This window comes from Bradyrhizobium sp. T-1 (assembly GCF_053592855.1).
Genome location: NZ_CM132115.1, coordinates 731,839 through 787,323, shown reverse-complemented (window position 1 = coordinate 787,323; position 55,485 = coordinate 731,839). Strand labels below are relative to the sequence as shown.

Sequence of the window (55,485 nt, the reverse complement as noted above, 5' to 3'; positions counted from 1 at the left end):
TCTTCGCGGATGCGGGTGCGGTGCTCCGGCGGAAGCTCGTTCCAGAACATCTGGCCCGCAACTGCCTCGCGCGCCATGCCGCGGATCATGAAGCTGACAGCCGTCGCATACTGATCGCCATATTCAGTCATGTTACGCGCGACCGCCGGCAAATCAGGCTGCGGCCCCGGCTTTGCGCCGTAAAAGGTGAAGAGCTTGGCCGACGCGTTGGCGGCGTCGAACCAGTCCGGCAGCCAGTTCATGTCGCTTGCCTCCGGGGGCGGCAGCGACGCAAAGGCGTCGAGATCGTAGATGCGGCCGAGCATGGCGGCGACCTCCGGCCGGGTCAGATCGGGCCGCCCGCCCTTCTTCGCGACGCCGTCGATATAGATCTTGAACGCCTTCGCGGCATCGCGCGCGGCGTTCAGCTCGTGGATACCGTCCTGCGCGAAGGCGGGCGCGGCGAACGCCAGCAGGACCAGGAGAATTCTGACGATCGGCATGGGAATTGGTCGTGCGCCGCGCCGCGTAGGTTCAGGCCCTGCGCGGCGGTCTACAGCCCCGGCAGGCCGGGCGGAGGCTTGCGCATGTTGGAGGCCTGCTCATAGGCATAGGCGAGACGCAGCAGCTTGTGCTCGCTCCAGGCACGGCCCGCGAAGCTAACACCAAGCGGATAGTCCGGTGTGTCCTTGCCGTCGGCCCCCGCGACGAAGCCTGACGGCACCATGACGCTGGGATAGCCTGCCTTGGCTGCGATTGCCGCGCCGGTCGCACCGGGAAACAGGACGGCGTCCAGCCTGTGCTGGTTCATGTATGCGTCCATGCCATGCGTCCTGGCCGCGAGCAAATCCATGGCACGTGCGGATTTGTACTCGCGCTCGCTCAGATCGCCTTTGGTGAGGTCAGCGGCGAGAAACAGATCCTGGCCGAAGCGCAGGGCTCTCTCCGCATTCGCCGCGTTGAAGGCGACGATATCGGCCATGGTCTTGATGCCGGTATTGGTCGCCCAATCCCTGAGGTAGAGATTGAGCCCGTACTTCAGCTCGTAGAGAAAAACGATCGGCGCGCCGGTCGGATTGCCCTTGTTGCTGCTCAGCGGATTGCGGTTGAGCACGGCCATGCCGGTGCCAGGCCCGGCGATCCAGCCACGCGTCGGCATGTTGGCGCGCACGATGACGGCACCAAGGTCCTGCATCACTTTGATGACTTCGGCCATCAGCCTGGCCCCGTCGGATGACAACTTGCCGTAGTAGCAATCGTTCAGCGGGTCGGCCGGGTCGCTCGGCACGCCGATGCGCGCGCCCTTCATCGCATCGCGTGCGAGGTCGGCCGTGTAATCGGCCGGCCTGCGCTGCCGCTCCGTCACGGGATCGCGCGGGTCCTCGGCGGCCAGCACATTCAGCAGCAGCGCTGCGTCGCGCACCGTGCGCGTCATCGGCCCCGCGGTGTCCTGACTGTGCGCGATCGGCATGATGCCGGCGCGGCTGATCAGTCCGACGGTCGGCTTGACCGTGACGATGCCATTGCGGCTGGCAGGATGCAGCAGCGAGCCCGAAGTCTCGGTGCCGATCGAGGCTGCGCACAGGCCAGCCGCGACGGCGACCGCCGAACCTGAGCTCGAACCGCCCGGGTCCACGATCGGAATGCCCCTACCGTCCACCAGCGCCGGCACGTAGGGGTTCTTCACCTGGCCGCCCAGCGACGAGTAACCCGAGGGCATGTCGATCGCGAGGATGTTGGCGAACTCGGTCAAGTTCGCCTTGCCCAGGATCACCGCGCCGGCCTTGCGCAGCAGCTTGACGACGGTGGCGTCGCGCTTCGCACGCGCGCCCTCGAGTGCCAGCGAGCCCGCCGTCGTCGGCTGCTTGTCTGATGTCGCGATGTTGTCCTTCACCAGGATCGGGACGCCGGCCAGCGGACGCTTGGCCGACGGCTTGCGGCCGTCGAGCGTGCCGGCGATCGCTCGCGCGTCCGGATTGAGCGCGCGAACGGAATTCAGCATGGGCCCGCCGCGATCATAGGCCGCAATGCGCGCGAGATAGGCCTTTGTGAGCGCCGTCGCGGTGACACGCCCGCCGGCCAGGGCGTCGATGATGTCGCTCATCGGCGCGTCCTCGAGCTTCAGCTCGGCCGGCGCGCGGCGGGTTGGCTTCTTCATCGCGTGCCTCTCGGACGGAGATCTGCTACAAAACGTAGCATTTATCCCGCCGGCACGACAAGCCGGTCAGGAGCCAAGTGATGGACTGCACGATCCGGCCAGCGCTTGCCGACGACGCCGCCGACATCAGCGCGGTGATCCTGCGTGCGCTGCGTGAAACCAATGCCAAGGATTATACCGACGAGATCATCGCCAGGGTGGAGCAAAGCTTTGGTCGGGACGCGGTGCGGGCGCTGATCGCAAAACGCACCGTGTTCGTCGCCTCCATCGGCGGCCGCGTGGTTGGTACGGCAAGCTTGGATGGAAGCGTCGTCCGCACCGTGTTCGTGGCGCCCGACGTCCAGGCGCGCGGCATCGGCAGGCTGCTGATGGCGGAGATCGAGCGCATTGCACGCGAGCGAAACATTGCTGTGTTGACGGTTCCCTCCTCGGTCACCGCCGAGACATTCTACGCCCGCCTCGGCTTCAAGGCCGTGCGCGACAGCTATCATGGCGACGAGCGCACCATCATCACGGAACGGGCGCTCGAGGCGTCCTAGCAGCAGCTTGATCGCCTCTACGAAATAGACCACCATCGCATTTCACCGCTCACGGCAGAATGGGCGAGGAAACGCGGACATGGACGGAACTGTCGGATTTGATCTCGTCGAGCGCGCGCGGGCCATCGTCCCGCTGATTGCGGATGAGGCCGACGAGATCGAGCGAACGCGGCGGCTGACGCCTCAAGTCGTCGATGCGCTGATCGGGAACGGGCTCTATCGGGCATTGCTGCCGCAGAGCCTGGGTGGATCGGAAGCCCCGCCCGAGATTTTCATGCAGATGCTGGAGGAGATCGCGAAGGCCGATGCCTCCACGGCCTGGTGCCTCGGCCAATGCAGCGTCTGCGCCATGATCGCAGCCGCGCTCGACCACGACAGCGCGCACGAGATCTTCAACACGTCGCCGGGCATTCTCGCCTGGGGCGCGGTGGCACATGAGGCGCGCGCGGTTGAGGGCGGCTATCGCGTCACCGGGCGCTGGGATTTTGCCTCGGGCTCGCGGCAGGCGAGCTGGCTTGGCGCCCACGTCCGCATCGTCAGCGCCGACGGCATACCGCGGAAGAATGCCGATGGTTCGCCGGAGATGCGCACAATCCTATTCCCGCTTGCAAGCGCGGTGATGCACGACGTCTGGCAGGCGATCGGGCTCGCCGGCACCGGCACCGATTCCTACGAGGTGAAAGACCTCTTCATCCCCGACCGCTTTGCCGTGTTTCGCGACGTGCCCGAGGCCTTGCGCGAGCCGGGCCCGCTCTATCGGCTTCCGACCGGCTCGACCTTCAGCCTCGGCTTTGCCGCGGTCTCGCTCGGCGTCGCGCGCGCGACGCTGGATGCGGCGATCGCCCTGGCGCGCACGAAGCAGCCGTCGCTGGCGGCGAGCGCGATGCGCGACAATCAGGCGGTCCAGGGCCTGATCGGCCGCACCGAGGGCGACCTGCGCGCCGCCCGCGCCTATCTCTATGCGACGGCGAATGCGATGTGGCGCGACCTCTCGGCGACCAGCGCGTTCAGCCCGGCGCATCGCAGCGCCGTCCGTCTCGCCGCGACCTGGACCATCCAGCAATCGGCCAAGGTGGTCGACACCGCCTATCGCATGGCCGGCGCCACCGCCGTGTTTCGCAGCAATCCGTTCGAGCGGCGGTTTCGCGACATGCATGCAATCGCCCAACAGATCCAGGCGCGCGACACGCATTTCGAGGACGTGGGGAAGATGATTTTGGCGGGGGGCTAGGTGGCAGCCGCGATTGCCGCTGCGCTCCCTCTCCCCGTAAGAACGGGGCGAGGGAGTGAGAGAGCGCGCATCCCTTACGCCAGTAGTCCCTCAAGCCACCAGCGCGGTGTCGCCGTCGATGCCGCGTTGCGCCGCGAGCAGGCTGATGATCTCGACGTTCGGCCGCGCCTTGCTGAACAGAAAGCCCTGGCCCTCGTCGCAGCCCTCGGCACGCAGGCAACTCAGCTCGGCCTCGGTCTCGACGCCTTCGGCCGTGATGATGACCCCTAAGCCTTTGCCGAGGCTGACGATGGAGCGGATGATCGCCTGCGCCTCGCGATTGGCCCCTAAACCGCGCACGAAGGACTGGTCGATCTTGATCTTGTCGAACGGGAAGCTGCGCAAATAGCTCAGGCTGGAATAGCCGGTGCCGAAATCGTCCATCGAGATGCGGACCCCGAGCGTGCGCAGCGCATGCAGCGTCGCCAGCACCTGCGCGCTCTTCTCGAGCAGCAGCGTCTCGGTGATCTCGAGTTCGAGCCGGCGCGGCGGCAGGCCGGATTGCTTCAGCGCATCCGTCACCATCGACAGCAGATTGCCGCTGCGAAACTGGAGCGGCGACAGGTTGACGGCGACGCGGACGTCGTCCGGCCAGGTCGCCGCATCGAGGCAGGCGCGGCGCAGCATCAACCCGCCGAGCGGACTGATCAGGCCAGTGTCCTCGGCGACCGGAATGAATTCGGCCGGCGAGACCATGCCGCGCTCGGCATGCGGCCAGCGCACCAGCGCCTCGAAGCCGGTGATGCGGCCGCTCCGGAGGTCGATCAGCGGCTGATAATAGGGGCGCAGCACGTCGTTCTGGATCGCGTCACGCAGTTCGACCTCGATCTTGCGGCGGCTCTGTGCCTGGGCATCGAGCGCGGCTTCGAAGAAGGCAAAAGTGCCGCGTGCGTCGGACTTGGCGCGCGACAGCGCCATGTCGGCGCTCTTGAGCAGCTTTTCGGAATCGTCGCCATCGCCGGGCGCCGTCGCAATGCCGATGGAGGCGCCGACCACCACGGAATGGCCGTCGAGCAGATAGGGATCGGCAATGGCTTCGAGCAGGCGCTTTGCGAGCCCGACCGCGTCCTCGGGCCGTGTCAGGCCGCTTTGAACAATGACGAACTCGTCGGAATTCAGCCGCGCCAGCGTGTCTTCCTCGCGCAAGGTGGAGCGCAGGCGCTTGGCGACGCCACGCAGCAGCTTGTCGCCGACAGCGTGCCCCAGCGTCTCGTTGACCGACTTGAAATTGTCGAGCCCGAGCATCAGCACCGCGACCTTCTCGACGCTGCGCCGCGTGTGCAGCAACATCTCGTCCATGGTCTGGCGCAACAGATTGCGGTTCGGCAGGCCGGTCAGGGCGTCATGCTGGGCCATGAAAGCGAGCCGCGCCTCGGCGCGCTTGCGCTCGGTGATGTCCATCAAGGCGAGCAGCACCGCCGGCTGCTCGGCATAGGTCAGCTCGCGGGAATAGATCGCAAGATCGATCAGCGCGCCGTCGGCCTTGACGTGCTTCCAGGTGCGGCCGGCCTGCTCGTCGCTGGAACGATCGACGGTCCAGGGCGGCTCGCTGTCGAACGCCTGCAGGGAGCGGATCTTCAGACGCTCGAACTCGGCGCGGCTATAGCCGTAATGCGCGATCGCAGCGTCGTTGACGCCGAGGATGCGCTCGTCGTCCCGCGCGCAGACGATCATGGGGACGGGATTGCCGTCGAACAGCAGGCGGAACGAGGCCTCGCGCTGCTTCAATTCGGTGATGTCGACGCGCAGGCCGACCACGCCGCCGTCATCGGTGCGGCGTTCTTCGATCAGGATGACCCGGCCGTCGGACAGCGTCTGCTCGTGGCGCTTGCCGGGCTCGTAGAGCTTCTTCAGCCGCGCGGCGATCCATTCGTCCTCGTGACCGGCCGCTTCCGGATAGTCGCCGCGGGCAACACCGACGCGCAGCGTGTCTTCGAGGCGCGCGCCTTCCTGGAACAGATCGGCGGTCTTGCTGTAGATCTCGGAATATTGCTTGTTCCAGAGAACGTAACGGCCATCGGGATCCAGAATCACGATGCCTTGCGGCAACAGGTCGACCGCCTGGCGCAGCCGTTCATGCGATTTGCGTGCATCAATGATGGCGGCTTCAGCTTCCGCACGGCTCTGCACGAGTTGGTCGCGTTCGACGGGCTGATGAGGCGCGCGCGCAAATCGCAGCTTGCGCGGCTGTTGGCCGCCTCTCGCAAGCACGGTTCGCTTTCGTTTTTTTGTTCTATTGGACCCCAAACTCAACTTCACACGTCCTAGCCGCGCCTAGCGGCCGCAAGTCTTGCTCCAAGTGTCTGAAAGAAAAGTAATCCTGGTCGGCGGCGCCCATTGAGCCGTGGCTGCGCGCCGGACTGATTTGCCTGTTTGCGAGGCGCGAGAAGCATCGTCAGGCGCATCGAACCTGCGCGCGCGTCGCGATCCGCGAGAGCGGAGGCGCAAAAACGTGCAGTCTCCATGATTCAATTCCGGAACGCAGGCCCGCTTGCATGCGGGACCGGGACGCCTCTCGTTCCGCGCACGAATTTTGGTCAGTGCGGGATAGAGTTATCGCGCGGTTAAGAATCACGCCCGCATGACGTGCCGCATCGTTCGGTGACCCCAGCGCGGTGTTGGGTTATAAGGATGCCAGCATGAGTCCCCGCCGCATCGCCTCTCTCCTGCTTGTCATGACGCTCCTGGCCGCCGGCGGCGCGCTGGCCCAGGACAAGGGCAGCGTCAACCCGAAGCCGCTGCCGCCGCTCGCCAATCCGAACGATCCCAAGCTCGGCGCCAAGGATCTGTTCGCGCGAAAACTGCTGCCCTCGAGGGGACCGGCCCGCGTCATCGGCTCCTATGTGAAGGGCTGCATCGGCGGCGCGCAGCAGATGCCGCTCAACGGCGACAATTGGCAGGTGATGCGGCTGTCGCGGAACCGCAATTACGGTCATCCCGACATGATCGCGCTGATCAAGCGCCTCGCCGCCAAGGCGCACAAGGACGCGGGATGGCCGGGCATCCTGGTCGGCGACATCGGCCAGCCGCGCGGCGGCCCTGCACTCTCCGGCCATGCCAGCCATCAGATCGGCCTCGATGCCGACATCTGGCTGACGCCGATGCCCGATCACCGGCTCTCGCGCGAAGAACGCGAGGAGATGTCGGCAGTGATGATGGTGCGCGAGGATCGCCTCGACATCGATCCCAGAGTGTTCACGCCGAGCCATGTGCTGGTGCTGCGCGACGCCGCGCAGGAGCCGGCGGTACAGCGCATCTTCGTCAATCCCGCGATCAAGAGGGCGTTGTGCCGTGAGGCCAGGGGCGACCGTTCCTGGCTGTCGAAGATCCGGCCCTGGTGGGGCCACGACTATCACTTCCACATCCGCATGCGCTGCCCGGCGGGCGCCGGCGAATGCGAAGGCCAGCCATCGCAATCCGAGGACGAAGGCTGCAAGCCCTCCGATTTCGCCTACTGGTTCAGCGAAGGCGTGCTGCACCCGAAACCGCCACCGGAGCCGCCGAAGCCGAAACCGCCGATGACGCTGGCCCAGATGCCGGCGGCCTGCAAAGCCGTGCTGCACGCGGGCGATGCGAAGCCGTAGGGCGCGTGGTTGGGCGCGCTGCCACCTCATACACCACCGTCGTCCCGGGGCGCGAAGCGAGCCGGGGACCGCCGCGCGAGCGCTTGCGCTTGTCGCGCTAGCCACAGGACGTGGCTGCGCTCCGCTTGTCCGGGATGACGAGGGGAGATTGACGCTGCCACTACACACACCAGTGTCGTCCCGGGGCGCTACGCGCCCCCCCGGGATGACGAAGTAGTTGGTTGGTTCGCACTCCCCAAATGCGCTAGGATCGCCGCGCCGCCTGGCCGTAAGCCCGCGGCATTCCGGGATGCGCATCCCGTCCTTCAACAAACCTGACCGCAAGCCGCGCCTGGCGTGGCCAACGATGAGATTGACATGCGCGTCCTCGCTCTTCTTGCCGTGCTCACGATCAGCGCGACCTCCGCTTTCGCCGCCGAAGAGCCCAGCGGCTGCGACAAGTTCAAATGGCCGATCGAGCGCGATCGCGCCGCGCTGACTGCGCCGGACCGTGCCAGGCTCGCCTCGGGCAGCGAACAGGCCGCCGTCCCGGCATCGGCCATCACTCTGGGGCTGGTCGCGCCGCAGGAGGCAAGACTGCCCTCGCCGCCGGAGCGGGCGCCGAAGGACGGCACCTTTGCCGGCTTCACCAGCATCAAGGCGGCCAAGGCCGGGCTCTACACGATCAGCCTGTCCTCCGGCGCCTGGGTCGATCTTGTCCAGGACGGGCATTTCCTCAAGCCGGTGGCCTTCAGCGGCGCGACCGATTGCGACGGCATCCGCAAGACCATGAAATACGAGCTCTCGGACAAGCCGTTTGTGCTCCAGATCAGCGGTGCCAAGGACAATTCACTGTCCATTGCGATCCTGCCGGCCCAATAAGCGGGTCTGGCTAGACAAACCGTCGCCTTTGACCTGAGGCGCCGGCCTGCTATCTTCGCACCTGCGATATCCCCGCCGGCCGTAAGCCGCTGCGGGACACGTGGAACAGCGCTTCCGCCCGTCGCGACTTGAACCCACCCAACGCCAGATTTGCGCGTGCGTTTGTGCGCGCGCGGGGCACGGAGCGCCATCCATGTATCGACTTGCCGGACTTTTCACTGCCTTCGTGCTTCTCGCGAGTGCGAGCCTTTCGCCCGCCAGCGCCGAGGACAAGACCATCACCGTGTTCGCCGCGGCCTCGATGAAGAACGCGCTCGACGAGATCGATGCGGCCTACACCGCCAAGACCGGCGTCAAGTTCAGCGTCAGCTATGCCGCGAGCTCGGTGCTGGCCAAACAGATCGAGCAGGGCGCGCCGGCCGACGTGTTCGTCTCCGCCGACACCGACTGGATGGACTACGCTCTCTCCAAGAAGACCATCAACGAGCCTTCCAGAGTCAACCTGCTCGGTAACAGCATCGTGCTGATCGCGCCGAAGGATTCCAAGATCGACAACGTCACCATTGCGCAGGGCTTTGATCTCGCAAAGCTCGCCGGCGACGGCAAGATCGCGACCGGAGACGTCAAGTCGGTGCCGGTCGGCAAATATGCCAAGGCCGCACTGGAGAAGCTCGGGGCCTGGCAGGCGGCCGAGCAGAAATTCGCGATGGCCGAGAGCGTGCGCGCCGCGCTGACGCTGGTCGCGCGTGGCGAAGCCGCGCTCGGCATCGTTTATTCCACCGACGCCAAGGTCGAGCCGGGCGTGAAGATCGTCGGCACCTTCCCGGCGGATTCGCATCCCGCGATCATCTATCCGGTGGCGGCGACCACGACGGCGAAGCCCGAGACCAGCGATTATCTCGCCTTCCTGCGCTCGACGACGGCCAAGACCATTCTGGAAAAATACGGTTTTAAATTCCTGATCAGCCCGACCACCTGATTTGTCGTGTTCGACATCTCTCCCGCCGAATGGACGGCAATCCTGCTCTCGCTCAGGGTCGCCGTCATCGCGACGCTGGTGGCAACGCCATTCGGCATTGCGCTGGCGTGGCTGCTCGCCCGCAAGGATTTTTGGGGCAAGTCGGTGCTCGATGCCGTCGTGCATCTGCCGCTGGTGCTGCCGCCGGTCGTGACCGGCTATCTGCTGCTGCTCACCTTCGGCCGCCGCGGCCTCGTCGGCGGCTTCCTCGCCGATCATCTCGGCATCGTCTTCGCCTTCCGCTGGACCGGCGCGGCGCTCGCCTGCGGCGTGATGTCGTTTCCGCTGCTGGTGCGCCCGATGCGGCTGTCGATCGAGGCGATCGACCGCAAGCTCGAACAGGCCGCCGAGACGCTCGGTGCTGCGCCTTTCAAGGTGTTCTTCACGGTGACGCTGCCCTTGGCGCTGCCCGGCGTGCTCGCCGGCATGGTGCTCGGCTTTGCCAAGGCGATCGGCGAGTTCGGCGCCACCATCACCTTCGTCTCCAACATTCCCGGCGAGACCCAGACGATCTCGTCCGCGATCTATTCCCTGATCCAGACACCGGACGGCGACGCCGCCGCGGGGCGGCTCGTGATCGTCTCGATTGTGCTCGCACTCGGCGCGCTCATGGCTGCCGAATGGTTCGCCCGCCGCGCCACGCAGCGCTTGCACGGGAACTGACCATGCTGCGCGTCGATGTCGAAAAACAGCTCGGCGAATTCTCGCTTCAAGCGTCGTTCTCGAGCGAAGGCCGCGTCACCGGCCTGTTCGGCGCCTCCGGTGCCGGCAAGACCTCGCTGATCAACATGATCGCGGGCCTGCTGCGGCCCGACCGCGGCACCATCGTCATCGACGGCGAGACCGTCGACGACACCGCCGCCGGCATTCACGTGCCGGCCTGGCGCCGCCGCATCGGCTATGTGTTCCAGGATGCGCGGCTGTTTCCACATCTCAACGTCGCGCAAAATCTCGACTATGGCAGGCGGATGAACCGTCTCGCGCGCGATCCGGCGCAACACACGCGCGTCGTCGAGCTGCTCGACATCGGCGCGCTGCTCGATCGCCGCCCCGGAAAGCTCTCCGGCGGCGAACGCCAGCGCGTCGCGCTCGGCCGTGCGCTGTTGTCGAAGCCGCGCCTCTTGCTGCTCGACGAGCCGCTCGGCGCGCTCGACGAGGCCCGCAAGCTCGAGATCCTGCCCTATCTGGTCCGGCTGCGCGACGAAGCCAATGTCCCGATGGTCTATGTCAGCCACGACGTCGCCGAACTGCGTCAGCTCGCGACGCAGATCGTGATGCTCAGGCAGGGGCGGGTGACGTCGTTCGGCGGGGTGAAAGTGCTGACGTGAAGTGCGCTGCCAACCCATCCACCGCTGTCGTCCCGGCGAAGAATCTGATCCTCGCCGGACACCGCGTTTGCCTTTACCACCCGCGATCGACGTTGCGGACGTCGCCGGTTCGGGCGTCGACGTCGACCTCCATCCAGCGGCCGCTGCGGTCGCGGCCTTCGATCTGCCATTCGTCGCCGGCGAACTCGGTGTGTGAGATGGTCATGACGCCGATATCGGTCGCGACATCGAGCGCCGCCTGCATCGAGATCTGATCGCCCGTGTCATAGGCCATCGCCGGCGCCGCCGCTCCCAGACTGAGCGCGACGATGGCGGGCAGGATGAGTTTGCGCATGAATTGCTCCTGTCAGACGTGTTGACCGTTACGCGGCTAAGAACGGACAACGCCGCAGAGCGTTCCGGAACCGGATGCGGCGATTTGGTGGCGGTTGTCTGGCAATCGCCCTCACGACGACTTTCGCGAGATGGGCAGCCTCTAAACTCCCGCTACCGAGGCCCAGAGCTCCGCGAGCTTCTTCCGCAGCGCCTGGCTGCGGGTCGGCGGGGGCGGCGTCTCATCTTCTTCCGGCAGGCGGAGGCCGACGACGTTGACGCGGCCGCCGGAGATCGAGCGCGCCACCAGCACGATCGAATCCAGAGCGAGCTCGGCGCCTTCCTTCGGTGCGCGATCGAGATGGACGTCGAAATAGTCAGCGAGCGTGAGCTTGCCGTCATCCTCGCCGATCTTCACGCCGTAGATCTCGGCGAGCTCGGCGAGCGTGTGCTCGCCGGAGACCATGAAGTCGCCGAGCAGATGCGGGTCGGGCGCCGTGCTCGGCTGCATGTCGACGAAGAAGCGGTCGAGCGCCTCGGCTTTTTCCGGCGGCGCGAGCAGATAGATGTAATCCCCGGGCGCGACCGGCTCGGCTTCCGCCGGCGTCAAAATGCTCTCTTTGCGGATCACCAGGGTCGGCTTGGACCAGGACGGAATCAGCCCGCGCCGGAAATAGAGACTCTTGGGCCGGACCGGATAGCCGACCAGCTGCTGCTCGAGCTGGCCGGGCAGATCCAGCTCGACGCGGCGCGGACCGCGCTCGGCGCGCGGCAGTGCCACGTGCAGCTTGCGCGCGGCCGGCGCCAGCGTCCAGCCTTGCAGCAGCAGCGAGATGATCACAACGACGAAGGCGACGTCGAAATAGAGATAGGCCTTCGACAGGCCCACCAGCATCGGGATCGACGCCAGGAAGATCGCGACCGCGCCGCGCAGGCCGGTCCAGGCAATGAAGATCTTTTCGCGCCAGTTGAAACGGAACGGCGCCAGGCAGACGAACACCGCGATCGGCCGGGCCACCAGCATCAGGACGAAGGCGACGCCGATCGCCGGCAGGACGCTGGAGCCCAGCCGGCTCGGCGACACCAAAAGGCCGAGCAGCACGAACATCACGATCTGTGCCAGCCAGGTCGCGGCGTCCAGGAACGCCACGACCGAATTATGCGCGCGCGTCGGCCGGTTGCCGATGATGATACCGGCGAGGTAGACGGCCAGGAAGCCGGAGGCATGCATGATCTGCGAGCCGCCGAAGATAACGAGCGCGGCCGTGGTGACGAACGGCGCATGCAGGCCCTGCGGCAGCGCGACCTTGTTGAGCCCGATGACGACGAGGCGTCCGCCGATCACGCCGACGACGGCGCCGAGCGCCGCCTCCTGGATGAACTCCATCGCGACATGACCGGGCGTGCTCGAGCCCAGCGAGATGTATTCGACCAGCATCAAGGTGAGGAAGATCGCGAAGGGATCGTTGGTGCCGGATTCCGCTTCCAGCGTCGCGCCGACGCGCGGACGCAGACGCAGGCCCTGGGTGTGCACCAGCAGGAACACGGCCGCCGCGTCGGTCGAGGCGACCACAGCACCGACCAGCAGCGACTCCGCCCAGTTGAGGTCGAGCGCGTATTTCGCGAACGGCGCCGTGATCAGCGCCGTCAGGAGCACGCCGACGGTCGCGAGCACCACGGAGGGCGCGAGCACGGCACGGATACTGGCAAAGCGCGTCTTCAACCCGCCGTCGAACAGGATCAGGGCCAGCGCCACCGAACCGACCAGATAGGTCGTGCCGACGTCGTTGAACTGAATCTGACCGGGGCCGGAATCGCCAGCGAGCATGCCGATGGCAAGGAAGACGAGCAGCAACGGCGCACCGAAGCGCAGCGCGAGCAGGCTCGACAGGATACCGGCCATGACGAGGACGGCGCCGAGCAGAATGGCGATGCTAAAAGAGTCGAGGGAGGCCATCCACCTTCCGGGTACAAATCGCTGGAATTTCATCCATATCGTCGCAGCCCCTGCGCGCCAACCCATTTTCTCCCGCTCGCGGCAATCTGCCCGTATTTTGCGGCCTTAACGCGCTTCACTTCGCGGTGTATCGATGGCCCGGCCGCTTCCTTTGTGAGAATCTGCGGCGCTTTCGAATCAAACCGCCCGACCGCTTTCCCGAGACCGCCCGATGGACATGGACCTCAAAGACCTCATGGAGTTCGTGCAGACGACTGCGCGCAGCGTCGGGGCGGAAATCTCGTCCCCCTGGTTCTACCTGCAATTCGGATTGATTCTGGCGGCGGCGGGGATCGCCTATGCTGCGGAAGCCGCAATGCGCAGCCGTGTGGACACGAACTCGCTCGCGATGCGCTGGCCGATGCCGCTTCGCCGTTTCGTCCACGTGATGGCCGCCAGCACCTCGACGGCCGTGTTCACCCTGCTCGTGATCATCTCGCGCGTGGTGATGTATCATGCGACCTGGCCGAGCCGCAGCTATCTCTTGATGGTCGCCGCCAAGCTTGGGCTCGCCTGGCTCGCGATCCGGCTCGTGACCTCGGTGCTGCGCAACGCCTTCATCGTCAAGCTGGTGTCGGTTGCCGCCTGGTTCTTCGCTGCGCTGTCCATCCTCGGCCAGCTCGACACCACGGTCGACCTGCTCGATTCCTACGCGATCGTGCTCGGCGGGCTGCGATTGACGCCGCTGCTGGTGATCAAGGCCGGCGCGCTCCTGATCATCGCGCTCTGGCTCACCAACATCGCCAGCAATTTCGCCGAGAGCAAGATCAACTCGACGACCGATCTGACGCCGTCGGTCCAGGTGCTGCTGATCAAGATCATCCGCATCGGGTTGCTGGCGGTCGCCATCGTGATCGCGCTCGGCGCGGTCGGCATCGACCTCTCGGCGCTCGCGGTGTTCTCCGGCGCGGTCGGCGTCGGTATCGGCATCGGCCTGCAGAAGATCGTGGCCAACTTCATCTCCGGCATCATCCTGCTCGCCGACAAATCGGTGAAGCCGGGCGACCTCGTCACCATCGGCGACAACACCGGTCGCATCAGCGCGATGAAGACGCGCTATATTTCCGTGGCCGCCGGCGACGGCCGCGAATTCCTGGTGCCGAACGAGGATCTGGTGACGCAGAAGGTCGTCAACTGGACCTACACCGACAAGAACACGCTGGTGAAGATCACCTTCGGCACCAATTACGACGCCGATCCGAAGCTGGTCTGCAAGGTCGCGATCGAGACCGCGTCGGCCCATCCGCGCGCGCAGAAGGGCAAGCCGCCGAACTGCCTGCTCACGGAGTTCGCGGAGGCCGGCATGAAGTTCTCGCTGACGCTCTGGCTTGCGGACCCTGACGGCATGGATGCCGTCAAGAGCGACGTGATGCTGGCGCTGTGGGACGCCTTCAAGCGCGAGGGCATCCGAGTTCCCTACCCGGTCCGGGAAATCCGCGTCCGCGGCGGTGCGCTGCCGGTCGAAACCACCGTAGAAGTCCCGACTTGAGCCCGCTTTCGCCCGCTTGGCGGGTAGGATTCTTGCTTTAACGCGTCTTCTTGGCGCGAACCGGGACCCACTTCGCTCGAAAACGCCTTAGCCTGAGCTTGCACGAAGGCCCGCAATCATTAAATTAGGGCCTGAAATCAAGCCCTTCCGCCCGCACCGGGCCCAAGCCCAGAAGACAATATCCGCATGAGCTACGTCGAAGCCACCGATACCTCCCTGCGCAAGACCGGACAGATCAAGCTGCATGGGCCGGCCGCCTTTGCCGGCATGCGCAAGGCGGGTGCCCTGGTGGCGAAGTGCCTCGACGAGCTCACCGACATCGTCGGCCCCGGCGTGCCGACCGATCGCATCGACGAATTCGTCCGCGACTTCGCCTTCAGCCACGGCGCCTATCCGGCCACGCTGATGTATCGCGGTTATCGCTACTCGACCTGCACCTCGCTCAACCACGTGGTCTGCCACGGCATGCCCGGCGACCGACCGCTGAAGGAAGGCGACATCGTCAACATCGACGTCACCTTCATCGTCGACGGCTGGTACGGCGATTCCAGCCGGATGTATGCGGTCGGCCCGATCGCACGCAAGGCCGAGCGGCTGATCGAAGTGACCTATGAAGCCATGATGCGCGGCATTGCCGCAGTGAAGCCCGGCGCCACCACCGGCGACATCGGCCACGCCATCCAGAGCTTCGTCGAGCCGCAGGGCATGAGCGTGGTGCGCGATTTCTGCGGCCATGGCCTCGGGCGCATGTTCCACGACGAGCCGAACATCATCCATATCGGCCGGCCCGGCGAAGGCGTGCAACTCAAGCCCGGCATGTTCTTCACCATCGAGCCGATGATCAATCTCGGCAAGCCGCATGTGAAGATCCTGTCCGACGGCTGGACTGCGGTGACCCGCGACCGCTCGCTGTCGGCGCAGTTCGAGCACTCGGTCGGCGTGACGGCGACGGGCGTCGAGATCTTCACGCTGTCGGAGCGGCATGGCGAGAAGCAGATCGGCCAATGATACCCGGTCATTCCGGGGCGCCGCGCAGCAGCGAGCCCGGAATGACAACGCAGTGATCGTTCTCTATCGCCGCCGGCGAAACGATGACGGCGGCCTTTTGTAGGTCGCGGCAAAGGCATCGTTGAACCGGCGGACACTGCCGAAGCCCGCCGCAAACGCAATCTCCGCCAACGTCATCTCAGTCTGATCGATCAGGCGCTTGGCTTCCTGCACGCGCCGGGTCGCCGCGATGTCGTTCGGGCTCGCGCCGGCATGGCGCAGGAACAGGCGCAACAAATGGCGCGGCCCGACGCCAAGCGCCTCGGCGAGCTCCGTCATGGTGGCGCGATCGAGAAAGCCGTCATCGATCAGCCGCATCCCGCGCGCCACGGTCGTGGCCGTCCCCAGCCAGGCCGGCGAGCCCGGCGCCGTTTCCGGCCGGCAGCGGAGGCACGGACGAAAGCCGGCCCGCTCGGCGGCCGCCGCAGTCGCATAGAAGGTGACATTCTCCGAGCGTGCGGGACGAACCGGACAGACCGGCCGGCAATAGATGCGCGTCGAGCGAACGCCGGAGAAGAACAGGCCGTCGAACGACCGGGCACGTGCCAGCCGCGCCCGGTCGCATGTCTCCCAATCGAGATGCGGTGGCAGGGCTTGCCGTTGCGCCGGGCCGGTCGTCATGCCCCGACAATAGTTTCGATGCGGGGCGCGGAGTAGCTGAAATCGGACTCGATCGAACGATGAGGTCCGAATTCGGCCAGCCCGCGCCGTTGCCTTCGGATCATGTTGCCGGCAGATCCCGGAGCAAATCACATGAGCACGCAGGCCGAATACGCGACATCGAAGCAACCCGCCCTCGCCTGCGAAATCGCCCTCTTGCTGCTGCTGTCGCTGATCTGGGGCAGCTCCTTCACGCTGATCAAATTGGCTATCCCTTCGATTCCGCCATTCACGATGGTCGCGGGGCGCGTGACGCTCGCGGCAGGTCTCCTCCTTCTTGTTGCGAAGGTGCAGGGACACGCACTTCCGGGCCAGGGATCGGTGTGGGCGGCCTTCTTCGTGCAAGGGCTGCTGCAGAGCGCACTGCCGTTCACGCTGATCAGCTGGGGCGAGGCGCATATCACGAGTGGCCTTGCCGGCGTGCTCAATGCGACACCACCGATGTTCGTGCTCGCGATCGCGTTGATGACCGGGCGCGGGCGACAGGCCGTCAGCGGCCGGACAATGGCCGGCGTCGGTCTCGGCCTCGCGGGCGTCGCGATAACCTTGGGGATCGATGCGCTGTCCGGCATCGGCACGACTGCGCCACTGGCGCAAGCGGCCGTGCTCGGCGCGAGCCTTTGCTACGCGCTCGCGCCACTATGGGGGCAGCGGTTCAAAACACTTCCCGCGATCGTCACGGCCGCAGGCGCCATGAGCTGCGCCGCAATCCTGATGCTGCCCGCGGCCGCGATCCTCGAGCGGCCGTGGACGCTGGCGCCACCGCCGGCGCAGGCAATCGCAGCTGTGGTCGCGCTCGCGGTCGTCTGCACGGCATTCGCGATGGTGATCTATTTCCGGCTGATCCGCACACTTGGTCCACTCGGCACCACCAGCGGGAGCTATCTGCGGGCGGGTTTCGCGGTGATGCTCGGCACCACCCTGCTCGGCGAAAGTTTCACCTGGTCAGCTTTGGCCGGAATGACGCTCATTCTCACCGGAGTGATCACTGTCACGTTACCCCCGCGCGCGCGACACGATGGGAAACCGCGGAGCTGATTGTCGCCATCATCAAAGCCTGATCTTGCCATCCTGTTTCCCGATGACGTCAAGCAAACAGGAGACAAGCAGTGAGTACCTCGACGCGGCGCGGCTTCCTCGGATTTGTATCGGCCAGCGCCGCGGGCCTGCTGCCGGCCCGCGCAAAGGCTGCTTTTGTTGCGGCGGACGCCGGGCCCGCCTGCATCCTGACGCCACAGGCGGAGGAAGGGCCGTTCTACTTCGACCCGAAACTCGTGCGATCCGACATCGCCGAGGGCAGGCCCGGCGTGCCGCTGACCCTGCGGCTGCGGGTGATCGAGGCCGGGGCGTGCACCGCTATTCATGACGCGCGGGTCGACATCTGGCATTGCGACGCGAAGGGGCTCTATTCGGCGTTTCCTGGCCAGAGCGATGCACACAATGTCGATGCGACCGGCAAGACATTCCTGCGCGGCACGCAAATGACCGATGGCGCCGGGTGGGCGATGTTCAACACCATCTATCCCGGCTGGTATGACGGCCGCACCACGCATATCCATTTCAAAGTGTTTCTCGGCGACCGGACCGTGCTGACCGGGCAGACCTTCCTGCCCGACGCGCTGAACGAGTTCATCTACGCCAATGTACCCGACTATGGCGGCCGCGCGCGTCAGCGCATGGTGATCAACGCCAACGACCACGTCATCGAACGTTCCGATCCCGAGCATCGTGCCTTCTGCGCGGTGAAGGAGGAGTGTGATCGCTACGTCGCGACGCTGACGCTCGGCGTCGATCGCCGGGCGGAGGCGACGGTCGGACGCGCCGGTCCGCCTCCGGGCCCGCCGCCCGGAGCCATGGGCGGGCCGATGTTCGAACGCCCGATCAAGGACCGGCTCGCTGCGCTGGTGCCGGGGTGGAAGCGCGATCGCTGAGACCGCGGCAATTGACGGTTGCAAAAACGGAGATCCGCAGCAATGCTGGCGGACGATGCCCGCCAGGACCGACGCCGACGACAGCAAGCCCGAGGACACGCCGCATTATCTCGGCCATCGCGAGCGGCTGCGCGAGCGCTTCTACAGCGCGGGCGCGGACGCGCTCAGCGACTACGAGCTGTTGGAAATGGCGCTGTTCCCGGCGCTGCCGCGGCGCGATACCAAGCCGCTGGCAAAGACACTGATCAAGATTTTCGGCTCGTTCGCCGAGGTCGTTCATGCGCCGGTGGCGCGCTTGCGCGAGGTCGATGGCGTCGGTGAATCCGCGATCAACCAGCTCAAGCTGATCGCTGCCGCCGCGCATCGTGTCGCCAAGGGCGAGGTCAACAGCCGCAACGCACTGTCGTCGTGGAACGAGGTGATCGCCTATTGCCGCACCAGCATGGCCTTCGCCGACAAGGAACAGTTCCGCCTGCTCTTCCTCGACAAGCGCAACCAGCTGATCGCCGACGAGGTGCAGCAGACCGGCACCGTCGACCACACCCCGGTCTATCCGCGCGAGGTGATCAAGCGCGCGCTAGAGCTTTCGGCCACCGCCCTCATCCTCGTTCACAATCATCCGAGTGGCGATCCCTCGCCTTCGCAGGCCGACATCCAGATGACCAAAGCGATCATCGACATCGCCAAGCCGCTCGGGATTGCCGTGCACGACCACATCATCGTCGGCAAAAGCGGGCATGCGAGCCTGCGCGGGATGCGGCTGATTTAAGACCAATCAGGACATCTAATTCCTGCTGGTCCTCAGGTGTTCTTCCGCTGCGCTGAAGCCGCTCTTTGCCTTGAGCGTCAGAGCCGTTGGTTGCGGCTTCCATTCGGAAACCAGTTTTTCTGCAGTCGCAAGCTCCGGCTTGGACAGCAGGGTAGCCATCTCATTCACATTTTTCCTTGGCGCGATGTTCGAGAGTTTGAAATACGCATACGACAAGGACAGATCTCGTGGCGCGCCTTTTCCTGCAGAATACACGCGAGATAGGTTGAAGAGGGCGTTGGGATATCCCTGATCAGCCGCCATCTTCCACCATCTCAGCGCCTCTTGCGAATTTCCTCGCCTGTCATACAGATTTGCGACATCGTGCTGGGCAAGTGCGTAACCGGCATTGGCGGAAACAAGCTTGTATTTCAGTGCCTGATCCGGGTCGGATTCGACAATGCCGGCGCCCTGCCCATCGTAATAACAGCCGAGCTTATAAGCTCCCAGCGGATGATTGGACGCAGCCGATTTTTGAAACCACCCGAATGCCTGGCTACGATCCTGTTGCGTGCCAATGCCGTTATTATACATCATGCCCACATGGTACTGCGCCTCAGCGTCTCCTTTGTTGGCCAATACCACCATCGCGTTGAAGGTGTCCGCGTCATTTGCGCCGGCGGGCAATGCGAAGAACAGGAGGCACGTAAAGACCAAAGCGACAAGTTTCATGTTCAATTCCGATTGAGCTTGAACCATCATTCCTTGGTCCTCAAAACCGAGGACAGGTTCGCTGCGGGACGGCGAACGAGCCTGCGGCATCTTCGCCGCGACTCCCCTCCCCTGGAAGCGACGATTCAAGAAAATGCAAATCGGATCAGCGCGATAAACCGGACATTGGCTTGACGCACAACCATCCCCCCGGAGGCTCGACCAGCCGACAGGCATCGTCATGCGTCCTCGATCGTCGGGCGGGCCGGGGGTCGCCAGCGCCACGGGACGCGGCTGATTTCACCCCACGAATCGCGTAGCAGAACCGCATGAGCGACTGGCTGCACAACCTGCCGGTGCCCCTGATGGCGCTGGTGATCTTCGGCTTCACCTACCTGCTGGCAGCAGCGGTGTTCATCTCCGTCGCACGGGTCGCGACCGAAGAGCGGGCGAAAGCGCTGAAGGCGATCTCGCCGGGCATGCTGCCGGTGCTCGGCATCATCTTCGGCCTGTTCGTCGCCTTCACCGCGGCGCAGGTCTGGGGTGACAGCGACCGCGCCGGCGCCGCGGTGAGCCGCGAGGCCAGCGCGCTGCGCAGCGCGGTGCTGCTCGCCGCCGGCCTGCCGGCGGAGCAGGAAACGAAGCTACGCGGACTGGTGCGCGACTATGTCGGTCAGGCCGTTGCGGAGGAATGGCCGATGATGGCGCATCAGGAGGCCTCGCTGAAGGCGACGCCCTCGGCGCTCGCCGAGGCCTTGCAGCTCGTCGTCACGATGACGCCGCAGGGCCGAACGCAGGAAACCACGCAGCGCGAGGTCCTCGCCGCGCTGGAGCAGGCGCTGGATGCGCGGCGGCAGCGCATCATCGTCAGCCTGGCCTCGGTCAATTCGGTGAAATGGTGGTGCCTGTATCTCCAGGCCCTGTGCGAGTTGCTGGTGATCGGCTTCGTTCATTGCGACAACCGCCTGGGATCGGCCATCGCGATGGGCCTGTTCGCAACCGGCGTCGCCACCTCGGTGCTCCTGATCGCCGCGCACGATCGTCCGTTCACGGGCCAGATATCGATCTCGCCCGAGCCGCTACGCCAGATCATGCCGGAGGCCCCGGCGGCGCGAAATTGATTGCACCGACCGCCGGGCTCATGCGCTAGCCGCGCGCCAACGCGCAGTTCAACATCCATTGCACGCCGAAGCGATCGGTGAGCTTGCCGTAATAGTCGCCCCAGGGCTGGATGCCGAGCGGCGTGGTGATCGTGCCGCCTTCGGCGAGACGCGCGAACAGGTCCGTCGTTGCGTCCTGATCATCCATCATCAGGTGGTGCGCGGAGCCGCGCATGGGCTCGGCGTCGTCGTTGTCCGAAGCATAGAAGCAGATGCCGGGGCCTTCGAACTTCGCGTGCATGATCTTGCCGCGCATCGCGGGATTCCGGAGCGGCATGCCGCCCTGGCCGTGGCGCATGATCTCGGTGACGTTGCCGAGACCGCAGGCCGCGTAGAAGGCAAGCGCCGGTTCGCACAGGGTCGTGAAAAAGAGATAGTTCGACAGGCGCATATCTCGCACTCCTCGGTTGAATTGATCAGGTTTCTGCGCAGGCCTTGAGCGCAGCCGCGCGGCACGCGGACGCAATCGCGGCGCTGACATCCTTGTCCGCGACCGCGCGCGCCATCGTGACACCGCCGGAGAGGATCGAGAGCAGCGCCCAGGCACGCGCGCGCTTGTCCTTGGCGGCGCGGCCCGGCAACCCCTCGGCGACCGCGTTCACGACGCCCTCGATCTCGGCCTCGAACACGGTCCTGACCCCGACTTCTGCACGCTGCACCTCGGAGGTCAGGCTCTGCAACGCGCAGCTCGAACCGAGCTCGCAGACCCGCTTCTGACCGAGATAGAAATCGACGAATACCTCGACCCATTTGGGACCGTGTTCGGCGCGCAAAGTCTCGACGCCGATGCGCAGCTCCTCAAGGCCCGCGACCAACGCGGCCTTGAATGCCTCCCCCTTGGACGAGAAATGTCCGTAGAACGCGCCGGAGGTGACCTCGGCCTCCTTGGCGAGACCGTCGACGCCGATGCCGCCATAGCCCTGGCGGCGGAAGCCACGGCCGGCCGCCGCGACCATGCGCGCGCGGGCCTCTTCCTTGTGTCCGGATTTGTATCGCACCACCGCACCTTTTACATAACGATCGTTATTTTATTGTTGACGGCATCGCCCACGCCGTGCGAATGCAATCACGATCGTTATATAACGATCGCAATATTACCGCAAGCCACGATCGCAGCCGGCGGTCGCGGCGCAGACATCACGAGGAGTTCCAATCATGCCGATCACCGTCGTCGCCACCGATGGCATCTTCACTGCCGCCGCCGAGAAGACCATGTTCGCCGAGCTGACCGCCTCGTTTCTCAGGCATCATGATCTGGCAGGCAATCCGTTCATCACGCCGAATGTGATCGGCGAGATCAACACCGTCCCGAAAGGCCGGTCCTTCGCCGGCGGAACGTCAAACGACATCGTCGTGGTCGAGTTGAAAGTCCCATCCTTTGCGTTGGCAAGCGCCGAACAAAAGGCGAGCTTCATCAGAGAGGCCACCGACATCGCGTTCAAGGCCGCGGAAGGCCGTCATCCGCGCGAGCGGATTTTCGTCAACATGGTCTATGCGGTGGACGGCCTGTGGGGCATCGGCGGCAAGGCCTACACCAATGCCGAGCTTGGCGACGCCGTCAGCCAGGCCAGCGCTGCTTAAGTAGCGCGATCGGTCATAGCGATCAGATATGGCAACGCCGGCGGTGCGAGACAGCGCCGGCGCAAGATCGGCTCAGTAACAGTATCTCGGATCGACAGGGACGTAGCGGCCGTCCCGGCGCTGCATGTAGCAGCCGCGTTGATACGCGTAATAGCCGGAGCGGCGGCGTTCGCCTTCCGACGCGATCGCAGCACCCGTGCCGGCGCCGACGACGGCACCGATGGCCGCGCCGCGGCCACCGCCAAGCGCGCCACCCACGATCGCCCCGCCCACGCCGCCGATGATGGCGCCGCCGAGAGCGTCCTGCGCCATCGCATCATGGACCGGCACGGCCATCGCAACCGAGAAACACATCGCAATTCCAAGACGTCGAAGCATCCCGAATCCTCCCATCCGATCGGGCCAGTCATAGCGTTTGGAACGATCCCGTGCCAGAAATTTCGATTGAATCCGACGCGCGCCCGCCCCTTGCGCCAAAGGGCCAGCCTGTCACGACAGCCACGGCTGAAGCACCTGCCGCGGCTACGGCTCGAGCCAGCGCTGCACGGATTCTGCCGTGTCGGCGGGCGTGGTGTTGAAGCAGATGGCGGCCTGCGGCGCCAGGCGGTGGACGAGGTTGAGCACCTTCTCGAACAGCAATAGCCGCTCCTTCGGCTCGCGCAGACCGGCGCCGATGACGATGCAATCGAAGCGCTCGTCGCGCAGCGCCGCCGTCACGGCAGCTTCAGCGGCGGCGTCGAGATCGATCAGGCAGCTCGTGACCTCATAGCCGAGCCCGCGCAGGCGCAGCAGCTGTGCTTCGATGTAGTTGCGCACGAGCGCCGGCGTGAGCTGCGGGAATGCGCTGTAATCCGCATTGCCGGGTTCGATGCCGATCGCGAGAACGCGCTTGGTCATTGCGGGATTCCCTAAGCAGACCGTCTCCGTCGTTAACGGATGACCGCCCGGCCGGTTCCCGGATTGCGTGTGATGGCGGCGCACTCGCGCATACGTCACCGATATTGCGTCCTTTGACCGCAATCTTTCGCGCCGCAGGTGTAAGCCATTTCACATGCACTCTGGCGATGGCCTGCCACATTTGCCGAACCACACTCAGAGCCCGTGCCCGCAAACGGTCGCACGCGGCTCATGCTTGATTGCACGACGAACCGATAATTTTATCCATTCGCGGGAGCAGGAGATGGTGTCATACGAGAGCTTGAAGAGTGAATATGAGAGAAACTGGGCCAATCTCCAGATCAGGCCCACGCGTCTCGGCGAGGCCAATGCGACGGCACGCAAGGCCATCAACGGCAAGGCGACCTACCAGCAGGTCGAGCGACTGACAGGCGTGCCCTGGTACTTCGTCGCGCTCTGCCATTATCGCGAGTCCAATTTCGATTTCGACACCTATCTCGGCAACGGCGAAACGCTGCATCGCGTGACCTGCCTCGTTCCGAAAGGGCGCGGCCCGTTCAGCTCGTTCGTCGACGGTGCCGTGGACGCGCTGAGAATCCAGCACTTCGTCGGCACGCAGGACTGGTGCATCGCACGCACGCTTTACCGGCTCGAATGCTTCAACGGCCTCGGCTATCACGCCAAAGGCGTCAACTCGCCCTATCTCTACGGCGGCTCGACCCTGTACGGACCGACCGAAGCAAGGGGTGGCAAATTCGTCGCCGACCATGTTTTCGATCCTAATCATGTCGATACCCAGCTCGGCACCGCGGTCATCCTGCATGCGATGATGGCGCTGGATTCCTCGATCACGATCGACGACAGCCCGTCCATTGCCCCTCACTCCGAGCCCGACGAGGATGTGGCGTCATCGGTGCTGCTGATGCAGCAGACCCTGAACAGGCTCGGCGCCAATCCGCCGCTCGACGAAGACGGCATCAGCGGACCGAAGACCAAGGCGGCGGTCTCCGAATTTCAGCAAGGCCACGGCCTTCCCGACACCGGTCTGCTCGACGGAGCCACGGTCGCCGCCATCACGCGCGCAGGGATGCAGCCGGTCCAGACGGCAAATGTCGATCTGTCCCAGATCCTGAAGCGGCTCGAAGGTCTCGCGCAATTGCTGCAAGGCGCAAGCGCGTCACCAGCTGCCACAGCACCTGGCGGTACGACATCCGGCGGCACGACAGTGGCCACCAATGATCCAGTCAGCCTGCTCGAACGGCTGTTCTCTCTCGTCAACAAGACCGCGCCGCTGCCCGGAACGACCACTCCGGCCAATCCCACGCCCGTCGACCAGCTGAAGCCGGTGCTCGACCTGCTCGGCGTCCTGCTCGACAAGAACAGCAAGCCCGTGCTCGGCCAGGTCAACGGCGCGCTTGGCGAGACTATCGGCAAGATGCTCGACGGCAAGAAGACCGCGCTCGGCATCGGCGGCTCGCTCATCACCGCGCTGCTTTCGGCGGTGACCGCAAGCCCCAATGCGGGAGGCCTTGCCGGACTGTTCGGAACGATCGCGTCGGCGGTGCCGGGCCTGAGCCAGTTCGCGCTTCCGATCTCGCTGGCGATGACGGCCTGGGGCGTGCTCGGCAAGCTGGAGAAATGGGCGCAAGGCACCGCGCCGCCGCCCAAGCCGACGACCTAGCTGTCCTGGGTGTGAAGCGCCGCAGCGCGGCGCTCCATCAGCGCGCGTTCACGTCCATTGGTCGCCAGATGCGCGGCGGCCTCGAACGCCTGCCGCGCCTCTGCGAGCCGTCCGAGCTTTTGCAGTAGGTCACCGCGAACCGCGGGCAGATGGTGATAGGCGCGCAGCGCCGGCTCGCCGGCGATCTGGTCCAGCACGTCGAGGCCGGCCTGCGGCCCCCAGGCCATACCGACCGCGACCGCGCGATTGAGCTCGATCACCGGCGAGCGCACCAGCCGCGCCAGCTCGGCATAAAGCTGCGCGATGCGCCGCCAGTAGGTAGCTGCAGCGGACTCTGCCCTGGCATGACACGCCGCGATCGCAGCCTGAAGCGCGTAGAATCCGCCGGCGCCGCCGAGCTCGCCGGCACGTTCGAGCGACCGCAGCCCGTGGCGGATCTGAAGCCAGTCCCAGAGCGTGCGATCCTGGTCCATCAGCAGAATGGGGTCACCCTTCGCATCGGTGCGCGCCCGCGCCCGCGCGGCATTCAGATCCATCAGCGCGACGAGGGCGTGAACCTCAGGCTCGTCCGGAGCCAGGCCTGCGAGCACGCGGCCCATGCGCAGCGCCTCGTCGCAGAGCTGCGGCCGCAGCCATTCCTCGCCGCGCGCGGCGAGATAGCCCTCGTTGAAGATGAGATAGACGACCTCCAGCACCGAGGCGAGGCGCTCCGACAGCGCCTCGCCGCTCGGCGTCTCATAAGCAAGACCGGAATTCGACAGCGTCCGCTTGGCGCGGACGATACGCTGGGAGATGGTTGCTTCAGGCACGAGATAAGCGCGCGCGATCTCGGACGTGGTCAGGCCGCAGATCATGCGCAGCGCCAACGCCGTGCGCGCCTCGCGCGACAGGATCGGATGACAGGCCGTGAAGATCAGCCGCAGCAATTCATCGCCGATATCATCGTCGAGCGCGGCATCGAAATCCGGCACGGTCTCCTGCTCCTGCAACATGTCCCGCGCCAGCATGTCGTGCTTGTCGCCAAGCATCTTGCCGCGGCGCAAATGATCGAGCGCGCGCCGCCGGGCGGCGGTCATCAGCCAGGCGCCGGGATTGTCAGGGACACCGACGGCGGGCCAGGCTTCGAGCGCCGCCACCAGCGCGTCCTGGGTCAGCTCTTCCGCGAGCGGCACGTCGCGCAGCATCCGCGCCAGCGTCGCGATCAGCCGCGGCTGCACGACGCGCCAGGTTGCGTGAATCGTGGCACGGATGGCCTGATCGATGTCGGCGGCCGTCATCGCCGCCGACCCTGACGCGGTGTGCCATTCATCAGGCGTGGGCGGCTAGTTCGGACCGCGCGTTGACCTCGCAGGCGCCATCCACGCCCGGCGTGGCGAACGCCCGCAATTCGCAAGTGCCGTCCCAGCCCGGCATGTGGTCGAGGTGCAGCTGCATGAATTCCTTGGCCATGGCCAGGGCTTCCGCCTTGTCGCGCAGCTCGAAAATGGCGTAGCCGCCGACCACTTCCTTGGCCTCGATGAAGGGGCCATCGACGACGCTGAGCTCGCCGTCGACGATCCGCACCCGCGCGCCGGTCGCAAGCGGCATCAGGCCGCCATTGTCGATCATCCGGCCAGCCTTGATTTCCCGCTCGGAAATCTTCTGCATGGCCTCCATCAGCGCCGGAGACGGGCCCTTCATCGGCTGGCTGGAGGTGACGATGTACATGAAGCGCATGCAAAACTCCTGTTGAGGCGAGACGCAGCCGGTTCGACCGCGCGATCAGCTCGCTATGGAGATGACGATCCAGCCGGGGCCGGAGCGACATGCACCACAGAAAAATTGCAGGACCGGAGGGGCGCCTATTGGCGCAGCATGATCAGGGGATCGGCCGTATCGGGAACCCGCCGCCATTGCGCGTTGTCGTCGGCCTCGAACTGCCAGACGTCGCCCGATTTCGACATCAGGATGATCTGGCCGCGCTCGAGCCGCCATTGCGTCGGGTTGAACTGGGCGATGGCCGCATCGCATTTCGGCTTGAGGAAGACCTGGAAATTGTCCTGCTCGGCTTCCGTGTTGGTCAGCGTCAATCCGCAGACCGGCTGGCCGTTGCCGCGCACCATGGCCCAGTCACCGATCATCTGGTCCATCGACTTGGCCATCGAGCGGGCGGCGGCGAGATCCTGTAGGATGTAGACGCCCTCGCCCTGCCGCAGGCCTTCGAAAATGCCGGCCTCGACCTCGGTGAAGTCGATCACGGATTCACCGGTGGCATCCTGGAGGCGGACGATGTCGAGGCCCTTGATGCTCCAGGCCACGATGTCCTTGGTGAAGGGCAGTGCGGTCTTGCAGGCCGGCTCCAGCTCGAGCTTGAAACCCTGCGCCACCGCATCGCCCTTGATGGTGACGACGCAGGTCTTGCTGCGCTCGGTGGTCGAGAGCTCCCACTGCCCGACCATCCCCTTCTTCAGGGTCGTCGCATCCTGCGCACGCGCAGCGCTGATCGCGGCGACAGAGGTCGCGATCAGCAATGCAACGACCCGAAGAGCAGTCATCAGCGCCCCTTGAACGGCGTTTCAGCAACCGGCGTCAGCGGCGCCTTGCCGGCGAACCAGGACTTGAGGTTGTCGACGACGAGCTGGTCCATGGCGTTGCGCGTCACCACCGAGGCCGAGCCGATATGCGGCAGCAGCACGACGTTCTGCATGGTCTTGAGCTCGTCCGGCACGTTCGGCTCGGCGGCGAACACGTCGAGGCCGGCGGCGAGGATGGTGCCCGATTTCAGCGCCTGCACCAGCGCGGGCTCGTCGACGACAGAGCCGCGTGCCACGTTGACCAGCACGCCGCGCGGGCCCAGCGCCTTCAGCACCTCGGCGTTGATCATCTTGTTGGTGCTGGCGCCGCCCGGCACGATCACCATCAGCGTGTCGACCGCTTTCGCCATTTCGATCAGGTCGGGATAGTGCTTGTAGGACACGTCCTTGGACGGATTGCGGGAGTGATAGACCACCGGCACCAGCGAGGCATCGAGCCGGCGCGCGATCGCCTGGCCGATGCGCCCCATGCCGACGATGCCGACCTTGCGGTCACGCAGCGAGCCGACACTGAGCGGATAATTCTGCGTCTGCCAGAGGCCGGAACGGACGTAACGGTCGGCCTTGATGAACTCACGCACGGTCGAGATCAGCAGCCCCATCGCGACGTCGGCGACTTCTTCGGTCAGCACATCGGGCGTGTTGGTGACGATGATGTTGTGCTCGGCAGCGTATTTGGCGTCGATATGGTCGTAGCCGACGCCGAAGCTCGCAACCATCTCGATCTTGGGCAATTGCGACAGCGAGTCCTTGTCGGCGCGAACGGTGTGATAGGTCACGGCAACGCCGCGGATCTTTTCGCGGATCGCCGGCGTCAGCCGCTCGAGGTCACCGCGCGTCTCGGCCTTGTGCACGACGAAATGATCGGAAAACCCGCTCTCGAGGATCGGCCGCACCGGCCCATAGATCAGAAGGTCGATCTTATCGGACGAAATCGAACCGGTTGACATCAGTTTTCCTTTCCAAGCGCGCTCTCATGCCAGCGCCGTAAAACGAGGTGGGAAATTAGCGCCAGCACCCCATAGATGACAATCCCGGCTAGCGACAACAGCAGCAGCGCTGCGAACATGCGGGGTATGTTCAATCGATAGCCCGACTCGGCGATCCTGTAGGCGAGGCCGGAGCCGGCGCCCGCCGTTCCCGCCGCGATCTCGGCGACGACAGCGCCGATCAGCGACAGACCGCCGGCAATGCGCAGGCCACCCAGAATATAGGGCAGCGCCGCGGGCAGCTTCAGAAAGCGCAGGGTTTGCGGCCTTGATGCGCCATAGAGCTGGAACAAACCGGCGAGGTTGCGGTCGACCGAATTCAGCCCCAGCGTCGTGTTCGACAGCACCGGGAAAAAGGCGACGATGAAGGCGCAAACGACGACCGCAGTCTGCTGCTCCAGATAGATCAGCAGGAGCGGCGCGATCGCGATGACAGGCGTGACCTGAAGCACGACGGCATAGGGGAACAGTGAATATTCCACCCATTTCGACTGGTTGAACAACAAGGCCAACGCGATGCCGCCGATGCCGGCGGCGACAAAACCTTCCAGCGTCGTCAAAAGCGTGGTGGCGAGCGACTGTGACAGCACCGCCCAGTCCTTGATCAGCGTCAGAAAGATGACCGAAGGCGCCGGCAGCACATAAGGCGGGATCTCCTTGATCCGGACCACGAGCTCCCAGGCCGCGAGGCCGGCGGCGAACACGATGACAGGCAGCACGAGACGCATCGCGCTTTGCGCACCTGACGGCTTCGTGGTGACGGAGGATTGCGCGGTCATAGCGTCGACTGTCCCGAATAGGACGGCGCCAGCGCGGCCGACACTTTGCGGCAATAATCGGAATAAGCCGCCGAGGTACGAAACTCCTCACCGCGCGGCTCGACCGTCTCGATGCGGATATCGGCCTCGATGCGGCCGGGCCGCGCCGTCATGACCACGACGCGCTGCGACAGATAGACGGATTCGAACACCGAATGGGTCACGAAAATGACGGTCTTGCCGAGGCTGCGCCACAACGCGAGCAGATCGTTGTTGAGGCGGAAGCGCGTGATTTCGTCGAGCGCGGCGAACGGTTCGTCCATGAGGAGGATGTCCGGATCGGTCACGAGTGAGCGCGCCAGTGACACCCGCATCTTCATGCCGCCGGACAATTCGCGCGGGAAGGCATCGGCGAAATCGGCGAGCCCGACACTGGCCAGTGCTGCATCGGCCCGCGCCCGACCTTCGGCCTTCGGAATGCCGCCGAGCCTCAAGGGCAGCCGGACGTTTTCGCGCACGCTGGTCCAGGGCATCAGCGTCGGCTCTTGGAACACGAAGCCGATGCCGTGGCCCGGCTGCACGGGCCCCTCGTGACGGGCCACACGCACCGTGCCTGATGACGCTGCGCTGAGCCCCGCAATCAGCCTCAGCGCCGTCGACTTGCCACAGCCGGACGGACCGAGAAGCGAGATGAACTCCCCCTTGCGCACCGCGAGGTCGAGAGGGCCGAGCGCCATGACGCCATTGTCGTAGATCTTCGTCACAGCGCGCAGGCTGACGGCAAGCGCCGTCAGGCTGGCCTCGACCGTGGGCGAGGTTTTGCGCTCTACCATTGATCGCGAAATGCTGTTCGACGTCGCGGGTTGACCACCTCTCCCCAACCGGGAGAGGTAAGCGACGACGTCACACCTGGGTCTAAACTCAGCATACGTTACGGCTTGGCGGGGCGCAGCTCGACGCCGACGCCCTTGTTGACGAAGCGCAGCGTGTACGACTTGCGGAAGTCGAGATCGCCCTTCACGACGCCGGCCTTCACCATCTTGTTGAAGAAGGAGGTGTAGCGCTCGTCGCTCATCGCGCCGATGCCGTTCTTCAGGCTATCGCCGGAATCGACGATGCCGTATTCCTTCATCTTGGCGACGGAATAGGCGAGCAGATCGTCGGTCATCTCGGGATTGAGCTTCTTGATCATGGCATTGCCGGCGGAATTGTCGCCATAGATGTAATTGTACCAGCCGATCATGGAGGCATCGACGAAGCGCTGCACCAGGTCTGCCTTCTTCTCGATCAGGTCGCGGCGGGCCTCGATCAAGGTCGAATAGGTGTTGAAGCCGGCATCAGCGAGCAGGATGACGTTGGGCTTGAAGCCGGCTGCTTTCTCAACGGCGAAGGGCTCCGAGGTGACGTAGCCCTGCATCGCGCTCTTGGGATTGGCGATGAAGGGCTGCGGGTTGAAATTATAGGGCCGGACATTCTTCTCGCTGAATCCATATTCGGACTTCAGCCACTGGAAATAGCTGGTCATGCCCTCCTTGGAGACAAACAGCGTCAGCGGCTTGAGGTCCTCGATCTTGGCGACCTTCGCATCCGGCTGTGTCAGCAGCACCTGCGGATCTTTCTGGAAGACCGCAGCGATGGTCACGACCGGGACGTTGTTGGCGACCGCGTCGAACGACATCAGCGTGTTCGCGGCCATGAAGAAATCGATCTTGCCGGCGATCAGCAGCATGCGGTTGTTCTCGTTCGGACCGCCCGGAACGATCGAGACGTCGAGCCCGTATTTCTTGTAGGTGCCGTCGGCGACCGCCTGGAAGAAGCCGCCATGCTCGGCCTCGGCGACCCAGTTGGTGCCGAAAGTGACCTTGTCCAGGGTCTCGCTGCGCGCCGGCAGGATCGACACCACAGTGGCCAGCAAGCCCGCCGTTAACGCTCGCCGCAGATGGGATGGGCTCATGAATGCACTCCGTCGATCGAGTCTGGCCGATGTGAGAACAACGCGATAAAACCGCAAGAGATCAGGGGACGCTGGCCGGCCGGGCCCGCGTCCCCTGATAACCCCAAACTACGTGACAAATTCAGGCAAAGAAACCTTGATGACGCCTTCCCGCGACTGGAGCGAGATCCGCTGGACCGATGCCGCTCCTGCGGATGTGTCGCGCTGGATCGCGGTGCTGCCGCTGGCGGCGACCGAGCAGCACGGCCCGCATCTGCCGCTCGAGACCGACGTGCTGATTGCCGAGGCCTATCTTGCGCGCGTGCGGGAGGTGCTGCCGGCGACGCTGCCGGCGACGTTCCTGCCCATTGAACCCGTAGGCATCTCCACCGAGCATATCGACTATCCGGGCACGCAGACGCTGCCGACCGAGGTAGCGCTGAAGCGCTGGACCGAAATCGGCCGGGACCTCGCGCGGCGCGGCGTGAAGAAGCTCGTCATCATCACCAGCCATGGCGGCAACAGCGCGGCAATGATGCTGGTGGCGCAGGATCTTCGCGCGCATCAAAAAATGTTCGTGGTGACGACGTCGTGGTCGCGCCTGTCGGCTGCGGAGAAATTGTTCCCGGCCGATGAAGTGCGCCACGGCATTCACGGTGGCGCAGTCGAGACCTCGATCATGCTGGCGCGCTATCCCGGGCAGGTGCGCAAAGATGCGATCGCGGATTTTCCCGCGAGCAGCATCGCGATGGAGCAACAATATCGCTGGCTCTCGACGCAGCGGCCCGCGCCCTTTGCCTGGCAGGCGCAGGATCTCAACGCCAGCGGCGCTGTGGGCAATGCAACGCTCGCCGTCGCCGCCAAAGGTGAGCAGTTGATCGACCAGGGCGCACGCGCGTTCTGCGAATTGCTGACTGAGGTCGATAACTTCGACGTGAGCAGGCTCGCCAAGGGCCCCCTCGGCTAGCCTTCATCTACCTGAAATTATTCAAGAAAGATCCGATTATTCAGGCTGCCTGAGGCGCTTTCGAACCTGATACGGCAAGCCTCCGTCCAATTGGGCACGCGGACCACAACGGACCGCCTCAACCCGGATGGAGTTTCACATGTCGATCAAGACCAAGCTTGCCGCACTCGCTCTCGCCACGCTTGCCGTCACCGGCAGCATCGCGGCCACCACCTCGCAGGCCGAAGCCAAGCCGCTCGGCTGGGGCTGGGGTGTGGGCGCCGGCATCGCCACCGCCGCCATCGTCGGCACCGCGATCGCCGCCAGCAACGAACCCTATTACTACGGCTATCACCGCTGCGGCTGGGTCGCCCAGTACAACGCCTTCGGCCAGTACGTTGGCCGCGTTCGTAGCTGCTACTGATTTAGGTCTCTGAGGCCGATCTTACGTGGATCCTGCGTCCGACACGGGCGCCTCATCCACCCCGTGTCGTGCCCCCGACCCGTCCGATTGTCCCCCCGGGCGGGTCATCCTTTTTTCGCACCAAGAGTTTGTTGCAGTCCCGTCACATAACGATGCGAACCATCCTCTGCGACATTCTGGACTAGTTGCTATTGCGAATTACTAGCAATAAGGTTCGCAACAAGCTCAGGGACTTGGCAGACCTTGGGGGTGAATCGCGCAAGGGCGGCTGATCTCGTCCGGTCGCGTGAGCATCCAGGACCCTGATGACAGGACCGCCGCGAATTGGCAGGGATGTCGCGGCGGGTGGGACATATTCGCGTTTGGGGGCGTACGTTTTGACGTTGAGAAGTCACCGTTACAGGTATTTGCGGACGGCCGCGGCGATTGCCTCGGGCGTGCTGGCATTTCCCGCCACCGGCCGTGCGGCCGACCTGCCGCTCAAGGCGCCGGCGCTGAGAGCCGTCTATGACTGGACCGGGCTCTATATCGGGGCGCATACCGGATTCACCCGCGGCACATCCTCCGCGACGCTGATCGATCCCGCGGTCGCGACCAACAACAACGTCTTCACCGGCGCGACCGGTGGCGTCCAGGCCGGCTACAATTGGCGCCTCAGCTCGGGCCTTCTGCTCGGCGTCGAAGGCGACATCTCCTTCCCGAACTATTTGCCCTCCAACCACGTCGTGTCGTCGGCGGTGACCGCGCTATCGAGCGCAGAGGAGCGGTGGGACTACGTCGCGAGCCTGCGCGCGCGGCTCGGCTACACCAGCGGCAACTGGCTGTTCTACGCGACGGGCGGCGCGGCTTTCACCGGCGAGCGATTTCTTTCGACGCCGACCGGCGGCAATGAAGAGAAGGTGCTGCACACGCGGTTCGGCTGGACTGCCGGCGGCGGCGTCGAATATGGCTTCGCGCCGCACTGGAGCGCGCGGCTCGAATATCTCTACAGCAAGTTCGAGAACGCGGGCGTCACCTTCCCCTCCGGCGCGCAATATTCGTCGTCGATGGATTTCCAGAGCCTGCGCATCGGCCTCAATCGCAAGATCGACTGGCCGGGCGTGCCGACCTACAATGCGAAATCGGATGTCACCGACACCGAATCGAGCCGCTGGGAGATTCACGGCCAGTCGACCGTGCTCGGACAGGGCTACCCCGCGTTCCACGCGCCCTATACCGGACCGAACAGTCTGCTCCCGACGCCGGACTTTCAGCAGACCTGGAGCAATTCGCTCTATCTCAATGCGCGGCTGTGGGACGGCGGCGAGGTCTATTTCAATCCCGAGCTGCTGCAGGGCTTCGGCTTCAACAACACGACGGGCGCTGCAGGCTTTCCGAACGGCGAAGCGCAAAAGTCCGGCTTTCCCTATCCGCATTTCAACGCCTCGCGACTGTTCGTGCGCCAGACCTTTGGTTTCGGTGGCGAGCAGGAGGAGCTTGCCAGCGGCCAGCTGCAGCTCGCGAGCAAGGTTGACGTCTCGCGCCTGACCTTGCAGGTCGGCAAATTCTCCGTGGTCGATGTGTTCGACGGCAATTCCTACGCGCATGACCCGCGCAAGGATTTCATGAACTGGTCGATCTGGGCGTCCGGCGCCTTCGACTATGCTGCCGACAAGCTCGGTCTCGGCTACGGCGCGACCGCCGAGTTGAACCAGAAGCAATGGGCGCTGCGCGGCGGCTATTTCCTGATGGACGCCGTTTCCAACTCGAGCAATTTCGACATGAACGTCGGCCGCCGCGGCGAATATGTGATGGAGCTCGAGACCCGCTATTCGCTGTTCGGCCAGCCCGGCAAGCTGCGCACGCTCGGCTTCGTCAACAGCGCCTATTCCGGCAGCTATCGCGAGACGCTGGATAATCCCGCCTTCGGCGTGGACATCAGCCAGACCCGCCGCGGCCGCATCAAATACGGCTACGCGCTCAATCTCGAACAGGCCATCACCGACGACATCGGCGTGTTCGGCCGCTGGAGCTGGAACGACGGCCGCAGCGAGATCATGGCCTTCACCGACATCGATCGCAGCCTGTCGCTTGGCACCTCGATCAAGGGCACCAAATGGGGCCGGCCCGACGACGTCGTCGGTATTGCGGGCGCCATCAACGGCTTGTCACAGGATCATCGCGACTTCATCGCGGCCGGCGGGCTCGGCCCCCTCATCGGCGACGGACAGCTCAACTACCGCCGCGAGCGCGTGCTGGAAACCTACTATGCCTATGCGCTGAACAAGGCGCTGACCTTCACCGCCGACTACCAGCTCATCACCAACCCCGCCTACAACGCCGACCGCGGACCGGTCTCGGTGTTTTCGGGGCGGCTGCACGGCGAGTTCTGAGCGCGTCCGCCGCTCGCTCCTACGCAGCGCGGATCGCGTCCAGGAATTTTCCGACCTCGACCTTGAGACGGGTGCTCTCGCCGGACAGCGATTTGGCCGAGGCGAGCACGTTGGCGGAGGCCGATCCGGTCTGGCTCGCACCGCGCTGCACGTCGACGATGCTGGCGGACACCTGCTGGGTGCCACGTGCGGCCTGCTGCACGTTGCGGGAAATTTCCCGCGTCGCCGCGCCCTGCTCTTCGACCGCCGAGGCGATTGCAGACGCGATCTCGGACATACGGGTGATGGTATCGCCGATCGCCTTGATGGCACCGACGGAATCCTCCGTCGCGGTCTGGATTCCCGTGATCTGCTGGCTGATCTCGCCGGTCGCCTTGGCGGTCTGCTCGGCGAGCGCCTTGACCTCGGAGGCGACGACGGCGAAGCCGCGGCCGGCCTCGCCGGCGCGCGCCGCCTCGATCGTGGCGTTGAGAGCGAGAAGATTGGTCTGGCCCGCGATCTGGCTGATGAGCTCGACGACGTCCCCGATCCGCCCGGCGGCCTTGGCGAGCTCGCCGACATAATCGTTGGTCCGACCTGCCTGCTGCACCGCCTCCCCGGCGATACGCGCGGAATCCTGGACCTGCCGGCTGATTTCGTCGACCGACGAGGCCATCTCCTCGGCCGCCGCGGCGACAGTCTGCACGTTGGTGGAGGCCTGTTCGGAGGCGGCAGCGACGGTCGTCGTGACCTTTTCCGACTGGTCGGCGCTGCTTGTCAGCGTTCCTGCCGAGACCTCCAGCTCCGAGGAGGCCGACGAGACGGTGTTGATGACGTCGCCGATCATGGCTTCGAAATCGCGCGCGATCTGGTCCATGCGCTGGCTGCGCCGGAGCTTCGTCTCGGCTTCGACCGAGGCGGCTGCATCGGCGGCCTTCTGGGCGACAAGCGAATCCTTGAAATGTTGCAGCGAGCCGGCGACCTGGCCGATCTCGTCATTGCGGCCCGTGGCGGGAATCTCGACTTCATGCTGTCCGGCAGCGAGCGTGCCGATCACGTCGGCGAGCCGCGCCAACGGCGTCACCACGCGGCTGCGCAGCATCATGGTCACGCCGCCGAGCGTGCCGAGCAGCGCCAGCACCGCAACGCCTGCGAGCGCGAGCATCGCCAGTGCGCCATCGCGCGCCGCCGACGCACGCTCGGCCGCTTCCGCCAGCGCGGCGTCGCGCACGCCGTAGAACATCTGGATGGCGGGCACGATCACGCTCGCCAGATCGTCGGAGCCGATACCGTATTTGCCGTCGCTGCGCGCCGCCGGCATCTCCTTCTCGACGACGGGAGCCGCTTTCCCGAAATAGGACTCGGTCGCGGCCTTGAACGCGGCGGCGATGCGGGGCGGATTTCCGAGCTGATCGATGCCGGCCTCGATGCGCTCGCGGTCGGCTTCCACGCGGCCCTGCATGCGATCCATCAACGAGGCTTCGGCGACCGTCACCGGCCGGCGGGCCGACAGCGGCGGCGACAAGGTGGCGGCACGGCTGCCGGCGGCAACCCGCAAATCCTGCGCCGTTCGCGCCAGGCTCAGGAGCGCCGCAAGCGAGGAATCGGCGTTGACCACCTTGGCTTCGAGCCGGTTCATGATCGGCTCGATGCTGCCGAGGACGTCGGCGACGCCGGGCAGGAAGCTCTTGATGGCGGCATTGTCGCGCGCGGCCAGAGGCACGCTCATCGCGCGATCCGCCGCCGTGTTGACCTCCTTCAGCCGCTGTGCGGCACGGTCGAGCTTCTCTGCCATCGCTGCTCCGTCATCGAGCACCAGGATGGCACGCCTTGCACCGTCGAATGCGGTTTCGGCCGCCTTCGCAGCCTTCGTGGCCGCATCGATCTGCGCTTGCGTCGCAGCGGTTTCCTGGAAGATCGGTCCGATATAGGGAGCGCGAAGGCCGGCGACCTGCTGGCTGACCATCAGCATGGCGCCAAAAGCATCGACCGTCTTGATCGCATCGGAGCGGTTCGTGAAGATGCGCGCCTGCGGTATCAGCACCTCGGCGCCAAGAACGACCGCAAAAACCGTCACCGTCAGCATCGACAGCGCGAAAAGCTTCCCGATCCGCATCGTGGGCCCCGATATGTTCCTGCAAATGCCGAAAACCTAGCTGGCGGCCACTAAGGGCCCGTTAAGCATCTGTCCGTAGTTCCGCGGAGTGTCAGGTCGTCGCAGGGCCGCCCCGACGGGCGGCCAGCCGCGAGGTTCCCTCGCCGTGGCGTATGCGACAGGATGGCCGGAACTTCCTCGGGGAATACCTATATTAACGTGTGTGCTGCGATCCGCAGCCACACTCGCTGCCCCCGGAACATCAATGCTCTCCGTCGAACTCATCATCGTCGTCGTCCTGATCGTCATCAACGGCCTCTTGTCCATGTCCGAGCTGGCCGTGGTGTCATCGCGCCCGGCGCGGCTGTCGCTGCTGGCCGCCAGGGGCGTGCGCGGCGCCGAGCGGGCACTGGCATTGGCCGCCGATCCCGGTAAATTCCTCTCGACGGTGCAGATCGGCATCACGCTGGTCGGCGTGCTCTCGGGCGCCTTCTCCGGCGCCACGCTCGGGCAGCGGCTGACGCAATGGCTGGTCGAGCTCGGCCTGTCCTCAGGCATTGCCGACATCGTCGGCGTCGGCATCGTCGTCACGCTCATCACCTATGCGACCCTGATCGTCGGCGAGCTGGTGCCGAAGCAGGTGGCGCTGCGCGATCCCGAGAGCATCGCAGTCAAGGTCGCGCCCGCGATGCACGTGTTGGCGCGGGTCTCGCTGCCGCTCGTGTTTCTGCTCGACGTCTCCGGCAAGCTGATCCTGACCCTGCTCGGCCGCGGCGGCAAGGCCGAGGAGAAAGTGTCGGAGGACGAGATCCATCATCTCGTCAACGAAGCCGAGAGCGCCGGCGTGCTCGAGCCCGGCGAGAAGGAGATGATCGCCGGCGTGATGCGGCTCGGCGACCGCCCGGTCGGCGCCGTGATGACGCCGCGCACCGAGGTCGACGAGATCGACTTGAACGATGATCGGGAGGCGATCCAGGCGCTGATCGCGAAGAGCCCGCATTCGCGCTTTCCGGTTTGCGACGGTGATCGCGACAAGCCGATCGGCGTGCTTCAGGCCAAGGATCTGCTGGTCGCCTATATGCGCGAGCGCACACCGGATTTGCGCACGCTGGTGCGCGAGACGCCGATCATCCCGGCCTCCGCCGATGCGCGCGACGTGCTCGCGATCCTGAAGGCAGCGCCGGTGCATATCGGGCTCGTCCATGACGAGTACGGCGCGTTCGAAGGCGTGGTAACCGCGGCGGATATCCTCGAGTCGATCGTAGGCGCCTTTCATTCCGAGGAAGGCCCGCCGGAACCGGCCTATGTGAAGCGCGCGGACGACTCTCTGCTCGTCTCAGGCTGGATGCCGGTTGACGAGTTCGGCGAGTTGCTCGGCATCGAGCTACCACCGCATCACCGCTACAACACGGTGGCTGGCCTCGTTCTGCAGCAATTCACCGTGCTGCCCAATGTCGGCGACGCCTTCGACTTCGCCGGTTGGCATATCGAAGTGCTCGATCTCGACGGCCGCAGGATCGACAAGATTCTGGCGCGCCGGCTGGGCGAGGTGGAGACGGGGTGAACGAGCGGCGGTCTCTCCACTCGTCCCCGGCGAAGGCCGGACCCCATAGCCACTGAATTGAGTTTGGTGAAGACTGGTAGTTGCGCGGTACTGCTACCTGCGCACCGAGCTTACGCTGCATCCCTCACCCGAACTGCACCCCGATCCGCTTTTCCTTGCGCCACACCACCGTGCAGGCGAGGTGCGCGCCGTCGGCTTTGATGGTGAGGGTGAAGTGCTCGGGAATTCCGACCGGGCTGGTGACGTCGAGCGCGGCGCCGGTGTCGGAGAAGTTGCGGACAGTGCAGTCGATCGCGCCGCCACCGAACTCGATGGTCCCGGCTTTCAATACGCGATGCCTGGCCTTGTTGCGCCGCTCGTTCATGGGCACAATTTACACCCAAAGTTGAACCAAACCTTAAGTGCCAGCCCCGCTCGCAAGGAATTTATGCAACCCGCGCACTCACGGCGCTGGCTGGAACGACGCGGCCTGGGCCATCCGCCAGGCGTCGCGGAACCGCGGGTCTTCGGTGCCTTCGAGCAGCTCGCCCGGGCGCAGCGCCGGATAGAGCTGGGCGAAGGACCTCACATCGGTCGTCGACGTGCGCTGGGTGAAGTGGATCGGGCGCAGCTGCTGCGGGTGCTCCAGGCCCGCCGCGGCGATCAGCTCGGTCAGCGAGTGCAGCGTGGCGTGGTGATAATTGTGCACGCGATCGATCTTGAGCGGCACGTAGAGCGCGCGCGCCCGCGTCGGGTCCTGGGTCGCAACCCCGGTTGGGCAGCGGTCGGTGTGGCAGCTCAGCGACTGGATGCAACCGAGCGAGAACATGAAGCCGCGCGCCGAATTGCACCAATCGGCGCCGATCGCCATCGCGCGCGCCATGTCGAAGGCGGTGGCGATCTTGCCGGACGCGCCGATCTTGATGCGGTCGCGCGCGTTGATGCCGACCAGCGCATTGTGGACGAAATTGACGCCCTCGCGCATCGGCATGCCCAGATGGTCCATGAATTCCAGCGGCGCAGCGCCGGTGCCGCCCTCGTTGCCGTCGACGACGATGAAATCCGGATAGATGCCGGTCTCCAGCATCGCCTTGCAGATCGCCAGAAACTCCCAGGGATGGCCGATGCAAAGCTTGAAGCCGGCCGGCTTGCCGCCCGAGAGCTTCCGCATCTCGGCGATGAACTGCATCATGCCGGTCGGTGTCGAGAAGACGCGATGCGAGGCCGGCGAGATGCAGTCCTCGCCCATCGCGACGCCGCGGATCTTGGAGATCTCCTCGGAGACCTTCGCCGCCGGCAGCACGCCGCCATGGCCGGGCTTGGCACCCTGGCTGATCTTGAGCTCGACCATCTTGATTTGGTCGTGGCTCGCGACGCGCGCGAACGCCTCCGGATCGAACGTGCCGTCGAGATGGCGGCAGCCGAAATAGCCGGAGCCGATCTCCCAGATGATGTCGCCGCCCATCTCGCGGTGATAGGGGCTGAAGCCACCCTCGCCCGTGTCATGGGCGAAGCCGCCCTTCTTGGCGCCGGCATTGAGCGCGCGCACCGCGTTCGGACTGAGCGCGCCAAAGCTCATCGCCGAGATGTTGAACACCGAGGCTGAATAGGGCTTTGCGCAGTCCGGGCCGCCGATCGTGACGCGAAACTTCTCTTCGGCATGCGCCTTCGGCGACACCGAGTGATGCATCCACTCGTAACCTTCGCGGTAGACGTCCTCCTGGGTGCCGAACGGACGCTTGTCGAGCTGCATCTTGGCGCGCTGATAGACCACCGCGCGGGTGTCGCGCGAGAACGGCATGCCGTCCTTCTCGCTCTCGAAGAAATACTGCCGCATCTCCGGGCGAATCTCTTCGAGCAGGAAGCGGATATGCGCCGAGATCGGGTAGTTGCGCAGCACCGCGTGGCTCTTCTGCATGAGATCGCGGACGCCGAGCAGGGTCAGGGCGCCGAAGATCAGGATCGGGACCAGCAGGATGTCGAAGATCTTGCGGTCGGCGATGCCGATGCCGACCAGCAGCGCCGTGACGACCGCGCAGATCGTCAGGACGATGAAGCGCGGCGAGAACGGAAGCAGCAGGATTTCGGCGATCCCTTCTTCCGCCAGCGCCAGCCGTTTGGGAGATTCCTGCGTCTTGTTGTCGTCGGCCACGATTGCCACCCTCTCGCCAGCATGAGGCGGTACGATACGCCTACGCCTGTCATACGGATATGACGCGGCGGTTGTTTCAGGCTAGCGAATTCGGCCGAGACAAATCAATCAGCCCGATGGGCGGGCTGCTGCACTGCAGCAGGGGCTGATATGGGACGGGCGGAGTGCCCCCAGCTGTCGTCCGGGCAAGCGTGGCGCAGACCCGGGATCCATAACCGCAGCATTTTCGGGCCGGGAAGCTGTCACTCCGAGCCTTCGCATAGCCACGGCCTGTGGCTACGCGTCCCGGATCTGCGCTCAGCTTTGCTGCGCTTGTCCGGGACGACGGGTTGAGCGTGGCGCGCGATCAAGCCACATCTTCAACAGAGTTTAGCGCTCGACGAACGCCTTCTCGATCACGAAATGGCCGGGTCTGTTGCCGCTGCCCTCGACGAAGTCGCGGCCTTCGAACATCAGCTTCAGCTCTTCCAGCATCGCCGGGCTGCCGCACATCATGATGCGGTCGGTCTCGATGTTGAGCGGCGACTGCCCGATGTCGTTGAAGATCTGCTCGGAGTTGATCAGGTCGGTGATGCGGCCGCGATTGCGGAACGGCTCGCGGGTCACGGTCGGATAATAGATCAGCTTGTCGGCGAGGAGCTCGCCGAACAGCTCGTCCTCGCGCAGGTTCGCGACGAGCTTCTCGCCATAGGCGAGCTCGGAGACCTGGCGGCAGCCATGCACCAGCACGATGCTTTCGAACTGCTCATAGACCTCGGGGTCCTTGATCAGGCTGGCGAACGGCGCGAGGCCCGTGCCGGTCGAGAGCAGCATCAGCCGCTTGCCGGGGATGAGGTTGTCGGTGATCAGCGTGCCGGTCGCCTTGCGGCCGACCAGGATGGTGTCGCCTTCCTTGATCTTCTGGAGGCGCGAGGTCAGCGGACCGTCCTGCACCTTGATCGAGAAGAACTCGAGCTCTTCCTCGTGATTGGCGCTCGCCATGCTGTAGGCGCGCAGCAACGGGCGACCATCGACCTCGAGGCCGATCATGGCGAACTGGCCGTTCTGGAAGCGGAAGCCGGTGTCGCGCGTGGCGCGGAAGCTGAACAACGTGTCGGTCCAGTGCTGGACGGAAAGAACCTTCTCTCGGTAAAACGCGCTCATGATTTTCGATATTCCGAATAATTGCGGTTTTAGGGCAAAAGCGTTGCCCGGCCCCGAAACGGGGCGGACACCATTGCCATGGCGGAGGATTTCGCGTGTGTGATCTACGCCATTGAGACCAATAATCAACCTCGTTCCGGCTGTAATTGACGCGGGTCAAGTCTGCATTTGCGGCGGAAATGGCTGCATCATTAATGGATCTGCTGTCCGGGGCGCAGACAGGGCAATTTCTTTTCCCTTTCGGGCGCGAAAGCAGCACTTAATTTCCGTCTTGCTCGCGAGAATTTCATTAAGAATAGCTCTGATTTTCACTCCTGCTTGGTGCCACTGCCCGCGTTTTTGCGGCTTTTGGTGACTGGAACGATCAAGACATGACCACCAGCGAGCGGATCTTCGTCCAGGCGATCAGGGCCTATGCCGCTCGCCATGGCATTGAGGTCGATGTCCGCTCCGGCGGCTGGCTGATCGCGATGCGCCGTGGCGAGACGCGCCGCTTCGCCTTCGGCTACGATATCGGCCTCAACAGCGCGATCGCCCATCGGCTCGCCAATGACAAATCGGCAACCGCCGAGGCGCTGTCGCTTCGGGGCGTGGCCAGCATTCCGCATCACCTCTTCCTCAACCCGAAGCTGGGCAGGAACGTTGTAGGCCCCAACTGGCGCGATGCGATGCTCGCGCTGTTTCACGACCATCCGCAAGGCGTGGTGGTGAAGCCGAACGAGGGGACATCGGGGCGCTCGGTGTTCAGGGTGACGACGGAGGCGGAACTCGACCACGCGGTTGGCGAGGTCTTTGCGATGAGCACCGGGCTCGTGATCTCGCCCTATGTCGTGATCGAGGACGAGGTCCGTGTGGTGTTGCTCGATGATGCGCCCCTCGTCGTCTACAGCAAGCAGCGTGGCACCGATTGGCGGCACAATCTCGATGCCGGCGCCAAGCCGGTGCTGCTGGAGGACGGCGAGATTCGTACGGCGTGCGCGAAACTCGCCATTGCCGCCGCGAACGCCATCGGCATCCGCTTCGCGTCCATCGACGTGGTACGCGTCGACGGTGATTGGCGCGTGCTCGAGATCAATTCCGGCGTGATGATGGAAGCGTTGGCGAAGCTGCATCCGGAGCTGGTGCAGGCGACGTACGACGCGGCGCTGGACCGGGTGTTTGGGACAAATTCGTAGCCGCGAACCGGCTGCACCCTCTCCCACAAGGGGAGAAGGAAGTAAGGGTCAATTATTCGCGCTCGCGGAATCGTCCATTGCCTTGAAGGCTTCTTCCAACTGCAGCGAGATCGGCACGTTCATCTTCTCGCCGGTCGGCATCCGGGCGATGAACCATTTGTTGTAGAGCGGCACGAGATCGTGGTTGGAGCCGAGCTTGCGGAAGGTGCGGTCGACCACGGCTGACAATTGCGGTTCTCCCTTGCGGAACATGATGCCGTAGGGATCGTAGGACAGGTAGTCGCCGGCGACGCGGAACTTGTCCTGCGCCTTGTGGCGCACGATCAGGCCCGAGAGCAGAATGTCGTCGGTCGCAAACGCGTCCGCCTTGCCGTCGACCAGCATCTGATACGACTGCTCGTGGTCCGGGCCGACGACAATGTTCAAGCCCAGCGAAGACTTCTTGTCCGCCGCCTGGATCGCCTGCTCGTTGGTGGTGCCTTTCGTCACCACGATGGTCTTGCCCCTCAAATCGGTCAGGGACTGGACGCTGGAGCTCTTCGGCACCATCAGCTTGGTGCCGGCGACGAACATCAGCGGAGAGAACGCGACGCGCTTGCCGCGCTCGGAATTGGCCGTGGTCGAGCCGCACTCCAGATCGATCTTGTTCTGCAGCACGGCATCGATACGGTCATCCGAGGTGACCTTGACGTAGTCGATCTTCAGATTGGGATCGTCGACCTCGACGCCGATCTCCTCGACGATGGCTTCACAGAGTTCGAGGCTGTAGCCGATCGGCCGGTTGGCCTGGTCGAGGAAGGAAAACGGCGGCGAGCTTTCACGATAGCCGAGCCGCACGGTGTGCGTGGTCTTGATGGCTGACAGCGTCGGGCTTAGCCCTTCGCTGCCGCCGGTCTGGGCGGAGGCGTCCGTTGCCAGCAGGCACGCGGCCAGCAACAAACCGCTCGAAATCGCCGTCAAAGGGCGCATGACGCACTCCCGTCAATGGCCGGCCATCACAGGCACTTCGCCCGGGACCATGTCGCCGGGCACGACGTCGCCCGGTCCAAGCGCATGCTCGGGCCCGAGCTCGCCCTCCCACTTCGCCACGACCGAGGTCGCCAGCGTGTTGCCGATCACGTTGGTGGCGCTGCGGCCCATGTCGAGGAAGGTGTCGATGCCCATGATCATCAACAGCCCCGCTTCGGGAATGTTGAACTGCGACAGCGTCGAGGCGATCACGACGAGGGAGGCGCGCGGCACGCCGGCCACCCCCTTCGAGGTGATCATCAAGGTCGCCAGCATCGCGAGCTGCGTGCCGAGCGGCATGTCGATGTGGTAGCTCTGCGCGATGAAGATACTGGCGAAGGTGCAGTACATCATCGTGCCGTCGAGGTTGAAGGAATAGCCGAGCGGCAGCACGAAGCTCGAGATCCGCGACGAGGCCCCGAAGCGGTTGAGGCCTTCGAGCGTCTTCGGGTAGGCCGCCTCCGAGCTCGCGGTGGAGAACGCGATCATCAACGGCTCACGGATCAACCGCAACAGATGGCCGTAACGCGGCCCGATCACGATGAAGCCGACGGCCACAAGGATGCCCCAGAGGATGAAAAGCGACAGATAGAAGCCGCCCATGAACACGATGAGCTTCCACAGCACCAGGAGACCGTTCTTGGCCACCGTGGCGGTGATCGCAGCCCACACCGCAAACGGCGCGAACATCATCACATAGCTCGTCACCTTCAGCATGATGTGACCGAGATCGTCGATCAGCGACAGGATCTGCTTGGAGCGTTCGGGCAATGCGCCCATCGCCACCGAGAAAAACACCGCGAAGATCACGATCTGGAGGATCTCGTTCTGCGCCATCGCATCCGCGATCGAGGTCGGGATCAGATGGGTCAGGAACTTCTCGATCGAGAAGGCGGAAACCGGCAAGCCGGTCGACTGCGCCTTGTCGGGCAGCGTGCCGGGGAAGTTTGCGCCGGGCTGGAGCAGGTTGACCATGATGAGGCCGAGCATCAGCGAGACAAAGGATGCGCTGACGAACCAGCCCATGGTCTTTGCGAAGATGCGCCCGAGCTTGGAGCCCGACCCCATATGGGCGATGCCGCCGACCAGGGTCGCAAACACCAGCGGCGCGATGATCATCTTGATCAGGCGCAGGAAGATCACGGCGATCAGGTTGATGGAGGAGGCCCAGTCGCCCCGCGTGTCGGGCAGGAAATTGTAGATCGCCGAGCCCATGATGATGCCGAGCACCATCGCCGCCAGAATGTATTGCGTAAACCTGTTCGACATTGAGACCCCCACCACACCGGCCGCTTCATGATGTCGCAGATATGACAGCGACGCAACACGCTTTGCGTGCAGTCGCTCGAGCTCGATGTTCCCGTTGCGAAACCGGGCGCAGCGATCTAGCCTTCATGCAGCGCACAACGAATGCGGCTTGCACGTTTTGTTTGCGGCAACTGCACCAATAATCGTCAAACAATCCGAGAGGGAACGCCATGACCGCCAACATCAATCGCCAAATTCTCCTGGTGGAAAAACCCAGCGGCAAGCTCGGTCTCGAGCATTTCAAGATGGTCGAGAGCGCGCCGCCGGAACCGAAGGAAGGCGAGGCCTTGCTGCGCGTGCGTTACATCTCGCTCGACGCCGCCAACCGCGCCTGGATGCACGGCGCGACCTACCGTTCGGCCGTCGAGGCCAACAGTGTGATGGCCGGCGGCGCCATTGCCGAGGTCATGAGCTCGAGGGCGCCGGGGCTGGCGCCCGGCGACATCGTCTTTGGTGACACCGGCTGGCAGGAGTTTGCCGCGGTCCCCGCAAAGCATTTGACGAAGATGCCGAAGCTCGAGCCGATGACACATCTGCTCAGCGTGTTCGGCATCGCCGGCCTCACCGCCTATTTCGGCCTGCTCGAAGTCGGCAAGCCGAAGGAGGGCGAGACCGTCGTGGTCTCGGCCGCCGCGGGCTCGGTCGGTTCGATCGTTGGACAGATCGCCAAGATTAGGGGATGCCGCGTTGTCAGCATTGCCGGCGGCGCGGACAAGTGCAACTGGCTGACCTCCGAACTCGGCTTCGATGCCGCCGTCGATTACAAGGACGGTGCGGTGTTCAAGGCGCTGCGCGCGGCGGCCCCAAAGGGCATCGACGTCTATTTCGACAATGTCGGCGGCGACATTCTCGAAGCCTGCCTGCCGCAGATGAACAATTACGGCCGCATCGCCTGTTGCGGCGCGATCTCGCAATATGACGGCGCGCCGTCGGCGCACGGCCCGCGCGGCGTGCCCGGCCTGATCGTGGTGAAGCGGCTCGTGATGCAGGGCTTCATCGTCATGGACTACATGAAGGACAGCCAGCGCGCGCTCGCCGATCTCCAGGCCTGGGTCAAGGCCGGCAAGCTGAAGGTGCAGGAAGACATCATCGATGGCTTGCAAAACACGCCGAAGGCGCTGATCGGATTGCTCGCGGGCGAGAACCGCGGCAAGCGCATGGTCAAGCTCTAGCGACGTGTTGTTTGTTTGAACATGACCGCCGCGCAAACGTATTCCACGTTTGTCGCGAGGGAAAACCGCTGCGCACTTTCCCGGGTCATGCTCTCAGTTACGTCGCAATTGCAGAGACATTATCTACTTGCGGTAGAGGTCGCGGTGGCCAATGATGCCGCACGCGGCATCACCCGCGACGATTGTTTGCATCACTTTTGATAAAGCGTCGGCGTTACCGATAGGGCAGGAATTCATCCCAATGATCAACACGTTGAAACATACGTCAACGCGTCACGCGTTGCTCGCCGCAGCACTCTTCGCAATTGCAACAAGCGCATTCGCGCAGGCCCCGACCGAGGCCCAGAAGAGCGCCATCCGCTCCGCTTGCCGCTCGGACTTCATGGCGCACTGCGCGAGTGTGACGCCCGGTGGAGTGGAGGCGTATCAATGCTTGCAGAGCCACATGTCGAGCCTGTCGGCGGGATGCCAGACCGCCGTTCGCGCCGTCGAGCCGGCTGCCGCGCCGAAGACCGAAGCAGCACCCGCCAAATCTGAATCAACCCAGTCTGAACCTGCCAAATCTGAACCGGCAAAGACCGAAGCAGCGCCCGCTGCCGAACCCGCGGCAAAGCCCGCCGCCGGCGCTGCTCCCAAAGCGGCCGCGGCGAAGCCGAGCAGCGCACAAGTTGCTGCAGTCAAGAGCGCTTGCCGCGGCGATTATCCCAAAGTCTGCGCCAGCGTTCCGCCGGGCGGCGCTCCCGCACTCGAATGCCTGGAAAAGAACAAGGCCAAGGTTTCACCCGCATGCGAGAAAGCCCTGACCGCCGCGGCCGGTGGCGGCGGCGCAGCAGCTGCGGCAGCGCCGGCAGCTGGTGCAGCCCCCGCAGCCGCAGCAGCCCCGGCGGCCGCGCCTGCCGTGATCGTTCTCCGTCCGCTGCGGCCGCGCGAAGAGCTATTCATCGCCCGCTCCGCCTGCGGCGCCGACATCCGCTCGCTCTGCGCCGGCGTCGCGCCTGGAGGTGGCCGCATCGTGCAGTGCATCGCCGGCAACGCCGCGTCGCTGTCGCCCGCGTGCAAGGAAGTCCTCGCTCCCTTCGCGGCGCGATAGGCGATCCGCAACTCGCGCGGCCGGACGCGAACATTTGGCAGCGCACGCGAATGAATTTTCGCGCGCCTGCCGCGACAAATCCTTTGCCAGTCCGATTTCAACCAGGACAAGACCGGGAGAGAAACATGCGTGCATTCCTACTCACTGCTTCCGCGCTGCTCGCCTTCGCAGCGACCATGACCTTCGCGACATCCGACGCCAATGCGGTGGTCTGCGGCCGCGGTGTCTACCGCGCCGGCTGCGCCGGGCCGAACGGCGCGGTCGTGGTCCGCAAGCCGGTGCCGGTGGTCCGCTGTACCAGGGTGCTGGTGAACGGGGTTTACGTGAAGCGCTGCGTCTGACGCGCGTGTGGCCAATCCGGCGCGGTTTGGCTATGATTCCCAACTGACGGTTCCGGGCACGCGCAAAGCGGGTGCCCGCAGCTGTGCTGCGGCGCACCTCGCCTTGTCGATAATTCCGCTGGCGGGGGAGGCCGGAGCCTAATAGTCTACCCTGAGATAGTAAGTATACTGTCAATTAGGGAGGCCGACGTTGCGGATCGCCGTGATTGGTGGTGGGCCCGGTGGGCTCTACTTCGCCTATCTCTGGAAGAAGCGTCACCCTGAGGATCAAGTCGACCTGTTCGAACAGAACCCGGCCGACGCGACCTGGGGCTTTGGCGTCGTGTTTTCCGACCAGGCCCTGGAATTCCTGCGCGGCGACGACCCCGACACGGTCGATGCGATCGCGCCGCATATGGAGAGCTGGGAGAACATCACGCTGAACCTCGGCGGTGACAGCGTCGCCATCGACGGCGTCGGCTTCTCGTCGATCGGCCGCCTCGAACTCTTGCAGTTCCTGCAGCAGCGCGCCCTCGATGTCGGCGTCACTCCACGTTTCGACACCCAGATCCAGACGATCGATCAGCTGGGTGGCCACGATCTGATCGTCGCCGCCGATGGGCTCAACTCGCTGGTCCGCCGCACCTTCGAGGGCGATTTCGGCACCTCGCTGTCCTACTCTTCCAACAAATTCGTCTGGTACGGCACCTCGAAGCGCTTCGACACGCTGTCGCAAACTTTCGTGAAGACCGACCGCGGCGCCTTCAACGCCCATCACTACCGCTACTCACCGACCATGAGCACCTTCCTGGTCGAATGCGACCACGCGACCTGGCAGGCCTATGGCTTTGCCTACAAGGATGTCGAGCAGTCCAAGGGCGTCTGCGAGGAGGTGTTCGCGGACACGCTCGGCGGCCGCTCGCTGGTCTCGAACAAATCGGTCTGGCGCAACTTTCCCTGGGTCTGGAACGAGCACTGGTCGTTCAAGAACATGGTGCTGATCGGCGACGCTCTGCACTCGGCGCATTTCTCGATCGGCTCCGGCACGCGGCTTGCGATCGAGGACGCGATCGCGCTGGTCAAGGCGCTGGAATCGGATGCGCATCTGTCGACCGCACTGCACCGCTACCAGGCCGCGCGAAAGCCCGTGGTGCAGAAGCTCGTCAATGCCGCACGCACCAGCGCGTTCTGGTACGAGCATTTTGCCCAGCACATGCAGCTCGACCTGATGGACTTCGCCTATAGCTACATCACCCGCTCCGGCCGCATCGACGATTCCCGGCTGCGCGCGATGTCGCCGGTCTTCATGGCCCGCTACGAAGCCGAGAAGAACGGCGGAGACGCGATCGGCGAGGCGACGGCATGAGCAACGAGATTCGCGACCAGGTGCCCGCGGACAGTCCTGGGGCACGCGAGATCGGCTTTGCCGTTCCGCAACGATACAACGCCAGCCGTATGCTGTTCGACAATCTCCGCAAGGGATACGGCGACAAGCTCGCGCTGATTGGCCCGGCGGGGTCGCGGACCTATGCCGAGCTCTGTGCGGAAGCTTGCCGCTGGGGCAACGGATTTGCCTCATTGGGACTGACGCGCGGCGACCGTGTGCTGCTGTTCCTCGACGATACCCCGGCCTATCCCGCCGCCTTCTTTGGCGCCGTGCGTGCCGGCTTCGTACCGCTCTTGATCAACACGCTGACGCCGCCGGACCTGCTGCAATTCTATCTCGCCGATTCCGGCGCGGCCGTTGCCGTGGCTGATGCCGAGTTCTGCGCGCGTTTCAATGCCGAGGCCTGCAAGGACACGCAGCTGCACACGCTGATCGTCGTCAATGGCGACGCCCGCGATCACGCGGCACCGGAGGCCTTCGCCGCTGCAAACTGGCTAACGCAATTCTCGACCGAGTTGGCGGAAGCTCCGACGCATCGCGACGAGATGGCGTTCTGGATGTACTCCTCCGGCTCGACCGGCCGGCCCAAGGGCATCGTGCATCTCCAGCACGACATGGTCTATAGCGAGCTCGCCTTTGCGCGGAACGTGCTGAAGCTGACACCCGATGACATCTGCTTCTCCGTGCCGAAGATCTTCTTCGCCTATGGCTTTGGCAATTCCGTCACCTTCCCATTCTCGGCCGGCGCGGCAACGCTGCTGCTGCCGGGCCAGCCGAAGCCAGCGTCGATCTTCGCTGCGATCGAGCAGTACAGGCCGACGGTCTTCTTTGGCCTGCCGACGCTCTACACCTCGCTGACCAAGGCGGAGGGCGCAGCCAAGACAAGCTTCTCGTCTCTGCGCATGGCGCTCTCGGCCGCCGAGGTTCTCTCGGCCGAAGTCTTCAACGGCTGGAAGACGCTCACCGGGCTGGAGATCGTCGAAGGCCTCGGCTCGACCGAGGTGCTGCACATTTATCTCTCCAACCGTCCCGAGCAGAAGAAGCTCGGCGCCGCTGGCCTGCGCGTGCCCGGCTACGAGGTCGCGCTGCGCGACAAGGAGGGCCGCGACGTCGGCGACAACGAGGAGGGCATTCTGTGGGTACGCGGCGATTCCAACACGCCGCTATACTGGAACCGACCCGACAAATCCGCCGAGACCATTCGCGAGGGCGGCTGGATCTACACCGGCGACCGCTTCGTCCGCGATGGCGACGGCTTCCACTTCTTCCGCGGCCGCGCTGATGATCTCATAAAAATCTCGGGCCAGTGGGTCTACCCGCTCGAGGTCGAGCTATGCCTCGCCGATCACCCCGACATCCGAGAATGCGCCGTGTTCGCGGCCGAGTTGCCGGACCGACGCATGACGCTGAAGGCGGTGGTGGTGATGAACACCCGCGCCACCGACCAGAGCGAGGCGACGCGGCGGCTGCAGGACTACGTCAAGGGCAAGCTGCTGCCCTACAAATATCCGCGCGAGGTGATCTTCATCGACGAATTGCCGAAGACGGGCACGGGGAAGATCGACCGGCAGGCGCTGCTGCGGATCTAAGGCGAGGACGGGGCTACAAAATAGGTGTCGTCCCGGCGAAGGCCGGGACCCATACACCGCAGCACTAATCGTTGCACGCGATGGTCATTGCCTGTCTTCGTCAAACTGCTGCTGCGGCGTATGGGTCCCGGATCTGCGCTTCGCTTGTCCGGGACGACGGCGGAGAGTGGCGCACCGCCTCACCCGCTCACCCCGCCTTCCCCAAATGCTCCAGCGCATCCTCGGCCCGCAGCGGCACGCGTGACGCTTCGTTGTTGAGATCCACGAGCTGCGTCATCAACCCCATCAGCGCCTTGCGCTCGGCAGGCTTGAGCGGCTCCAGCATGCGCGCCTGGGCGCGTTCGACCACTGGGATAATGTCGCGCAGGATCACGGCGCCTTGCTTGGTCAGATAGAGCAGCTTGATTCGCTTGTCCTCGGGCGCCGGCTTGCGCTCGACGAGATCCTTTGCCTGAAGACGCTCGATCACGCTGCCGAGCGTGGAGCGGTCGAACGCGATCACGGCCGACAGCCGCGTCGCATCGATGCCGGGGTGGGTGTGGATCGCGATCAGCGCCGCATATTGCACCGGCGTCAGGTCGAACGCCTTGCACTCCTCCATGAAGATCGAGACCGCGATCTGCTGCATGCGCCGGAACAGATAGCCCGGCGCGGCATAGACCGCCTCCATCGTGATCGGGGGAAGAGCCTTACTCGGCATCAGGCTGCTTCTCCGGTGCCGCATTGGCGAAGGGGGGCAACGCCTTCGCGGCGGCTTCTGCCTTGAGCAAGCGCGGGTAGGCCGCAACATCGACGCCGAAGCGGCGCGCGTTCGCAAGCTGCGGCACCAAGCAGAGATCGGCGAGCGTCGGCGTATCGCCGAAGCAGAACGGCCCCGGCTCGTCCTTGACCAGCGTCTCGCAGGCCGACAGCCCTTCGCGATTGACCCAGGCGGCCCACTCCTGGACTTTCTCCTCGGGCAGACCAAGCTCACGCAGCCGCGCCAGTACCTTCAAATTCTGCACGGGATGGGTGTCGCAGGCGATCGCCAGCGCGAAGGCTCGCACCCTGGCGCGCTGCAACGGATCTTTTGGCAGCAATGGCGGATTGGGGTGTGTTTCATCGAGCCACTCGATGATCGCGACCGATTGGGTCAGCACCACTCCCGTGTCACTTTCCAGCGCAGGCACCAGGCCCTGCGGATTGATGGCGAGATAAGCGGGCGCGCATTGCTCGCCCTTGCGCAAATGATGCGGCAGATGCTCGGCGCCAAGGCCTTTGAGATTGAGCGCGATACGCACGCGGTAAGCGGCGCTGGAGCGGAAATAGCCGTGCAGCTTCATCGAAACCCTCCCTCATTTTGTCGTTTCGGGGCTCGCAAAGCGAGAACCCGGAACCTCGAGATCCCAGGCGCGCAAGTACGCACCATAGTTCGATGCTATCGCATCGCCCCGGAATGACGACAATGATTGTCGCCTGCCACGTTGACGCTACCTAGATCGTAAGTATACTGTCAATCAACAAAACGATCGGGAGCCGCACCATGGAAGCCGTGACCAAGACACCGGAACGCGAGGCGTTCTACCGGAAGATCGACGGCGAAAATCTCACTGCCCTATGGACGGTGATGAGCGACCTGATCACGCCGGAACCGAAGAGCGCGTGCCGCCCTCACCTCTGGAAGTTCGACATCATCCGCGACTACATGACGGAAGCCGGCAAGCTGATCACCGCCAAGGAAGCCGAGCGGCGCGTGCTGGTGCTGGAGAATCCCGGCCTGCGCGGCCAGTCCAAGATCACGACATCGCTCTATGCCGGCGTGCAGATGGTGGTGCCCGGCGACGTCGCACCCGCGCACCGGCACAGCCAGTCGGCGCTACGCTTCGTGCTCGAAGGCAAGGGCGCCCACACCGCCGTCAACGGCGAGCGCACCGCGATGGAGCCCGGCGACTTCATCATCACGCCGTCGATGACCTGGCACGATCATTCCAACGAGACCAGCGAGCCGATGTTCTGGCTCGACGGCCTCGACATTCCCCTGGTGCAGTTCTTCGACTGCTCGTTTGCGGAAGGCTCCAAGGAGGACCAGCAGAAGATCACAAAACCGGCGGGCGACAGCTTTGCCCGCTACGGCCACAATCTGCTGCCGGTCGACGCGAAGCGGTCATCGAAGACCTCGCCGATCTTCAGCTATCCCTATGCCTACACCCGCGAAGCACTGGAGAAAGCCAGGACGGGCCAGGAATGGGACGCCTGCCACGGGCTGAAGCTGAAGTTCAGCAACCCCGAGACCGGCGACTTCGCGATGCCGACCATCGGCACCTTCATCCAGCTGCTGCCGAAGGGTTTCAAGACCGCGCGCTATCGCGCGACGGACGCGACGGTGTTCTGCCCGATCGAGGGCAAGGGCCGCAGCCGGATCGGCGACACCGTTTTCGAATGGGGCCCACGCGATCTGTTCGTGGTGCCGAGCTGGCAATGGGTGACGCACGAAGCGGATGAGGATGCCGTGCTGTTCAGCTTCTCGGACCGGCCGGTGCAGCAGAAGCTCGATCTGTTCCGAGAGGATCGCGGCAACGCGTGAAGCGACGGGTATTGGCCTCACACTCGGTGTCGTCCCTGACAAGCGAAGCGCAGATCCGGGGCCCATACCCCCAGGGAGGAGTCTGACGAAGACACGTCGTTATCTTCGTTGGTACGAAGAGCGCCCCTCCTCGATAGATCACGCGGTGAGTCCCGGCCTTCGCCGGGACGACAGCGGAATTTATCGCCAGTGCAGCAACCGCGTCTCCAGCCAGCCGATCACCTTCCCCACCACAAGCCCGAACACCGACAGGATCACCACGCCCGCGAGCAGCTGATCGGTCTGCATGAGATTACCGGCCTGCAGCACGAACGCGCCGATGCCATATTGGGCGCCGATCATCTCGGCGCTGACGACGAGCAGCAGCGCGACGGAGGCGGTGATGCGAAAGCCGGCGAGGATCGCGGGCAGCGCGCCAGGCCAAACCACCTTGTGCACGATGGTCGCGAACGGAACATTAAAACTCTGCGCCATGCGGATGAGATTGCGCGGCACGGCATCGACGCCGCTATAGACCGAGATCGCGGTCGAGAAGAACACCCCGAGCCCGATGGTCGCGATCTTCGGCTCTTCGCCGATGCCGAGCCAGAGGATCAAGAGCGGGAGCAGCGCGATCTTCGGTATCGGGAACAGCGCCGAGATGAAGGTGATGCCGACGCTGCGCGCGAGCCGCGACAGACCGATGGCAAAGCCGACCACCACGCCGGCCGCAGTGCCAAGCAGCCAGCCGACGCCGATGCGCAGCAGCGAGGCGGACAAGTGCTGCCAAAGCGCACCCGACATCGCGAGCTCATAGATCGCCCGCACGATCGCCGACGGCGCCGGCAGGAACAGCGGATTGACAAGGCCCGTGCTGCCGGCCGCCTGCCAGAGCGCGATGACGAGTGCGAGTGCAATCCAGCCGCCGAAGCGGCTGGACGCAGGTACGAAGCCTGCGCCGCGGAAGCGGACGCGCCGCGTCGCCTCAGCTTTGGCTGATGTGTCCACCGCGCGATCAAGCATGCTGGACCTCGCGCTCGGCGTCGATCGCCTCGTTGCGGATCAGCGACCAGATCTGGTTCTGGAGCGCCAGCAGCTTCTCGCGTGCGGCCACCTCGCCACGTTCAGCGCGCGTCATCGGCACAGAGACGACCTCGCGAATGCGACCGGGCCGGCGCGACAGCACCACGATGCGGTCGGCAAGGCGCGCGGCCTCTTCGAGATTGTGGGTGACATAGACCGCGCCCATGCCGCCATCGGCGAGCAGGCGGACGAAATCCTCCATCAGCAGCTCACGCGTCTGCGAATCCAGCGCCGAGAGCGGCTCGTCCATCAGCAGGATGGCGGGCTTGACCGCCAGCGCGCGCGAAATGCCGACGCGCTGGCGCATGCCGCCGGACAGCTGCTTTGGATAGGTTTTGCTGAAATCGGTCAGGCCCGTGCGGCGCAGGGCATCATCGACCAGCGCGCGGCGCTGCGCGGTCGAGAGCTGGGTGTGCAGCAGCGGGAATTCGACGTTCTCCTCGACCGTCGCCCAAGGCAGCAACGCAAAGTCCTGGAACACGAATGTCAGCGGATTGAAACTGTCCGCCGGCGGCGCACCGCGCAGCTCGGGCGCGCCGGAGGTCGGCTGCAACAGCCCGCCAAGGATGGACAGCAAAGTGCTCTTGCCGCAGCCGGAGGGCCCCACGATCGCCACCACCTCGCCCGCGCTCACCGTGAACGAGACGTCGTCCAGCACGGCGAGATCGCCGAAGTGGTGACTGATGTGGTTGGCGATCAGGTCCATACTACGACCTCAGCGTCGTCCCGGCGAAGGCCGGGACCCATAACCACCGAACTGAATTTGGCGAAGACAGGCAACAATCACCTTGCGCCACAACTCCCACCCGGCGCATGGGTCCCGGCCTCCGCCGGGACGACGCTGGGGGCCTGGCAACAGCGACGGCCCCGCTCCATCCGGACCGAGCATCCTTCGAGGCTCGCTTCGCGAGCACTGCCAGCGACAACGGCTTCGCCGTTGCGCGGGGATGACGG

54 protein-coding genes (1 of these 54 only partly in view) are annotated in these 55,485 nt (G+C 64.7%); 26 read left to right on the top strand and 28 right to left on the bottom strand.

All coding sequences use genetic code 11. The features are described from left to right. Positions 1 to 482 carry the 5' portion of a hypothetical protein gene (locus ACWAT4_RS03730; RefSeq protein ID WP_449729820.1) on the bottom strand. The gene continues 265 nt to the left of window position 1, outside the view, so 482 of the gene's 747 nt are visible here — the first part of the coding sequence; the start codon lies at positions 480 to 482; the stop codon falls past the left edge of the window. Positions 483 to 532: 50 nt separating this feature from the next. Next, the gene (locus ACWAT4_RS03725; protein ID WP_449729819.1) at positions 533 to 2,137 is read right to left on the bottom strand and encodes an amidase family protein; all 1,605 of its coding nucleotides are present in this window, start codon (positions 2,135 to 2,137) and stop codon (positions 533 to 535) included. Between the two features lie 80 nt (positions 2,138 to 2,217). Here ACWAT4_RS03725 and ACWAT4_RS03720 point away from each other — a divergent pair, with 80 nt between their 5' ends. Then, on the top strand, positions 2,218 to 2,676 hold the full coding sequence (locus ACWAT4_RS03720; protein WP_212303455.1) for a GNAT family N-acetyltransferase: 459 nt from the start codon (positions 2,218 to 2,220) through the stop codon (positions 2,674 to 2,676). Positions 2,677 to 2,755: 79 nt separating this feature from the next. Then, complete coding sequence (locus ACWAT4_RS03715) at positions 2,756 to 3,907, top strand: acyl-CoA dehydrogenase family protein (protein WP_212427917.1); 1,152 nt, start codon at positions 2,756 to 2,758, stop codon at positions 3,905 to 3,907. Positions 3,908 to 3,997: 90 nt separating this feature from the next. On the opposite strand, the gene ACWAT4_RS03710 is transcribed toward ACWAT4_RS03715, so the two are convergent. Next, complete coding sequence (locus ACWAT4_RS03710) at positions 3,998 to 6,157, bottom strand: putative bifunctional diguanylate cyclase/phosphodiesterase (RefSeq protein ID WP_449729818.1); 2,160 nt, start codon at positions 6,155 to 6,157, stop codon at positions 3,998 to 4,000. A gap of 428 nt (positions 6,158 to 6,585) precedes the next feature. Between ACWAT4_RS03710 and mepA the strand changes: the two genes are divergently transcribed. The 5 genes from mepA to modC all read left to right on the top strand — a co-directional run bounded on the left by mepA (position 6,586) and on the right by modC (position 10,737). After that, positions 6,586 to 7,530 carry a penicillin-insensitive murein endopeptidase gene (gene mepA, locus ACWAT4_RS03705; protein WP_449729817.1) on the top strand — a complete coding sequence of 315 codons (945 nt, stop codon included), beginning with the start codon at positions 6,586 to 6,588 and terminating at the stop codon, positions 7,528 to 7,530. Between the two features lie 357 nt (positions 7,531 to 7,887). Further along, positions 7,888 to 8,391 (top strand): hypothetical protein, encoded by a 504-nt coding sequence (locus ACWAT4_RS03700; protein WP_212303459.1) that lies wholly within the window; start codon positions 7,888 to 7,890, stop codon positions 8,389 to 8,391. Positions 8,392 to 8,584: 193 nt separating this feature from the next. Next, the gene (gene modA / locus ACWAT4_RS03695) at positions 8,585 to 9,370 is read left to right on the top strand and encodes a molybdate ABC transporter substrate-binding protein (RefSeq protein WP_212303460.1); all 786 of its coding nucleotides are present in this window, start codon (positions 8,585 to 8,587) and stop codon (positions 9,368 to 9,370) included. A 6-nt stretch (positions 9,371 to 9,376) separates the two neighbouring features. Next, positions 9,377 to 10,072 carry a molybdate ABC transporter permease subunit gene (modB, locus tag ACWAT4_RS03690; RefSeq protein ID WP_212303461.1) on the top strand — a complete coding sequence of 232 codons (696 nt, stop codon included), beginning with the start codon at positions 9,377 to 9,379 and terminating at the stop codon, positions 10,070 to 10,072. Between the two features lie 2 nt (positions 10,073 to 10,074). Further along, on the top strand, positions 10,075 to 10,737 hold the full coding sequence (modC, locus tag ACWAT4_RS03685) for a molybdenum ABC transporter ATP-binding protein (protein ID WP_212303462.1): 663 nt from the start codon (positions 10,075 to 10,077) through the stop codon (positions 10,735 to 10,737). Between the two features lie 73 nt (positions 10,738 to 10,810). Here the strand turns inward: modC and ACWAT4_RS03680 are convergent, their stop codons facing one another. After that, entirely contained in the window at positions 10,811 to 11,071 is a 261-nt protein-coding gene (locus ACWAT4_RS03680; protein ID WP_212427910.1) for a PepSY domain-containing protein, read from the bottom strand. Between the two features lie 141 nt (positions 11,072 to 11,212). Further along, the gene (locus ACWAT4_RS03675) at positions 11,213 to 13,006 is read right to left on the bottom strand and encodes a potassium/proton antiporter (protein WP_449729816.1); all 1,794 of its coding nucleotides are present in this window, start codon (positions 13,004 to 13,006) and stop codon (positions 11,213 to 11,215) included. A gap of 211 nt (positions 13,007 to 13,217) precedes the next feature. Between ACWAT4_RS03675 and ACWAT4_RS03670 the strand changes: the two genes are divergently transcribed. Together ACWAT4_RS03670 and map are read left to right on the top strand one after the other, a co-directional pair. Further along, positions 13,218 to 14,534, top strand: a complete 1,317-nt coding sequence (locus ACWAT4_RS03670; protein WP_212303465.1) for a mechanosensitive ion channel family protein — start codon at positions 13,218 to 13,220, stop codon at positions 14,532 to 14,534. Positions 14,535 to 14,720: 186 nt separating this feature from the next. Continuing rightward, on the top strand, positions 14,721 to 15,542 hold the full coding sequence (map, locus tag ACWAT4_RS03665; RefSeq protein ID WP_212303466.1) for a type I methionyl aminopeptidase: 822 nt from the start codon (positions 14,721 to 14,723) through the stop codon (positions 15,540 to 15,542). Positions 15,543 to 15,605: 63 nt separating this feature from the next. Here map and ACWAT4_RS03660 read toward each other — a convergent pair whose 3' ends face one another. Then, complete coding sequence (locus ACWAT4_RS03660) at positions 15,606 to 16,202, bottom strand: bifunctional transcriptional activator/DNA repair enzyme AdaA (RefSeq protein ID WP_212303467.1); 597 nt, start codon at positions 16,200 to 16,202, stop codon at positions 15,606 to 15,608. Between the two features lie 132 nt (positions 16,203 to 16,334). On the opposite strand from ACWAT4_RS03660, the gene ACWAT4_RS03655 reads away from it, so the two are divergent. The 3 genes from ACWAT4_RS03655 to radC all read left to right on the top strand — a co-directional run bounded on the left by ACWAT4_RS03655 (position 16,335) and on the right by radC (position 18,941). Beyond that, positions 16,335 to 17,279, top strand: coding sequence for a DMT family transporter (locus ACWAT4_RS03655; RefSeq protein WP_449729815.1), 945 nt, complete (start codon positions 16,335 to 16,337; stop codon positions 17,277 to 17,279). A 71-nt stretch (positions 17,280 to 17,350) separates the two neighbouring features. After that, on the top strand, positions 17,351 to 18,172 hold the full coding sequence (locus ACWAT4_RS03650) for an intradiol ring-cleavage dioxygenase (protein ID WP_449729814.1): 822 nt from the start codon (positions 17,351 to 17,353) through the stop codon (positions 18,170 to 18,172). Between the two features lie 55 nt (positions 18,173 to 18,227). Continuing rightward, entirely contained in the window at positions 18,228 to 18,941 is a 714-nt protein-coding gene (gene radC / locus ACWAT4_RS03645; protein WP_449729813.1) for a RadC family protein, read from the top strand. A gap of 15 nt (positions 18,942 to 18,956) precedes the next feature. Here radC and ACWAT4_RS03640 read toward each other — a convergent pair whose 3' ends face one another. After that, the gene (locus ACWAT4_RS03640; protein WP_449729812.1) at positions 18,957 to 19,874 is read right to left on the bottom strand and encodes a tetratricopeptide repeat protein; all 918 of its coding nucleotides are present in this window, start codon (positions 19,872 to 19,874) and stop codon (positions 18,957 to 18,959) included. Between the two features lie 86 nt (positions 19,875 to 19,960). Here ACWAT4_RS03640 and ACWAT4_RS03635 point away from each other — a divergent pair, with 86 nt between their 5' ends. Continuing rightward, positions 19,961 to 20,752 (top strand): bestrophin-like domain, encoded by a 792-nt coding sequence (locus tag ACWAT4_RS03635; protein ID WP_212303472.1) that lies wholly within the window; start codon positions 19,961 to 19,963, stop codon positions 20,750 to 20,752. 25 nt (positions 20,753 to 20,777) lie between these two features. On the opposite strand, the gene ACWAT4_RS03630 is transcribed toward ACWAT4_RS03635, so the two are convergent. After that, a complete protein-coding gene (locus ACWAT4_RS03630; RefSeq protein WP_212303473.1) occupies positions 20,778 to 21,182 on the bottom strand; it encodes a VOC family protein in 405 nt (134 codons plus the stop codon). 25 nt (positions 21,183 to 21,207) lie between these two features. Further along, on the bottom strand, positions 21,208 to 21,789 hold the full coding sequence (locus ACWAT4_RS03625; RefSeq protein WP_212427904.1) for a TetR/AcrR family transcriptional regulator: 582 nt from the start codon (positions 21,787 to 21,789) through the stop codon (positions 21,208 to 21,210). Positions 21,790 to 21,946: 157 nt separating this feature from the next. Between ACWAT4_RS03625 and ACWAT4_RS03620 the strand changes: the two genes are divergently transcribed. Next, a complete protein-coding gene (locus ACWAT4_RS03620) occupies positions 21,947 to 22,372 on the top strand; it encodes a tautomerase family protein (protein WP_212303474.1) in 426 nt (141 codons plus the stop codon). A 72-nt stretch (positions 22,373 to 22,444) separates the two neighbouring features. Here ACWAT4_RS03620 and ACWAT4_RS03615 read toward each other — a convergent pair whose 3' ends face one another. Further along, a complete protein-coding gene (locus ACWAT4_RS03615) occupies positions 22,445 to 22,750 on the bottom strand; it encodes a hypothetical protein (protein ID WP_449729811.1) in 306 nt (101 codons plus the stop codon). A gap of 144 nt (positions 22,751 to 22,894) precedes the next feature. Further along, on the bottom strand, positions 22,895 to 23,269 hold the full coding sequence (locus tag ACWAT4_RS03610; RefSeq protein ID WP_212303476.1) for a hypothetical protein: 375 nt from the start codon (positions 23,267 to 23,269) through the stop codon (positions 22,895 to 22,897). Between the two features lie 283 nt (positions 23,270 to 23,552). Here ACWAT4_RS03610 and ACWAT4_RS03605 point away from each other — a divergent pair, with 283 nt between their 5' ends. Beyond that, positions 23,553 to 24,950: a peptidoglycan-binding protein gene (locus tag ACWAT4_RS03605; RefSeq protein ID WP_449729810.1), complete on the top strand. Its 1,398-nt coding sequence runs from the start codon at positions 23,553 to 23,555 to the stop codon at positions 24,948 to 24,950. On the opposite strand, the gene ACWAT4_RS03600 is transcribed toward ACWAT4_RS03605, so the two are convergent. From ACWAT4_RS03600 to ACWAT4_RS03570, 7 genes are all read right to left on the bottom strand, one after another. Beyond that, entirely contained in the window at positions 24,947 to 26,227 is a 1,281-nt protein-coding gene (locus ACWAT4_RS03600) for an RNA polymerase sigma factor (RefSeq protein ID WP_449729809.1), read from the bottom strand. The genes ACWAT4_RS03605 and ACWAT4_RS03600 overlap by 4 nt on opposite strands. A gap of 31 nt (positions 26,228 to 26,258) precedes the next feature. Next, positions 26,259 to 26,666: a YciI family protein gene (locus ACWAT4_RS03595; protein WP_212303479.1), complete on the bottom strand. Its 408-nt coding sequence runs from the start codon at positions 26,664 to 26,666 to the stop codon at positions 26,259 to 26,261. 125 nt (positions 26,667 to 26,791) lie between these two features. Continuing rightward, the gene (locus tag ACWAT4_RS03590) at positions 26,792 to 27,484 is read right to left on the bottom strand and encodes an AprI/Inh family metalloprotease inhibitor (protein ID WP_449729808.1); all 693 of its coding nucleotides are present in this window, start codon (positions 27,482 to 27,484) and stop codon (positions 26,792 to 26,794) included. Beyond that, positions 27,484 to 28,473, bottom strand: a complete 990-nt coding sequence (locus ACWAT4_RS03585) for a 2-hydroxyacid dehydrogenase (RefSeq protein ID WP_212303481.1) — start codon at positions 28,471 to 28,473, stop codon at positions 27,484 to 27,486. Before ACWAT4_RS03585 ends, ACWAT4_RS03590 begins: the two co-directional genes overlap by 1 nt. Continuing rightward, a complete protein-coding gene (locus tag ACWAT4_RS03580) occupies positions 28,473 to 29,291 on the bottom strand; it encodes an ABC transporter permease (RefSeq protein ID WP_212427901.1) in 819 nt (272 codons plus the stop codon). Before ACWAT4_RS03580 ends, ACWAT4_RS03585 begins: the two co-directional genes overlap by 1 nt. Continuing rightward, complete coding sequence (locus tag ACWAT4_RS03575; protein ID WP_212303483.1) at positions 29,288 to 30,103, bottom strand: ABC transporter ATP-binding protein; 816 nt, start codon at positions 30,101 to 30,103, stop codon at positions 29,288 to 29,290. Before ACWAT4_RS03575 ends, ACWAT4_RS03580 begins: the two co-directional genes overlap by 4 nt. 98 nt (positions 30,104 to 30,201) lie before the next feature. Next, on the bottom strand, positions 30,202 to 31,224 hold the full coding sequence (locus tag ACWAT4_RS03570; protein WP_212427899.1) for an ABC transporter substrate-binding protein: 1,023 nt from the start codon (positions 31,222 to 31,224) through the stop codon (positions 30,202 to 30,204). A 139-nt stretch (positions 31,225 to 31,363) separates the two neighbouring features. On the opposite strand from ACWAT4_RS03570, the gene ACWAT4_RS03565 reads away from it, so the two are divergent. The 3 genes from ACWAT4_RS03565 (at position 31,364) to ACWAT4_RS03555 (ending at position 34,945) form a co-directional block, all read left to right on the top strand. Beyond that, positions 31,364 to 32,170: a creatininase family protein gene (locus tag ACWAT4_RS03565; protein WP_449729807.1), complete on the top strand. Its 807-nt coding sequence runs from the start codon at positions 31,364 to 31,366 to the stop codon at positions 32,168 to 32,170. A gap of 139 nt (positions 32,171 to 32,309) precedes the next feature. Further along, complete coding sequence (locus ACWAT4_RS03560) at positions 32,310 to 32,573, top strand: hypothetical protein (protein WP_212303486.1); 264 nt, start codon at positions 32,310 to 32,312, stop codon at positions 32,571 to 32,573. Positions 32,574 to 32,980: 407 nt separating this feature from the next. Continuing rightward, complete coding sequence (locus ACWAT4_RS03555; protein WP_212427937.1) at positions 32,981 to 34,945, top strand: carbohydrate porin; 1,965 nt, start codon at positions 32,981 to 32,983, stop codon at positions 34,943 to 34,945. A gap of 19 nt (positions 34,946 to 34,964) precedes the next feature. Here the strand turns inward: ACWAT4_RS03555 and ACWAT4_RS03550 are convergent, their stop codons facing one another. Next, positions 34,965 to 37,040: a methyl-accepting chemotaxis protein gene (locus tag ACWAT4_RS03550; protein WP_449729806.1), complete on the bottom strand. Its 2,076-nt coding sequence runs from the start codon at positions 37,038 to 37,040 to the stop codon at positions 34,965 to 34,967. 244 nt (positions 37,041 to 37,284) lie between these two features. Between ACWAT4_RS03550 and ACWAT4_RS03545 the strand changes: the two genes are divergently transcribed. After that, the gene (locus tag ACWAT4_RS03545) at positions 37,285 to 38,583 is read left to right on the top strand and encodes a hemolysin family protein (protein ID WP_449729805.1); all 1,299 of its coding nucleotides are present in this window, start codon (positions 37,285 to 37,287) and stop codon (positions 38,581 to 38,583) included. A 124-nt stretch (positions 38,584 to 38,707) separates the two neighbouring features. Here ACWAT4_RS03545 and ACWAT4_RS03540 read toward each other — a convergent pair whose 3' ends face one another. From ACWAT4_RS03540 to ACWAT4_RS03530, 3 genes are all read right to left on the bottom strand, one after another. Beyond that, entirely contained in the window at positions 38,708 to 38,947 is a 240-nt protein-coding gene (locus ACWAT4_RS03540; protein ID WP_212303489.1) for a PilZ domain-containing protein, read from the bottom strand. Between the two features lie 78 nt (positions 38,948 to 39,025). Beyond that, a complete protein-coding gene (locus ACWAT4_RS03535; RefSeq protein WP_433995283.1) occupies positions 39,026 to 40,714 on the bottom strand; it encodes an FMN-binding glutamate synthase family protein in 1,689 nt (562 codons plus the stop codon). A gap of 369 nt (positions 40,715 to 41,083) precedes the next feature. Continuing rightward, complete coding sequence (locus ACWAT4_RS03530; RefSeq protein ID WP_212427895.1) at positions 41,084 to 41,857, bottom strand: ferredoxin--NADP reductase; 774 nt, start codon at positions 41,855 to 41,857, stop codon at positions 41,084 to 41,086. Between the two features lie 371 nt (positions 41,858 to 42,228). On the opposite strand from ACWAT4_RS03530, the gene ACWAT4_RS03525 reads away from it, so the two are divergent. Beyond that, positions 42,229 to 43,032 carry an ATP-grasp domain-containing protein gene (locus ACWAT4_RS03525; protein ID WP_212427894.1) on the top strand — a complete coding sequence of 268 codons (804 nt, stop codon included), beginning with the start codon at positions 42,229 to 42,231 and terminating at the stop codon, positions 43,030 to 43,032. 48 nt (positions 43,033 to 43,080) lie between these two features. On the opposite strand, the gene ACWAT4_RS03520 is transcribed toward ACWAT4_RS03525, so the two are convergent. After that, complete coding sequence (locus ACWAT4_RS03520) at positions 43,081 to 44,001, bottom strand: amino acid ABC transporter substrate-binding protein (protein ID WP_212303493.1); 921 nt, start codon at positions 43,999 to 44,001, stop codon at positions 43,081 to 43,083. 12 nt (positions 44,002 to 44,013) lie between these two features. Then, positions 44,014 to 45,309 carry a dicarboxylate/amino acid:cation symporter gene (locus ACWAT4_RS03515; protein ID WP_212303494.1) on the bottom strand — a complete coding sequence of 432 codons (1,296 nt, stop codon included), beginning with the start codon at positions 45,307 to 45,309 and terminating at the stop codon, positions 44,014 to 44,016. 209 nt (positions 45,310 to 45,518) lie between these two features. Between ACWAT4_RS03515 and ACWAT4_RS03510 the strand changes: the two genes are divergently transcribed. The 5 genes from ACWAT4_RS03510 (at position 45,519) to ACWAT4_RS03490 (ending at position 50,906) form a co-directional block, all read left to right on the top strand. Further along, positions 45,519 to 46,520: an NADP-dependent oxidoreductase gene (locus ACWAT4_RS03510; RefSeq protein WP_449729804.1), complete on the top strand. Its 1,002-nt coding sequence runs from the start codon at positions 45,519 to 45,521 to the stop codon at positions 46,518 to 46,520. 241 nt (positions 46,521 to 46,761) lie between these two features. After that, positions 46,762 to 47,610 (top strand): cysteine rich repeat-containing protein, encoded by an 849-nt coding sequence (locus tag ACWAT4_RS03505; RefSeq protein ID WP_449729803.1) that lies wholly within the window; start codon positions 46,762 to 46,764, stop codon positions 47,608 to 47,610. Between the two features lie 125 nt (positions 47,611 to 47,735). Further along, positions 47,736 to 47,951: a hypothetical protein gene (locus ACWAT4_RS03500; protein ID WP_212303497.1), complete on the top strand. Its 216-nt coding sequence runs from the start codon at positions 47,736 to 47,738 to the stop codon at positions 47,949 to 47,951. A gap of 190 nt (positions 47,952 to 48,141) precedes the next feature. Further along, positions 48,142 to 49,296 (top strand): FAD-dependent monooxygenase, encoded by a 1,155-nt coding sequence (locus ACWAT4_RS03495; RefSeq protein WP_449729802.1) that lies wholly within the window; start codon positions 48,142 to 48,144, stop codon positions 49,294 to 49,296. Further along, positions 49,293 to 50,906, top strand: coding sequence for a benzoate-CoA ligase family protein (locus ACWAT4_RS03490; protein ID WP_449729801.1), 1,614 nt, complete (start codon positions 49,293 to 49,295; stop codon positions 50,904 to 50,906). The genes ACWAT4_RS03495 and ACWAT4_RS03490 overlap by 4 nt, the downstream gene beginning before the upstream one ends. Positions 50,907 to 51,093: 187 nt before the next feature. On the opposite strand, the gene ACWAT4_RS03485 is transcribed toward ACWAT4_RS03490, so the two are convergent. Continuing rightward, a complete protein-coding gene (locus ACWAT4_RS03485; RefSeq protein ID WP_212427889.1) occupies positions 51,094 to 51,606 on the bottom strand; it encodes a MarR family winged helix-turn-helix transcriptional regulator in 513 nt (170 codons plus the stop codon). Continuing rightward, entirely contained in the window at positions 51,596 to 52,228 is a 633-nt protein-coding gene (gene maiA / locus ACWAT4_RS03480; RefSeq protein WP_212427888.1) for a maleylacetoacetate isomerase, read from the bottom strand. Before maiA ends, ACWAT4_RS03485 begins: the two co-directional genes overlap by 11 nt. Positions 52,229 to 52,428: 200 nt before the next feature. Here maiA and gtdA point away from each other — a divergent pair, with 200 nt between their 5' ends. Next, on the top strand, positions 52,429 to 53,469 hold the full coding sequence (gene gtdA, locus ACWAT4_RS03475; protein WP_212303502.1) for a gentisate 1,2-dioxygenase: 1,041 nt from the start codon (positions 52,429 to 52,431) through the stop codon (positions 53,467 to 53,469). Between the two features lie 180 nt (positions 53,470 to 53,649). On the opposite strand, the gene ACWAT4_RS03470 is transcribed toward gtdA, so the two are convergent. Then, a complete protein-coding gene (locus tag ACWAT4_RS03470; RefSeq protein ID WP_212427887.1) occupies positions 53,650 to 54,471 on the bottom strand; it encodes an ABC transporter permease in 822 nt (273 codons plus the stop codon). Next, positions 54,464 to 55,237, bottom strand: coding sequence for an ABC transporter ATP-binding protein (locus ACWAT4_RS03465; protein WP_449729800.1), 774 nt, complete (start codon positions 55,235 to 55,237; stop codon positions 54,464 to 54,466). The genes ACWAT4_RS03470 and ACWAT4_RS03465 overlap by 8 nt, the downstream gene beginning before the upstream one ends. Between the last annotated feature and the right edge of the window lie 248 nt (positions 55,238 to 55,485).

Excerpts from the sequence above, each read along its gene's own strand:
- ACWAT4_RS03725 (WP_449729819.1), bottom strand. The coding sequence starts at position 2,137 with ATGAAGAAGCCAACCCGCCGCGCGCCGGCCGAGCTGAAGCTCGAGGAC.
- ACWAT4_RS03720 (WP_212303455.1), top strand. The coding sequence starts at position 2,218 with ATGGACTGCACGATCCGGCCAGCGCTTGCCGACGACGCCGCCGACATC.
- ACWAT4_RS03715 (WP_212427917.1), top strand. The coding sequence starts at position 2,756 with ATGGACGGAACTGTCGGATTTGATCTCGTCGAGCGCGCGCGGGCCATC.
- mepA (WP_449729817.1), top strand. The coding sequence starts at position 6,586 with ATGAGTCCCCGCCGCATCGCCTCTCTCCTGCTTGTCATGACGCTCCTG.
- ACWAT4_RS03700 (WP_212303459.1), top strand. The coding sequence starts at position 7,888 with ATGCGCGTCCTCGCTCTTCTTGCCGTGCTCACGATCAGCGCGACCTCC.
- modA (WP_212303460.1), top strand. The coding sequence starts at position 8,585 with ATGTATCGACTTGCCGGACTTTTCACTGCCTTCGTGCTTCTCGCGAGT.
- modC (WP_212303462.1), top strand. The coding sequence starts at position 10,075 with ATGCTGCGCGTCGATGTCGAAAAACAGCTCGGCGAATTCTCGCTTCAA.
- ACWAT4_RS03680 (WP_212427910.1), bottom strand. The coding sequence starts at position 11,071 with ATGCGCAAACTCATCCTGCCCGCCATCGTCGCGCTCAGTCTGGGAGCG.
- ACWAT4_RS03675 (WP_449729816.1), bottom strand. The coding sequence starts at position 13,006 with ATGGCCTCCCTCGACTCTTTTAGCATCGCCATTCTGCTCGGCGCCGTC.
- ACWAT4_RS03670 (WP_212303465.1), top strand. The coding sequence starts at position 13,218 with ATGGACATGGACCTCAAAGACCTCATGGAGTTCGTGCAGACGACTGCG.
- map (WP_212303466.1), top strand. The coding sequence starts at position 14,721 with ATGAGCTACGTCGAAGCCACCGATACCTCCCTGCGCAAGACCGGACAG.
- ACWAT4_RS03660 (WP_212303467.1), bottom strand. The coding sequence starts at position 16,202 with ATGACGACCGGCCCGGCGCAACGGCAAGCCCTGCCACCGCATCTCGAT.
- ACWAT4_RS03655 (WP_449729815.1), top strand. The coding sequence starts at position 16,335 with ATGAGCACGCAGGCCGAATACGCGACATCGAAGCAACCCGCCCTCGCC.
- radC (WP_449729813.1), top strand. The coding sequence starts at position 18,228 with ATGCCCGCCAGGACCGACGCCGACGACAGCAAGCCCGAGGACACGCCG.
- ACWAT4_RS03640 (WP_449729812.1), bottom strand. The coding sequence starts at position 19,874 with ATGACGATGCCTGTCGGCTGGTCGAGCCTCCGGGGGGATGGTTGTGCG.
- ACWAT4_RS03635 (WP_212303472.1), top strand. The coding sequence starts at position 19,961 with ATGAGCGACTGGCTGCACAACCTGCCGGTGCCCCTGATGGCGCTGGTG.
- ACWAT4_RS03630 (WP_212303473.1), bottom strand. The coding sequence starts at position 21,182 with ATGCGCCTGTCGAACTATCTCTTTTTCACGACCCTGTGCGAACCGGCG.
- ACWAT4_RS03620 (WP_212303474.1), top strand. The coding sequence starts at position 21,947 with ATGCCGATCACCGTCGTCGCCACCGATGGCATCTTCACTGCCGCCGCC.
- ACWAT4_RS03615 (WP_449729811.1), bottom strand. The coding sequence starts at position 22,750 with ATGCTTCGACGTCTTGGAATTGCGATGTGTTTCTCGGTTGCGATGGCC.
- ACWAT4_RS03610 (WP_212303476.1), bottom strand. The coding sequence starts at position 23,269 with ATGACCAAGCGCGTTCTCGCGATCGGCATCGAACCCGGCAATGCGGAT.
- ACWAT4_RS03605 (WP_449729810.1), top strand. The coding sequence starts at position 23,553 with ATGGTGTCATACGAGAGCTTGAAGAGTGAATATGAGAGAAACTGGGCC.
- ACWAT4_RS03600 (WP_449729809.1), bottom strand. The coding sequence starts at position 26,227 with ATGACGGCCGCCGACATCGATCAGGCCATCCGTGCCACGATTCACGCA.
- ACWAT4_RS03595 (WP_212303479.1), bottom strand. The coding sequence starts at position 26,666 with ATGCGCTTCATGTACATCGTCACCTCCAGCCAGCCGATGAAGGGCCCG.
- ACWAT4_RS03590 (WP_449729808.1), bottom strand. The coding sequence starts at position 27,484 with ATGACTGCTCTTCGGGTCGTTGCATTGCTGATCGCGACCTCTGTCGCC.
- ACWAT4_RS03585 (WP_212303481.1), bottom strand. The coding sequence starts at position 28,473 with ATGTCAACCGGTTCGATTTCGTCCGATAAGATCGACCTTCTGATCTAT.
- ACWAT4_RS03580 (WP_212427901.1), bottom strand. The coding sequence starts at position 29,291 with ATGACCGCGCAATCCTCCGTCACCACGAAGCCGTCAGGTGCGCAAAGC.
- ACWAT4_RS03575 (WP_212303483.1), bottom strand. The coding sequence starts at position 30,103 with ATGGTAGAGCGCAAAACCTCGCCCACGGTCGAGGCCAGCCTGACGGCG.
- ACWAT4_RS03570 (WP_212427899.1), bottom strand. The coding sequence starts at position 31,224 with ATGAGCCCATCCCATCTGCGGCGAGCGTTAACGGCGGGCTTGCTGGCC.
- ACWAT4_RS03565 (WP_449729807.1), top strand. The coding sequence starts at position 31,364 with ATGACGCCTTCCCGCGACTGGAGCGAGATCCGCTGGACCGATGCCGCT.
- ACWAT4_RS03560 (WP_212303486.1), top strand. The coding sequence starts at position 32,310 with ATGTCGATCAAGACCAAGCTTGCCGCACTCGCTCTCGCCACGCTTGCC.
- ACWAT4_RS03550 (WP_449729806.1), bottom strand. The coding sequence starts at position 37,040 with ATGCGGATCGGGAAGCTTTTCGCGCTGTCGATGCTGACGGTGACGGTT.
- ACWAT4_RS03545 (WP_449729805.1), top strand. The coding sequence starts at position 37,285 with ATGCTCTCCGTCGAACTCATCATCGTCGTCGTCCTGATCGTCATCAAC.
- ACWAT4_RS03540 (WP_212303489.1), bottom strand. The coding sequence starts at position 38,947 with ATGAACGAGCGGCGCAACAAGGCCAGGCATCGCGTATTGAAAGCCGGG.
- ACWAT4_RS03530 (WP_212427895.1), bottom strand. The coding sequence starts at position 41,857 with ATGAGCGCGTTTTACCGAGAGAAGGTTCTTTCCGTCCAGCACTGGACC.
- ACWAT4_RS03525 (WP_212427894.1), top strand. The coding sequence starts at position 42,229 with ATGACCACCAGCGAGCGGATCTTCGTCCAGGCGATCAGGGCCTATGCC.
- ACWAT4_RS03520 (WP_212303493.1), bottom strand. The coding sequence starts at position 44,001 with ATGCGCCCTTTGACGGCGATTTCGAGCGGTTTGTTGCTGGCCGCGTGC.
- ACWAT4_RS03515 (WP_212303494.1), bottom strand. The coding sequence starts at position 45,309 with ATGTCGAACAGGTTTACGCAATACATTCTGGCGGCGATGGTGCTCGGC.
- ACWAT4_RS03510 (WP_449729804.1), top strand. The coding sequence starts at position 45,519 with ATGACCGCCAACATCAATCGCCAAATTCTCCTGGTGGAAAAACCCAGC.
- ACWAT4_RS03505 (WP_449729803.1), top strand. The coding sequence starts at position 46,762 with ATGATCAACACGTTGAAACATACGTCAACGCGTCACGCGTTGCTCGCC.
- ACWAT4_RS03500 (WP_212303497.1), top strand. The coding sequence starts at position 47,736 with ATGCGTGCATTCCTACTCACTGCTTCCGCGCTGCTCGCCTTCGCAGCG.
- ACWAT4_RS03490 (WP_449729801.1), top strand. The coding sequence starts at position 49,293 with ATGAGCAACGAGATTCGCGACCAGGTGCCCGCGGACAGTCCTGGGGCA.
- ACWAT4_RS03485 (WP_212427889.1), bottom strand. The coding sequence starts at position 51,606 with ATGCCGAGTAAGGCTCTTCCCCCGATCACGATGGAGGCGGTCTATGCC.
- maiA (WP_212427888.1), bottom strand. The coding sequence starts at position 52,228 with ATGAAGCTGCACGGCTATTTCCGCTCCAGCGCCGCTTACCGCGTGCGT.
- gtdA (WP_212303502.1), top strand. The coding sequence starts at position 52,429 with ATGGAAGCCGTGACCAAGACACCGGAACGCGAGGCGTTCTACCGGAAG.
- ACWAT4_RS03470 (WP_212427887.1), bottom strand. The coding sequence starts at position 54,471 with ATGCTTGATCGCGCGGTGGACACATCAGCCAAAGCTGAGGCGACGCGG.
- ACWAT4_RS03465 (WP_449729800.1), bottom strand. The coding sequence starts at position 55,237 with ATGGACCTGATCGCCAACCACATCAGTCACCACTTCGGCGATCTCGCC.